Here is a 55,722-nt window from a genome sequence, read left to right as displayed (position 1 = left end):
AGCGATAGCACCGGTGCACACAGCACGTCCTCGCGATCCAGCCGATGCAGACATTCGGCGGTGTCGAGCCCGGCAAATCCCGGCGCCAGCAATTTGAAGATCTCGGCGCGGTTGGGCCCCCACGAGGCACGATCGGAATATTGCGGCCATGCCGAATAGTCCTCGAGGCCAAGGGCACGGCAGATGTCGCCGAGCGGATTCGGCCTGAACACGCCGACCAGCGTCACGGCGCCGTCCTTGGTCGGAAAGATGCCGATCAGGTTCTGCTGGACCCAGTTGACCTGCTTCTGCCGCAGCAGCCACTGCGTGACTTCCTGTTGCTGCAGCGTGATCAGCACGTCGAGCAGGCAGACGTCAATGCGTTGCCCGAGGCCAGTGCGCTCCCGATGGTAGAGCGCCATCAGGATGCCCTGCGCCATCACCATTCCCGACGTGAAGTCACCGAGCGCGGTGGGAAACAGTTGCGGCACGCCGTCAGCATCGGGATTGCGCGCCGCAAGACCGGACAAAGACTGCGCGAGAAAATCCTGACCGCCTTTGTGCGCCAGCGGTCCGCTCGGACCGAACCCGGATCCCGAAGCATAGATCAAGCGCGGATAGGTCTCTTTCAGCTTGTCGTAGCCGAGCCCAAGGCGATCGGCGACGCCTGGGCGAAAATTGTGAACCAGCACATCCGCCTGCTCCAGCAGCTCCATCACGATCTTTATGCCCGCCGGCGCCGTCATGTTGATCGCCATGCCGCGCTTGTTACGGTTCAGGCCCATGAAGTAGGCGCTCTCGCCGGACGGTTCGACAATGAACGGATCCGTCGACCGGCAGATGTCGCCATCGCCGGGCCGTTCGACCTTGATGATTTGCGCACCGAAATCGCCAAGGACCTGGGTTGCACACGGCCCGAACTGGACCTGGGTCAGGTCCAGCACGCGCACGCCGTCAAGTGGTAGAGAAACCGGCTGCGTCATTTCTTGTCCAGATTCTTGAATTTGCCGTCGCGCACGGTGACATAGATCAGGGTATGCTTGCCCCAGCTGTCGTGGTCTGTCGGCGAGAACTGGATCGGGGCCGCGGCATAGCCCTTGATCGCGCCCATGCTCTCGACCTTGTCCCGGAGCGAAGGGCCATCGGTGGCACCGGCCTTGAGCGCCTGCACAACCGTGGCAGCCGCATTAGCACCGAGCAACGCACCGAACCCTGCAACGCCGCCCTTGTTCTTCAGCAAGTCGAACAGATCCGTCAGCGGACCGGGTTCATCCGGATTGACGAGCGCGGGCGCGATCAGGTTTTCGGCGCCCTTGCCACCGTTCTTGATGATCTGCTTCTGGACGATGCCGGCCATGCCGTAGACCGGTACGTTCAATCCGATCTCCTGCAATTTGCGTAGAAACGCGCCGGCCGATCCCGTGCTCGATGTGGCGAGGAACACCGCATCGGGCTTGCCACCGCGAATCTTGATCGCCTGCGCGGTGAGATCGGTCGCCGCCTTCGGGGCCGAGGCTTGTTCGACCACCTGCAGGTCGCCCTTCTCCTTGGCAAGGCTGATGAACAGCTCGGACGCCTGCTGCCCATAGGCGTCTTCCTCCGAGAACACGGCGACACGCTTGTGGCCGTCGGCCACAATGCGATCGCGGCTCGCTGGCAGGTCGGTCGAAATCGGGACCGACATGCGGAACATCCATTTCGAGAACGCCTCCTTCGGGTCGGTCACCGATTGCGTGCCGACCATCGGGAAGACCGGCACCTTCGAGCGCATCGCGAGGTCGGCGAATGCCAGTGTCTCGGACCCGGTGGTGGCGCCAATGATGGCGATCACCTTGTCATCGAGGATGACCTGATTGGCCAGACGCGCCGCTTCGGTCGGGTTGGTCTTGGTGTCGCGCACGATGAGTTCGATCGGCCGGCCATTGATGCCGCCTTGCGCATTGACGCGCTCGACCACTGACTCGACGGCCGCACGCTCATCTGCGCCATAGGCTGCGGCTGGTCCCGACAGCGCGATCAAGACGGCGATGCGCAGAGGCTCGCCCTTGGCCTGCGCCAGAAGCGGAGCAGACTGGATGGAGATGCCAGCAGCCAGGCCGAGCGCCAATGCGGCGCGTCTGGTCAAAAGATGTCTCTTTGTCATACTATGCTTCCCTCGATCAATGGATTGGAGCAGCTGAACGCTGTAGATAGAGACGCACGATACGATCGCGGTCGGCGAGATCGGCATTGTTGCCTTCCAGCACGACCTTGCCGCCGACCAACACGATGAAGCGGTCAGCCACCGACTCGACCAGATGATGATTCTGCTCGACCAGCAGGATCGGTAATCCGCTGGCGCGCAGCTTGCGCAACACCTCCGCCAGTTCGTCGACGATGATCGGCGCGAGGCCCTGGGTCGGCTCGTCAAGCAACAGCACGCGGGGACTGCAGGCCAGGCACTTCGCGATCGCCAGCATCTGTTGCTGACCGCCGCTGAGTGCCCCGGCGGCGGCGTTCCAGCGCGACTTCAGGAAGGGAAACAGATCGAGCGCCCGCTCCAGCGCTTCGGCACGCCGGTTCTTCTCGGTGAGAAGGGCACCGAGACGAAGATTGTCTGCGACGGTCAATGACGGAAACAGCCCGCGCCCGTCCGGCACCGTGGTGAGGCCGGTGCAGACGCGGCGCCACGACGACAACAGGTCAAGCCGGCGATCATCGAGTGTCACCTGCCCTGTTCCGCTGATGGTGCCGTTCAACGCACCCACGAGGCTGGTCTTGCCGGCGCCGTTCGGACCGATCAGTGCCACAAGCTCGCCCGGCGCCACAGAGAAGCTGACATCACTGCAAACCGTCAGGCTGCCGTAGGATGCGCTCATACCCGAGCACACCAGGCCCGCGCGTGGGCCACCCATCGGATGTGGATCAAGCTGCGACACGATGACCTCCGAGATAGGCCGTCACGACCTCTTCGTCCTGCACAACGTCCTGCGGATGGCCCTCGGCGACGATCTTGCCGCGAACCAGAGCGACCATGTGATGGCTGAGCTCGGCGACGAAGCCGACATTGTGCTCGACCAGCAGCACGCCGATCTGATCGGCGGCGGCATGGCGGATGGCCCGGGCCAGCAGCATGCGATCGTGCTCATCGATGCCGGCCGCCGGCTCGTCCAACAGCAGATATTTTGGGCTGCTCGCCAGTGCCCGCGCTACCTCGAGAAGGCGAAGGCGGCCGAGCGACAGCGCGCCCGAGCGTTGATACGGATCGGCCGTCAGCTCGAACTGGGCGATGAGCCGCTCGGCCTGCGCGCGCAATTCACTGTCGCGCACCTGCCGGGCCGGCAGCGACACGAAACCGCCCAGCAGCGACGGCTTGTTGCGGCTGTAGAAGCCCATCATCACCGCATCCAGCACGCTGGCATCGAGATCGAGACGTGGCGTCTGGAAGCTGCGCGATACGCCGAGCTGGATCCGCTGGTACAATGGATAGCTCGATATATCCTGGCCCTCGATCCGCACCAAGCCTTCCTGCGGGCGGGCCACGCCGGTGAGGCAGTTGAACAGCGTGGTCTTGCCGGCGCCGTTAGGGCCGACGAGACCGGTGATGACGCCGGGACGCACTGCAACACTCACATCCTTCAGCACTTTCAGGCCGCCAAAAGCGATGCTGATATTCTGCGCGTCGAAGCTCATCGCACCGCTCCGCTTGCCTGGACCGACGGCCGGACATCCGGCGACGGCAGCGATGTGGGCTTGCCACGTTGCGACCAGCGCCCTGGGACCAGCGTCATCAGGCCATCGGGAGAAAAGAGCAGTACGAGAATGAGAATGCCGCCGAAGAAGATGCCCTGGCTCTCGGTGCCGGGCAGGAAGTCGCTCGCCAGCGTGAAGATCGCCGCGCCGACAATCGGGCCCAGCACCGACTTGCGCCCGCCGAGCACCACCATGAACAGCACGTTGGCCGACACAGCGATCGACAGCGAGTCGGGAGCCACGTAACCCAACGTGTGGGCGTAGAACCAGCCGCCCAGTCCGGCGACGCCTGCGGTGATTGCAAACATCAGCGACAGATCGAGCGCCACGTTCACTCCCATCGCTTCGGCCAGCAGATGATCGGTGCGCACGGCGTTCAATGCGCGCCCGCGTAGGCTCGACATGAAGTTCACATAGGCAATCACCAGCAGCACCACGATCGTCCAGATGACGAAGTGCGCGCGGATGCGCGAGGTGCCGACGAATGGCAGCGTCGGGATCCCGTTGATGCCGTTGAAGCTGCCGGTGAAATCACCGCCGCGCTGCAACGCGACCTCGACTACCGTGCCGATCGACAGCGTCACCAGCGCCAGCGACAATTCGGGCAAACGCAAGATCGGCTTGGCGATCACGAATGCGACCAGCGCCGGGAGTACGACGGCTGGAAACAGCGACAGCATCGGCGACATGCCGTAGCGCGTCGTGATGATCGCCGACGTATAAGCGCCGATCGCCGCAAAGGCGCCCTGCGCCAGCGACACCGTGCCGCCCTGGCCGTAGAGCAGACCCAGCGGCAATGCGAGCAACGCAAAAATGCCGACAGTCGTCGATGTCGAATAGACCGAACTGCGAAATTCGGCGAGCAGCGACACGCAGGCAATCGCGACGACCAGTACGCCGACGCTGCTCATCCACTTGGACGCGCCGTTCATGGCCGTGCTCCCGAGAAGGCGGCCGATGGCAGACGGCCGGATGCCAGGATTACAATGATAAGAATGGCCGGCACCGCGTGTGCCCATCCATTCGGCAGGAAGGTCTGGCTGAACGACTCGACGAGACCGATCAGAAGTCCTCCGAGAAAAGCCGGCAACGGCCCGCGCTGGCCCAGCACGACGGCGCTGCTGAAAGCGATCGTCGTAAATGTGAACGCGCTCGCATAGGTCATGCCGATCGACATCGATGCCAGCACGCCGCCGATCCCGGCGATTCCGGCACACACCAGGAAAGTGAGGAACTGGGTCCGCTTCACCGCAATGCCGGCCAGTGACGCGTTCTTAGCTGAGATCGCGCAGGCCTTCATGCGCAAACCAGCCGGTGACCATTTCAACGCAGCTGTCAGCGCCAGCATGAGCAACACGCTGAGCGCGAGATTGAAGAGGCCTTGATAGCCGATCACGGATTCGCCGATCAGCACGATGCCGGGGATCCGGTCGAGAAACTGGTTGTCAGTGCCGACCACGACAAGGACAGCCGACTCCACCAGCAGCATGAATGCGAAGGTCGCAAGCACAATCGGCATCGCATCCTTCATGGTGCGCAGCGCGTGAAAGCCGAGAAAGATGCACCCCGTCACGATCCCGAGGGCCATTGCGGCGGCCACGCCGAGCAGACCGCCATAGGGCAGGCCGAAGGCGGTGGCGACGACTCCGGCAACGACGGCATAGGCGCCGACGGAGACGTCGATGACATCGGTCGTTATCCAGATCACGCTCATCGGCACTGCGAACAATGCGTAGATGGCGCCGAGGAAAAGGCCGTTGGCGAAGATTTCAAGATACACTTCGTTTCTCGTCCATTGTGATGTTGCGGGATTGGTGGTGTCACTTAGGCGAGGCGCCCCTTGAGTTCGGCTGCCGCCTGCAGGAAGAAGCCTTGGCCATACAGCGCCGTCGCAAACGGAACGCCGGGACCGCCCGGAGGTACCTGCACGCCCGGCACCGCACCGTCCGGCTCGACCGAACCCGCGACGATCCGAAATGCGCGCTCGGCCTTGTCCATGTAGCTCTGGTCAAGCCATCCCATATTGACGGCGCGTGCCGCGCTATAGGCGAACATCAGTGTTCCCGACGCTTCGAACTTGGCGTGCTGGTCATCGAGGATGTTGCGAAAGAATCCGCTGCGGTCCTGATGCGCGGCGATGGCCGCGAACACCTTCTGCCCCAGCACGCGAAGCGGCTCGGCGCGCGGGTGATCGCCGATCTCCGCAAGAAGATCGACCAGACAGCAGGTCAGCCAGCCATTGCCGCGACACCAGAATGTCGACTGCAGGAAACTGTTGGGCGTCTCCCGCCAGGCATGCCGCGCCAGATGCTCGTCCTTGTCGACGAGATGGTAGACGTAGACATCGACCTGGTTCAACGCTTCCTCGATGAGCTTGCTGTCACCGGTCAGCCGACCGAGACGGGCAAGGAACGGGCACATCAGATAGATGAAGTCGATCCACAGTTCCGGGCCCTCGTCGCGCACCCAGAAGCCGCCGCCGCGCGTGCGCGGCGCAGCGAGTAGCGCCTTTGCCTGAAGATGCGCGGCCTCGAGCAAGCGCGCGTCGGTCTTGCGCTCGTGAAACGCCAGCACGCAATAGCCAAGCGCCGAGGAGAGCGCCGCCGTCGGCGAGAACACCTCGACATGCCCCTTCGCGAGCTCGATGCGCTCGTCATAGCTGAGATAGCCGCGGCTCGACTGCACGTCGACGGCACGATCGACCCAAGCCTTGGCACCGGCGATCGCGACGCTGTCGTTCCAGCGCAGGATCCCGGTGATCGCAGGCGCCTTTTCCCAGACATCGCGCTCATAGGGATGGGCCAGGATGTAGCTCGTGACCTGCTTCACCAGCGCATCGAGGTCGAGACGGCTCATAGCAAACTCCTGAATTTCAACGGACGACAAGACGACACGCTTGATACGACGCGCCCAAGCGGGCGACGCTGTTCAAGCCAAACGAGTTTGTTGAATGGCGCGACGCATCACGACGCGTTACTGCGCCCGCGAAAGCGATGTGCGGCGCGCAGACGATGATCCGCGATGGCGAAATCAGGCGCTGGATAGCAACCGGCAGAGCGGCAAAACATTTGCTGCCTTCCTCCCTTGCATATTTCCTCGTACCCGTCTCATACTATCCAGACGGTATGTTTTGTTGGAGCGATCGTACAGACTGGATTTCGATGATGCAAGAGTTCTTCTAAATCTCGTTGCTACTAAACCTGCGTGTCGCGCCATTTCGATCAAAATGCTGAGATCAACTCGCAAATGTAGGACATAGATGACCAACGCACACTCGAGCCGCCCTCTTGCGGGAATTCGCGTCGTGGATCTCACACGACTTGCACCAGGGCCTTACGGCACAATGCTGCTCTGCGATCTCGGCGCCGAAGTCATCGTTGCCGGTGGCGGTCGCGCCGGCCCGCCGGTGTCGACCTTCGCGCGCGGCAAGACGTTCATTACGCTCGATCTCAAATCCGCCGAGGGTCAGGATGCACTGCAGCGCCTCGTCCGCACGGCCGATGTGCTGCTCGAAGGCTTTCGGCCCGGCGTCGCCGATCGGCTCGGCGCAGGCTACGCTGAACTTTCCGCGATCAATCCGCGGCTGATCTATTGCTCGCTCACCGGATACGGACAGAGCGGCCCGCGTGCGCAGGACGCCGGGCACGACATCAACTATCTCGCTTACACCGGCGTGCTCGGGTCGATGGGGCCGACTGACGGACCGCCGGCGCTTCCGCTGAATGCCATCGCGGACATGGCAGGCGGCGGCATGCTGGCCGTGATCGGAATTCTCGCCGCACTGCACGAGCGTTCACGAACCGGGCTCGGCCAGCACATCGATGCCGCGATGGTCGATGGCTGCCTGTCGCTGATCGCCATGCACTTTCCGGTATGGGGCACCGACGCGATGCCGGGACGCGGCGACGGCCTGATCGCGGGCAATGCACCGTTCTATCGCTGCTACAGCTGCGCTGACGGCGGGCACGTCGCTGTCGGATCGCTGGAACCACAATTCTTCCATGCGCTCTGGACCACGCTGGATCTCGGCACCCCCTTGCCCGATCACATGGACCGGCGAACATGGCACGACATTGAGAAGCGCCTCGATGCCACCTTTCGGTCACAGCCACGCGACCATTGGACCGCGCTGTTCGAAGGGAAACAGGCCTGCGTGACGCCCGTGCTTGCACCGTACGAAGTGTGGCGGGAGCCGCAGATCCGTAGTCGCGCCGAACACCATGAGGGTCAGTTCGCGGTACCGGCTATTCCGCGCTTCAGCCGGACGCCCATTGCGCCTGCCCCCACCGACACGCGCGACCGTAGCGTCGAACTGCTGTCCGCCATCGGCCTCGATGAGGAGCAGATTGCCAAAGCAAGCCCCGCTTATGAGCGCGGACAGACCATCGGCCTCGGCTGGCCACCTGTGTTCAACGGCTGAAAACAGCACCGTAACGCGAAGGGAAGAACCATGCGCCTGAGTGAGGATGACAAGTATCAGGAATTTCGAGGCAATCTGCGCCGCTTCGTCGAACGCAGCGTTGCGCCCCATGCCGCGACGGTCGATCGCGAGGGCCGCCCGCCGCTCGAGGCCATTGATGCTGCGCGTGCGCTAGGCCTTCCCGGCCTGCCGTTTCCCGAGCATCTCGGCGGATCCGACGGCGACCTGTATGCCCAGGTGATCACTACGGAAGAACTAGCCCGGGCCTGCGCCTCGACTTCCCTCACCATCACCAGCGGCTGGGTGCTCGAGGGAATCGTGAAATATGGCTCCAACGCGTTGCAACGGCTGGTGCTACCGCCGATTTGCAAGGGCGAGATGCGGGGCGCATGGGGCCTTACCGAACCGCAAGGCGGATCAAACCTGATGGGGGCCCGCACTACGGCCAAACGCGATGGTGACGGCTGGGTGCTCGACGGCACCAAGCGTTTCATCACAAATGCCGGCTGGGCCGACTGGTACCTCATTTTCGCGCGGACCGGCGAAAACACGTTCGGCATCTTCATGATCCATCGCGACGATCCCGGCATCCGCTTCGGCAAGGCCGAGGACAAAATGGGGATGCGCGGCAGTCCGACGGCTGACGTCATCCTCGCGCAATGCCGCATCCCCACCGGCCGCGAGGTCGGCGATCCGGACAAGGGTGGCGCCTATATCACCGAGATGCTTCACAATTCGCGCCTGACCATCGCCGCCCACGCACTCGGCATCGCCCAGGGCGCGCTGGACGAGGCGCTGAAATATACCCAGGACCGCCGCCAGTTCGACCAGACGATTTCCCGCTTTCAAGCGGTCCGGGTCATGATCGCCGACATGGCTCTCAAGGTGGAGGCCGCACGCTCGGTATTGTATCAAGCCGTGGACTACCGGCTCCGGAACCATCCTGATTCGCGGCGCTACGCGTCGCTCGCCAAGGTCCTGTGCAGTGACACGGCCATGGCTGTTTCGACAGATTCCGTGCAACTGCATGGCGGCTACGGATATCTTAAGGACTACCCGATCGAACGCATGATGCGCGATGCCAAGGTTACGCAGATCTGGGAAGGTACGAATCAGATCCAACGCCTTCTGATTGCAAAGGAAATTTATGCCAGTCGCTAAACGACACAGCGCCGTGACGGCCAACGCGAGCGCGTCCCGTGTCGCTGCAAAACCCCGAATCAAGCGGCCGGCTACCAAAAAGCCGACCCAGAGAGTCCCAGCCGATCAGGCCCCTGTCGAAAAAGCGTCCAAACGCGACCAGAGCCTGGCACGCATCATCGATGCGGCGGTTCGGCTGTTTGCCACGCGCGGATACTGGAACAGCACCCTGGAAGAGGTCGCCGCCGTCGCGGGCTTCACCAAGGGCGCGGTGTATTATCACTTCAAAAGCAAGGAGCGGCTGCTTCTCAAGGTTCTCGAAACCATTGAGGCCCGCTCCATCGACGCCACCATCGAACGCGTCCAGCAGCGCGGCGGATCACCAACCCAGCAACTGGCCTCACTGGTAAAACACCAGACCCAGTGGGCTGCGACGCATCCCGAGGATCTAGCGGTGATGATCCTGATGTCGGTCGAGGTCTCGCGAGCGAAAGCCAAGATTCGCACCCAGATGTTTCGCATCTACCGCAAGCTTGCAACGCTCCTCGAAGCGATCATCGATGCCGGAAAATCCACCGGCGAATTCAGTACCAAGCAGGCAACCAAAGACATCGTGCTCTATCTGGAGGCAGTGCACGATGGCAACATGCTGCTGTGGTATCGAAGCGGCAACGATCCGGAAATCGGCCGCAAGCTGACGCGTGCGACGCTTAGCGGGTTTGCCCATGCCGTGCAGGGGACCTGAGATCCTGGGTCTCCCGCGCGGGATGTCATCTCGCCGCAACCACCTGTAACGCCACGCCGGACGACGGAGCCGCCGTTTCGCTTTCAAACTGCAGCATGAGCTCTTTTCGTCGCGCGACCATCGCAGTGACGTTGCGTTCCTTGACGTGCCCGAATCCTTTTACCATGCCCGGCAGACCGGCCAGTTCTACTGCGGTCGCGTAGTTGCCGAGGTTCAGGCCCGAAAGGATCTGGTCGATATCGGCGATGTAGCGATCGATCAGTTCGCGCTCCATACGACGCTCCGCGGTATATCCGAAAATATCCAGTGACGTTCCGCGCAGGTGCTTGAAACGCGCCAGCACCGCGAAGGCGGACAGGATCCAGGGGCCGAACGATCGCTTCTTGAGGTGGCCCGTCACCGGGTCCCGGCGCGCCAGCAGCGGCGGGGCCAGATGGACCTTGAGCTTGTAGTCGCCCTCGAACTGGCGCTCGAGTTTGTCGCGGAATTCGCTTTCCGTATAAAGTCGGGCGACCTCATATTCGTCCTTATACGCCATCAGCTTGAACAGATTGCAGGCAACCGCATCGGTCAAACCAAGATTGGGATCGAGAAGGTCGGCCTGTTCGACCCGCGCCACGACATCCTGGTAACGCCGGGCATAGGCGTCGTCCTGATAGCTGGTGAGGAACGCAGCATAGGAGGCGCGCTTTTCCTGCAACGACAGTGGCTTTTCGACCGGCGTACTGTCAGGACGGGCGGTGACCTCGACGGCCGCGGGATCATGAGCGGCAAGCCGTCCCCATGCGAAGGTTCGCTTGTTGGCATCGACACCGCCGCCATTGAGCGCGATCGCCTCATCGAGTGCCTCGAAGCTGACCGGGAGAAGACCCTTCTGGAAGGCGTAACCGAGCAGGAAGAGGTTGGTAGCGATCGAATCCCCCATCAGCGCCGTCGCGATCCGCGTTCCTTCGACGAAATCGATCCCCACGTCGCCGACCGCTTTGCGCAGCACGCGATGCATCACATTGGCTTCGAAATCAATATTGCCATCGGTAACGAAAGCCGCAGTCGGCGTCAGCGAGGTATTGACGATCGCACGCGATACGCCGTTTTCGAGACGCGATAGCGCGACGGGCGACGCCGCCACCACCATGTCGCAACCGAGCAGCAGATCGCACGCGCCCGCGGCAATGCGAACAGCCGCAATATCATCCGGGCGCGGCGCAATCCGGACATGGCTCATCACCCCGCCATTCTTCTGCGCCAGACCGGTGAAATCCAGAACCGAGCAGCCCTTGCCTTCGATATGCGCGGCCATACCAAGCAGCGCACCAATGGTGACGACACCGGTGCCACCGATGCCGGTCATCAGGATATCGTAGGGCTCCACCAGCATCCGGGTTGCCGGCATCGGCAGACCCGCAAAAATGTCGGCTGCATTGGACTTCATTCCCGACTTGGCCGGCTTGCGCAGACCTCCGCCATGAACAGTCACGAAGCTCGGGCAAAACCCTTCGACGCAGGAGAAATCCTTATTGCAGCTCGACTGATCGATGACGCGCTTGCGGCCGAGCGGCGTTTCCAGCGGCTTGACCGAGACGCAGTTCGACTTCACTGAACAATCACCGCAGCCTTCGCAGACGGCATCGTTGATGAAGGCGCGCTTCGGCGGATCCGGAAACAGTCCGCGCTTGCGCCGCCGGCGCTTTTCGGCCGCACAGGTCTGGTCGTAGATCAAGACGGTCAGGCCGGGTATTTCACGCAGCTTGCGTTGCACCGCATCGAGCTCGTCGCGACCATGGAACGTGACGCCCGCCGGGAACTGCGACGGATCGGTGTATTTGTCCGGCTCGTCGGACACCATGACAACGCGATTGGCGCCTTCGGCCGCGACCTGCGCAGCAATCTGCTGCACGGTGAAGCCGCCTTCCGCAGACTGCCCTCCGGTCATCGCCACCGCGTCATTGTAGAGGATCTTGTAGGTGATGTTGATCCGCGCGGCGGCCGCGGCCCGGATGGCCAGCAATCCGCTATGGGTGTAGGTGCCGTCACCGAGATTCTGGAAGACGTGCTTCTCTGTCGTGAACGGCGACTGTCCGATCCAGTTGGCGCCCTCTGCGCCCATATGCGTGATGGTGTCGGTATTTCGGTTCGGCATCCACATCGCCATGCCATGGCATCCAATGCCGGCCATCGCGCGGCTGCCTTCCGGCAATTGCGTCGACGTATTGTGCGGACAGCCCGAGCAGAAGAACGGCGCCCGCTGCGATTTGATATGCGGCGTGCGCGCGATTTCCTCGAAGGACTCCAACCGGGCAATGCGCTGCGCGAGATTGGCGCTGCCCTTCCCCTGGCGTTCGAGCCGGGACAGGATGGCGCGAGCGACCAGGGTCGGCGACAACTCGCCTTCACTGCGCAGCAGGACATCGCCGTTCTCATCACGCTTGCCGACGACGGACGGGCGCTCTCCCGAATCCATATTGAAGATCGCGTGGACGAACTGGGTTTCAATGAAGCCCTGCTTCTCCTCGACGACCAGAACGTCTTTCAGCCCTTTGGCGAAACGGCGCGCGCCCTCGACCTCGAGCGGCCAAGTCAGACCGACCTTGTGGACACGCAGTCCGAGATCGGCGCAGGCCTGTTCTGACAGACCGAGATCCGACAGCGCCTGCCGAACATCGAGATATGCCTTGCCGGTGGTGAGAATGCCCAGGCTCGCGGTCGGCGAATCGATCGTGGTGCGATCGATCGGGTTGGCGCGGGCAAACGCAGCCACCGCTCGCATCTTGGCACCATGCAGGCGCGCCTCCGCCTCCAGCGGCGGATCAGGCCAGCGAATGTGCAGCCCACCGGCTGGCGGCTCGAAATCCGTCGGCGTGACAAATTGCATGCGATCCGGATCCGCCTCGATCGACGCGGAGCTCTCGGCGGTCTCTGAGATCGCCTTGAAGCCGACCCAGCATCCGGAATAGCGCGACAGCGCAATTCCGTAGATGCCGAAGTCGAGATACTCCTGCACGGTAGCTGGATTGAGGATCGGCATCATCGCCGCCTGGAACACCTGCTCGCTCTGATGCGCCAGTGTCGAGGACTGACAGCCGTGATCGTCGCCAGCCAGAGCGAGGACGCCGCCAAAGCGCGACGTGCCCGCCGCATTGGCATGTTTCAATGCATCGACCGAACGATCGACGCCGGGGCCCTTGCCGTACCAGATACCAAACACGCCTTGCACGGTTGCGCCGGGAAACATTCCGACCTGCTGGCTGCCCCAAACCGACGTAGCGGCCAGATCTTCATTCAGTCCGGGCTGGAACCGAATCTTCTCGACCGCCAGATGTTTTTTCGCCGACCACAACGCATTGTCGTAGGTGCCGAGCGGCGATCCGCGATAGCCCGAGATAAAGCCGCCGGTGTTGAGCCCTGCCTTGGCATCACGGGCGCGCTGCATCAATGGCAATCTCACCAGCGCCTGAATGCCCGACAGATAGATGCGCCCCGACGGCAGCACGTATTTGTCGTCCAGTGTCACCTTGCGGAGTTCGGTCGTCGTCATCTCAATCACCAGTTCTGATGTTTCGGATCATGACACGATCAGCCGTCACGCCGGCACCGGCCCGTGCACGACCTTCGCGGCGATCAACTCCTCGATGGCCGCGTCGCTCAGTCCGGCCACGTCGCGCAAGACCTGGCGCGTGTCGGCGCCGAGTTCGACCGGCACGCGGCGAAGCGCAGGCGCCTTACCGTCGTAGCGGACGGGATGTGCAAGCACCGTCGCAGTGCCGTTCCTGATGGGAATTTCCATGAAGCAATTATTTGCGGCGACCTGCGGATCGACCCTGATCTGGTCATAGTTTTGAACCCGCTCGAACCACAGCGCGTGCGGCGTCAACGCGGCTTCGAGCCGCGCGAAGGTCCAGCCTGTCAGTTCTTCTGCGAGTATCCGCGTAAACTCGTCCCGCATCGCCATGCGATCTTTTCCGAGAGCGATCAGCTCGGGCGATCCGATTGCCGACGCGAACTGCTCGATGTCGCCGCCGAGACTGATGACAGCATGGCAATCCGCGAGCTTGTAAACGCCGTACGGCGCATCGAGATGCCAGTTAGCCAATTGCGGATGACGCTGGACATGGGCAGGTGTCCGCTTCCCGGAGAAATACACCGCCATCGATTCGAGCTGCAGATCGAGACCCGCATTGAGAAGGTTGGACTCGACCCGCGTTCCCTCGCCGGTGGTCAGCTTCTTCACGTAAGCTGCCATGATCCCCATCGCGAGCAATGCGGCGCCATGCTGATCGACCAAGGGCACACCAGGCACTGTCGGATGCTGCTCCAAATTACCGGTGACGGCCACCAGGCCGCAGCGTGCCTGCACTAGCAGATCCTGCCCGGGCTTGTCGGCCATCGGACCGCTCGAGCCCCAGCCGCTGGCTGATGCGTAGATGATATCCGGCTTGACGGCCTTGACGGCCTCGTAGCCAAAACCGAGCCGATCGAGCACGCCGCCGCGATAATTCTCCGTCACCACATCGCAGGTCGCGATGATGTCGTACAGGATCTTTCTGGCTCTCGGATTCTTCAAATCGATGGCGATTGATTTCTTGTTGCGGTTGACCGCGAAGTAGCTCGCGCTCAGACCTTCGACATAGACATGGCCGCCGGTGTGATTGCGTTCGAAAGCGCCGGTCAGCGGCTCGACCTTGATGACTTCTGCACCGAGATCGGCGAGATACTGCGAACCGGCCGGACCCTGAACGAAGTGAGAAAAGCTCAGGACGCGCATCTTGCTAAGCATGATCGATCTCGATTCAATTGACGTCGATAAAAGCGCTGTTCAGACCGGGTGGGTGCCGGTCTTGAGCAGACTGCGCGCGATCACCATGCGGTGGATGTCCGACGCACCATCGAATATGCGGTAGACGCGCGCGTCGCGGTAAAGCTGCTCCAACGGCATCTCCCGGCAATAGCCCATGCCACCGAAGATTTGTACCGCCTTGTCGGCCACGCGGCCGAGCATTTCTGACGCGTAGTACTTCACCATCGAAACCTTCTCGCGCGGATCCATTCCTTGGTCGGTTTCCCACGCGGCATTGAGAACCATCATGCGTGCGGCGAAGATTTCCGTCGCCATGTCGGCGAGCATGGCCTGAACCATCTGGAATTCGCCGATCGACTTGCCGAACTGCTTGCGTTCGTTGGCATAGTCGATGCTCATTTTCATCAGCTTGCTGGCCATGCCGACGGAGCGACCGCCAACCATGCCGAGCCGTACGCGATTGATGGTCGACAAGGCTTGGTAAAGTCCCTGTCCTTCCGCGCCGAGCATCTGCTTTTCGGACACCCGGACGTTATCGAAGGACAGCTCGCAATGATTGGTCGCGCGTAGCCCCATCATGTATTGAATGCGACCGACCGTGAATCCCGGCGTGCCCCGATCGAGCAGGAATGCTGTGATGCCCTTCGCGCCCTTGCTCGGATCGGTCACCGCTGTGATGATGAACGAATCCGCAAGATCGGCGTCGCTGATGAAGTGCTTGGAGCCGTTGATCACGAAATCGGATCCGTCGCGCTTGGCCGTCGTTTGAATGCCCGCGGCATCGGAGCCCGCATTAGGCTCCGTCATCCCCAGCGCAACGCCAATGTCACCCCGCACGGCCGGATAGAGATAGCGCTCGCGCTGCTCGCCGACGCAATTCTCAAGTGCAGCAGGAATTGCACCAAAGGCCCGGCGCACCAGCGCGTCCTTGGTCCAGCCGAACTGTTCCTCGCACAGGCACATGTCGACGGCGCTGAGCCCGCCACCGCCAGATTCCTCGGGCATGCCCAGCGCGAATAGGCCGAGCGCCTTGGCTTTGGTCTTCAGTTCGAGCGCGAGTTCGGGGCGAACGAACTGCTTCTCTTCGACCTCGGCCTCGTGCGGCTTGAGTTCGGTCTCAATGAAACGCTTCAGCGTCTTGAGAACCATGGTCATTTCTTCGGATATCGAGAAGTCGATCACGAACGTTTCCTTTTTTTGTTTCTTGCGACCAGGCGATTGCTACGGATCGCGGCACATCGGATGGTTTCGCAGGTGATGATGTGATCGTCAGCGTCCGCTGGCGAACACGCCGACGTTGAGGCGGTCGGAGAATTTGGCCGGTTTCTTCTGCGCGAAGGCAGTGACGCCTTCGGAGAAATCCGCGGTCTGAGACAGGCTCTCGCTCAGACGCATCGCGGTGGCGATCGCTTCCTCCTCCGAGCAGTTCATGGCATCCTCGATCGCCTTCTTGCAGGCATACATCGCCTGCTCCGGACCTGCGGCGAGCCGCGCGCCCATCTCGATCGCAGCCGCGCGCACGGTTCCGGCCGGGACCACCTTGTTGACCAGCCGCCATTCCAGCGCCGTCTGCGCATCGATCATGTCGCCGAACATCATCATTTCCTTGGCGCGGGACAGGCCGATACGCCGCGTCACGCGCACGGTGCCGCCGCTGCTCGGGAAGCCACCGAGCTTGATTTCCGGAAGCCCAAGCCGGGCATTGTCCGACACGACGATGAAGTCGCAGCCGGCCGCGAGTTCGAGCCCGCCGCCCAGCGCGAGACCCTCGATGGCCGCGATGGTCGGCTTCGGAAAATGAGCGACTGCGCCGTAGGTCTCGTTCTCAAAACCGAGCTTGCGGCTCACAATCCCCTTCTCGGCGATGAGCCCGGGGAACTCCTTGATGTCGGAGCCGGCGCAGAACGCCCTGCTACCTTCGCCGGTCAGCACCAGTGCGCCGACGCCAGCGTCGGCCTCCAATTCCTTCAACGCAGCGTTCATCGCCCGCGTTAAGTCGAGCGTCACCACGTTCATCGGCGGATTATTGAGGATAAGAACTGCCACGCGGCTGTGTTTTTCGATTTTGATTTTCATGTTTCAACCCCATGGCCAAGTCGGTTTTCGGCAAAATGTCATTTACTGACGTGCAGGTCAATAAAGATTGCCAATTTCATCCACGGCAGCTGCATTTTGCATGTCGCTTACGCTAGAAGATATTGACTTACATGTATGTCAGTGCCAATTTTGCGGCAGGTTTACCGGGAAGGAATGACAAACATGGCAGCGATCGTGGTGGCGCAGGTGAAGGTGACTGATCCGGAGGCCTACGAAAAATATAAGCCACTCGCCAAGGAGGCGATCGAGTCGTTCGGCGGGCGCTATCACGTGCGCGGTTCGCTGCCGGTGGCACTGGAAGGCGACGCCCCTGATCGCCGCTTCGTTATCGTCGAGTTCGATAACGTTCAGCGCGCAAAGGATTTCTACAATTCGGCGATCTACCTGAAAGCCCGAGATGCACGCCACGGCGCATCGATCGCCGATATCGTCGTACTGGAAGGCGTCTGACTTACGTCACGATAAGCAATACCAAGGAGAGAAAAATGAGCCGCACCAAATATGATTGTTCAGGCGTGATCCCGGCCTGCCTGCTGCCCCTCAAGGACGACCTGTCGATCGACGAAGGCAGCTATCGCAAGCATTTGCGCGACGTCACCGGTGTCCGCGGCATCGCTGCGATCACCGTCAACGGGCACGCTTCCGAAGTCTCGTCATGCACGTTCGAGGAGCAGCAGCGCATCCTCGACGTCACCATGGAAGAAGTCGGAGCCAAGCTTCCGGTGGTCAACGGCGTGTATGCCGAGAGCGCCAACGACGCCATCAAGATCGCCAAAATGGCCGAAAAAGGCGGCGCCTCCGCGCTCCTGATCTTCCCGCCGAACCTCTTCATGCTGGGTGCCCGCCCGGACATGGTGGTCGATCACTTCAAGCGTATCGCCGACGCGACCGACCTGCCGCTGATCATCTTCCAATTCCCGATCGCGACCGGCCTGTGTTATCCGCACGAAACGCTGGTCCGCATGCTGGCGGAAATTCCGTCCATTGCCGCGATGAAGGACGCCTGCGGCGACCCGGTCCGCCATGAATTGACGGTTCGCGAATTGCAGAATGGTCCTCGCCCGTTCAACGTCCTAACGACGCACAGCGCGTGGCTGTTCAGTTCGCTGGTGACCGGCTGCAACGGCCTGCTGTCGGGCGCGGGAAGCACCATCGCCGATCTGCAGGTCGCGTTGTACGAGGCCGTCCGCAACAACGATATGGCCGCAGCGAAGGCGGCGGCGGATCGCATCTACCCCACCACGCATGCGTTCTATTCGGCACCCGGCGTCGACATGCACAACCGTATGAAGGAAGCCCAGGTCATGCTGGGACGCCTGCCCTCGGCTGCCGTGCGTCCGCCGCTGCAAAAGCTGCCAGCCGCGGAGATCGAACGTATTCGTGCCGCCATGATCCGTGCCGGACTGATGCCGCACGGAAGGGTTGAAGCAGCAGCCTGACGCACCGAAGTGATTGCGGCAACTTCGCAAAACTGAGACAATCGGGTGTCACGAATTCGCGGATTCGTGGCACCCTTTCAATTTACGGATCGACTATGCGTGACAAGATCAAATCGACGACCGCCGACCTGCTGGTGAAACACGGCTATCGGGGCGTGAGTTTCCGCGAAATCTCGGAGATACTCAGCACGACGCGGGCCAATCTGCACTATCACTTCGGCAACAAAAGCGGCCTGGTCGAGGAAGTTCTTGAGGACTACGCCCGCGGAACGATCGAGCGATATACTCATGTCTGGACCGATCCCGAGACGACGCTTCGAGAGAAGATCGCAGCGACCGTTGCCTTCAATCGCGAGCGCTACAACAAGTTCAATCCGACTGGCGACAAGGGCCACCCCTGGAGCCTGATGATCCGGCTGCGGTCGGATCGGGACGCCTTGACTCCGAAAATGCAATCGATCCTGCAAAGCACGTCGTATGAATTCGAGAGCTTGGTGCGGATCGGCGTCGGCCTCGCCATCCGCGCGGGAGAATTCCGCAGTGATACCCCACAGCAGAACATCGTCATTCAGCTTGCGACGATCATTCACTATGCGGGTTCGGTGACCCGCGATTCCGGACGCTTTTCACGCCTGTCCGAACTCTGGGAAGCGACCCTTTCAACCATCGAAGCAGCCTACGGCACCGGCGCAGCAACCTCGTCAGCACCTCACAAAACCGTTAGGAAGAAGGTTCACTCCTGAAACCAGACATAGCCCCGCATCGCATCAGGCATGATTCAACTATTGGGTTTCAACTATTAATAAGGTCGCGCAACGCAATGCCTACTGCTTTGCGATCCCATGTCGACGCCGTGATGCCGGCTTGGCGCAACACCGCCTTCTGCACCTTCTTGGTGGGTGTTCGCGGCAGCTCTGCGATGATTTCGATATAGCGCGGCACCATATGGTGCGGCAGCGCCTTGGCGAGTTGGCCGATCAGCTCCGCGGGGCTGACATCACTCCCTGCGGCGATGACGATGCACAATTTGACATCGTCGTCGCCCGCGAATTCAGACGGAACACCAACAGCGGCAGCGTCCAATACGCCTGTCACCTGCTGCGCTGCATATTCGATATCGTAGGACGAGATATTTTCCGCCCTTCGACGAATCCGATCCTTCAACCGGTCGACAAAATAGACCCAGCCATCATGGTCGATGTAACCGCTGTCACCGCTATGGAACCAGAGATTGCGCCAGGCCTCGACGGTCGCATCCGGCCTGCCGAGATATCCCTGCATCAGCGTTGCAGGAAACTTCGGCCGCACGACCAGCTCACCAATCTCCCCCGACGGCAATGCAGAATCATTCGCCGGATCGACTACTTTGACATCGAACCATTCGGAGAGGATTTTGCCGCAGGAGCCCGGCCGCAACGCTTCGTCATACGGATGCCAGCAGGGAATGCCGACCTCGGTCATGCCCCAGGTCTCGATGCCCTTGAGTCCAAAACGTCGTTCAAACGCGGCCGCGATGTGCTTGGGAAACGGCGAAGTGCCAAGGCGGGTCAACGGATTGGTGGCATCGTCCGAACGCTCGGGCTGCGCAAAGATCATCTCCAGTAGTGGACCATGACCGATCGTGACCGTCGCCTGTGCCGTTCTCACGCGACGGAGCCAGCGCTCCGCCTTGAACCCGCGGTCGAGCCAGACACGCGCACCGACCAGCATCGCTGCCGTGATCGCGCAGTAACGCGGGGACATGTGAAAGACTGGGTGTGCCACGTAATACGTGTCGGCATCGGTGACCCGCAAGCCATCGACTGAATTCCTGGCGATCAGCATCGCCTGTGCATGCGGTACCATGACGCCCTTCGATGGCCCCGATGTGCCTGAGGTCATCAGTACAGAAGAAATCTGATCGAATGTGATGATAGGTGCCTCCCAGTCTGTGGGGTCGCACGCTACGGCCTCGTAAGGCCAGAACTTCAGCCGATCGGAGCTCCCCGTACATCGTTGCGGCACACCGTCACCGAAATGAACGGCATGCGCAAGCGCAGTCAGATCGCCTTCGATCTCGCGCAAGGCAGGCACCAGTTCGTCATCGACGATCACCATGCTGGCGCCAAGTATATTGAGCGCATGCACCAGCGGCTGTCCACGGAATGCCGGGTTGATCGGCGCGTCCGTGGCCCCGACCATGTTGATGGCCAGCCAGGCGTGAATCGCCGTCAGGCTGTTTCCGGCCAGAATGGCGACGCAGTCGCCACTTTTCACCCCGGCCCGCGACAGCCCCGCTGCGAGCCTACCCACCTCGCGGCTGAGTTCGCCGAAGGTCTGGTAGTTTCCGTCTTCGAAGCAGATAAACGGCCGGTCCGGTGTCGTTTGGGCGCGCCATTGCAACAGCCGGTCATAGGTCCAGTCTGTGATGGGGCGGTCGAGATAGGATGGCGTCATCAGAACGATTACTCCGAAGATCGATCCGCAGACGCTACGTAGTCTGCGGATCGATCTGTTGTCTTACTTGATCGTTTTGAACTTGCCGTTCGAGATTTCGACGGTGACCAGCGAGTCCTTGGAGAAGCCCTCGTGCTGATCCTTCGAATAGCAGATCGTCCCGTCGATGAAGGTGCCCTTGAAGTCACAGATCGATTCGATGGCGTCACGGATCGCAGCGCCGGTCGGCACGCCATCGACCCGCTTGAGGGCTTCCATCAGGACGAGAAATCCGGTGGAGCTAAGCAGTTCGCCATAGCCCGACGGCTTCTTGCCAGCAGCGCGGAGAATATCCCCGAGTGCATTCTGCTTGTCGGACGGATCATCCCAGTTTCCCAGCGAAACCACCTGGACGCCTTCACCGGCGGGGCCGGCCGCATCGAGAAACGGCCGCTGGTTGAGGCTGCCGGAACCGATGATCGGCGCAGTCAACCCCACCTGCTTAGCAGCACGCACGAACGCCGCTCCGAGCGCGGGTGCGGAGGTCTCAAGCAACACGACCTCGGGGTTAGCATTACGAATCTTGGTTGCGGCGGAGGTGAGGTCAATGGCGTTGAGCGGCGCGCCGACCGATGCCACGACGTCGATGTCCTTTTCTTTTGACAGCTTTAACGCGTATTCCATCCCGGCTTTGCCGTAGGCGTCCTCTTGATACATCACCGCGAATTTCTTGCGTTTCGGTCCAAACACGCCGCGCTCCATGATCCCGTCCAGAATGACCTCTTCGGTTGGCGCGGAGCGGAACAGCCAGGGCCAGAATGCATGTTTCTTAGACGTCGCGTCGATCGTGCCGATCGGTGCCAACACCGGCACCTTGTTATTCATGGCAATCGGCATCAGCGCGAGCGTGCCGGTACCGAGCGTCGATCCGATGATCGCCTGAACCTTGTCCTGCTGGATCAACTTGGTCGCGCCGCGGGCCGCCTCGGTCGGGTTGCTCTGATCGTCGTGGAAGATCACCTGGATTTTACGGCCCTTGACCCCGCCTTCCGCGTTGATCTTGTTGGCCAGAATCTCGACCGCATCACGCTCAGGAATACCGAACGGAGCAGCCGGCCCACTAAGGCTGAGAATGCCGCCAACCTTGACGACGTCCTCCGCCGCAACTGCCGTCCCCATGGACGCCGCACCAAGCAATGCGACCGCAACAATCGATTTCTGCAAAATACCAATCATGTTTACTCCCCTCCCAATATTTTATTTGACGTGTCGTTTACTTGCTTCCCAGGAAGACTTCCGCGATATCTTCCGGATTCTTGAGATCGGATCCCGGGCCTTCGCGGACTATGCTGCCTTGTGAAAGGATCACGTAGCGATCAGCGACACGGGCCGCGAAAGGCACGTTCTGCTCGGCGAGGATCATCGCCAGGCCGCGTTGCTTCAGAACCGTGAATGCATGCTCGAGCGTATCGAACACGGCAGGCGCCAGCCCCTGCGTCGGTTCATCGAAGATGATAACGTCGGGCTTCCGTCCGAGCGCGAGGCTGATCGCGAGCATCTGCTGTTCACCACCGCTTAGCATGCCGGCACCCGCCGATTGCCGCTCCTTCAGGATCGGGAACAGACTCATGATGAAGTCGCGCTGTTCTTCCCGTTCATCGACAGGCAGAAGGCGCAGGCCCAAATCGATATTTTCCTTCACCGACATTGCCGCAAAAACATTGCGGCGTTGCTCGGGCACCAGCGACAGCCCGCTGACGGCGCGTTTATGCGACGGATAGGATCCCACCGAGTTTCCGTAGATCTCGATCCGGCCGCTTCCTGAAACATTACCCGCGATCGATCCGAGCAGGCTGCTCTTTCCAGCGCCGTTGGCCCCAAGGACGGCCACCATTTCACCCGCAACGACGGCGAACGTGACGTCCGAGACGACGGTTATCCGCCCGTAGCGCGCGGACACGTTCGCACAGGAGATCGCGTGCCGACCGGCCGGCGCCGCGTGGGAAGATACGACATTAGATGACATGATGTTCATGGCTGCCCCGTCACCTACCGCTGCTTCCGAGATAGACGTCGATAAAGGCCTTGTCCCGCGCGACGTCCTCGGCGCGGCCGGACATCAGCATAGCGCCTCGGTTGAGCACGATTACATGCTCTGCCAATTCGCGAATGAGGTTGAAATTGTGCTCGACCAGAAGAACGCCGACACCTTTTTCGGCTAGGCGGCGGACTTCGGTGCTAAGCATCGCCTGTTCATCGCGCGCCAATCCAGCGGCCGGCTCGTCGAGCAGGATATATTTCGGATTGTTGGCGACCGCGCGCGCGACCTCAACAAGCCGAACCTGCCCCATCGGCAGCTCGCCCATCTTCGTCGCGCTGTACTTCGTCAGCCGCAGCTCTTTCAGGATCTCGGTGCATCGCTCACTAAATCCGCGCTCTTCGCGGGCTACGGCCGGCGAGCGCAGCAGCGACGAAAACATGCCGGGCTTCGACACCGGGTAGAAGCCGCAGAGCACAGCTTCCTGCACGGTGACGTGCGGATCGAAACGCGGCGTCTGGAACGTGCGCGCCAGCCCAAGCGCGATACGGCTGTTCGGCGCCATGGCGTCGACGGCGACGCCATCGACCGCGATCTTTCCGCCGGCGGCGGCAACCATTCCCGTGATCGAATTGAACAGCGTGCTTTTGCCGGAGCCGTTGGGACCGATCACGGCCAGGATACGGCCGCGTTCGAGCGTCAGCGAGACGTTTTTGAGGGCAGTGACGCCGCCGAATTTAACACTCACCTCGTGAACATCGACACTCATGCCGCGCGCTCGCTCGTGCGTGCCACGCTGGCGACCGGCGCTTCGCGCGACTTCCGGCGTGACAACAGTTCCATCCAATCGGTTCCGAGAATTCCGCGCGGTGCGACCAGCAGGACGAACACAAGCGTGGCGCCGAAGATCATGCCCTGCGCTTCGGACGCGGGCAGGTAGAGCGTCAACAGGGTCAGGAAGGCTGCGCCCAGGACGGGGCCAAGAAAGGTCTGGGCGCCGCCGATGACCGTCATCAGCATCGTCTTAATGGAGACGTGGATGGTGAGCGAGTCAGGCCCCATATACATGAGGTGATGTGCATAGAGCCAACCGGCGACCCCGGCCACCGCCGCGGACAAAGCGAAGTAGCTGGCAAGGATCTTCGGAACGTCGACGCCGTCGGCGGTAGCACGCAGCGGATCGTGCCGCGCGGTCTTGACCGCGCGCCCGATCGCCGAATGCGTGAGATTGGCGTACAGCGCGATCACGACAATGACGATCGACCACGACAGCACGTGCATCGATTCCAGGTTGGGCGCGAATGGCAAGTTCGGAATGCCGGACAGGCCGATATAGCCGCCCGTGAAGTCGCCGCCTTCGCGGATGGCGATTTCGAGAACCATGCTGAGCAGAAGCGTCGCGATTGACAGCGGCATCGGGGACAGCCGCGTGATGGCCCGCGCCATCGGATACCCCATCAGCATCGGAAGTATCACGGCGAGCAGCAGCCCAAGCAGCGGCGACAATCCATAATGCGCGGTGACGATACTGGTTGCGTAAGCACCGACCGACGCGAAGCCGGCGGTCGCCACCGAGAGAATGCCGGCCTGGCCGTAGGACATCCCGACCGACAGCGCCATCAGCGAGAACACCGCGATCAGAATCGAATTGTCGAGCCAGAACGGGCGTCCGACGATGAAGGGCGTCAATGCGGCGATGATGACAAAGAGGATGAATGCAGGTCTCAGCCTGTCGCGGGTGCGCAACATCATCAGACGCGTCCTCCGGTTGCTGCAATTCGGTTCATGGGCCCGAGGGCGAGAACGACGAATATGAAGATCATCGGTGCGGCCGTCACCCAGCCGCCCGGCAGATAAGCCGAGCTCAACACCTGCACTAGGCCGGTGACGAGGCCACCGGCGAAGCCACGCAACGGGCTGTTCATGCCGAAGATGATGGCCGCGCCAAAGCCAGAAATGGTCAGCGACAGGCCGGTGCTGTAGTCGGCGCCGGTCGTGTACAACACCAGGATCCCGGCGACTCCTGCAAGGAAACCACCGAGCAGGTAGGTACAGAACCAAATCGTCTGCACCGGAATGCCGTTCAACGCGGCGCCCAGCGGGTTGATCGCGCTGGCCCGCATCATGCGGCCAAAGGGAGTGCGGTATAGCAGCACGTAGAGCGCGACGAGCAGCAGCAGGCAGACGACGATGTTGATCAGCGCCTGCGGCGAAATCCGGACGCCAAGCACGTCCCAGAACGTATCGAACATCTGCCGCGCCATCGGGTCCTTGCCATAGACCGTGAGAATGAAGGATTCGAGGAATGTCGCGAGGCCGAACGTCCCAAGCACTGCGGTGATGTGATCGAAGGTCCCGGGCCGGTTTAAGCGCATAGAGATGAAGCCGACGATCGCCGATGACAGCACTGCGGCGGCAATCCCGAGCACGATGCCGGCGGGGCCGCCGACGGCCCATGCGATGGCGACGGCGAGCACGGTATAGGCACCGACCGCAAGATCGACCGAGCCCGTCGTCGCGAAAACGAGACTGATAGGAAACGCTAGGAGGCCATAAATGACTCCCAAGAACGCTCCGCGGACGACGAATTCCATCAGCTCGTACAACGTCATCTCCCTGCATTTTTTGCGTGCGGCTTCCGCCGATTAACTGACCTACACGTAAGTTAAATTTTTCAAGACTGTCAAGCAGCTGCGCCCTTGCGCGAAATGGCGCATTTAGTTCATCCACAATCCACCGGTGACGTTGATGCCCTGCCCCGTCATGTAGTCCGCCTGATCCGATAGCAGGAACGCCACGACATTCGCGACGTCCTTCGGTTCGCCCAGCCGCCCGAGCGGGATCGTGTGCGCGCGCTCGGCGGCGGTCGGTAGCCCCTTGGCAACGAGCTGCTCGTCGGCGACCTGGCGCATATGCGTATTGGCGATCGCCCCCGGGCAGACGGCATTCACACGAATTCCGTGCGCTGCAAGATCGAGCCCCATCGACTGGGTCATGCCAAGGATCGCAAACTTCGAGGCGCAGTAGGCCAGCGAGCTCGGCCGCCCGACTTTGCCGAACCACGAGGAGATATTGATGATGCGACCGGACCTTCGCGCCAGCATCGTAGGCACGACGGCATGGCAGCAATTGAAGGTGCCCGAGACATTCAACCGCATGGTGAATTCGAAGTCTTCCGGTCGATCGTCGATGATCGACGCCACCTGCCCTGTGCCGGCATTGTTGACCAGAATGTCCACCTGCCCGCGTGCCTTTACGACTTCGGCGAGACTGTTCTTGACCCTCTCGAGATCCGTCACGTCAACGACCGCTTTCGACACCGCAGCGCCGGACGCCCGCAATTCGGCGAATGTTCGCTCCAGCGCCTCCGCATTGTTATCCCACAGCTCGACATGACAGCCCTCGGCCGTCAACTTGCGGGCGATGGCGCGCCCGATACCCATCGCAGCGCCGGTGACGATCGCAACGTTTCCAGCATAGTTGTACATCATGTCCTCAATCGATCGGAACGTCCGGCGCTGCGGACGACGGGAAGCGGAGCCAAATTTTGAGCAGTTATCTAGGTGCGGCGGATGTGCATGCCGCCATCGACGAAGAATGCCTGGCCCGTCGAATAGGGCATCCGGCCGGACGCCAGTTGCGCGACCGTATTGCCGACATCCTCGGCCTGCCCCCAACGAGCCATCGGGAAACCGCCCGCCTCTACCCAGCCATTGTACTTGTCGAACACGTCCTTGGTCATGTCTGTCTGGATAATGCCTGGCCGGACCTCATGCACAGCAATGCCATATTCCGCCAGTCGCAACGCATAGAGCGTGCTCATCATCGCCACGCCGGCCTTTGAAATGCAGTATTCGGGCTGCACCGGCGTTGCGATCACGGCATTGCCGGACGAGATGAAAATGATCGAACGCTGCGGCTGTGTGCGGTCGCCGGCATCGTCCGTGCGCATCTGCCGGGCGACTCGCTGGGTCAGGAAGAACGACGCTCGCAGATTGATCGACATCAGACGATCGAAGCTCTCCGGCGGCGTGTCCAGAATATCGCCGCGGAATTTCGTCTGCACGCCAGCATTGTTCAGCAGGCACGTGATCGGACCGAACGCCGCGCGGGCCTCTCGCACGATGCGTTCATGCTCGCCGAGGTCGGCGAGATCGCCGGGTACGAACACCGCCTTCCGCCCGCGCGATTCGATGCCCTTCAGCGTTTCGTCGGCTAACCGATCATGTTCGAGGTCATTGATGACGACGTCGAAGCCGTTTTCGGCCAGCGCATAGGCGCTCGCGCGACCGATGCCTCGACGCCCGCCCGTCACCAAGGCCACACGATTCAATTCATGCAAAGCTGACATCGACCGCCCTCAGGCCGCATGCTTCGCGGATAACGCAACCGGCACCCACTTCATGATATGGACGGCTGCAGCAACCACCTCGCCGCGCTGGTTCTTCACTTCAACGTTAGAGAATGCACGGTTCTTGGCCGCATCAAGCTTGTCGATGGTGTAACTCACGGTCAGCGTGTCACCGAAGAAAACCGGGCCGACGAAACGCACGCGATCGTAGCCCTGCGAGACCGGCGTCAGCCCAACGTATTTTTCGACATGCGGCGTGAACATCACCGTTGATGCGGTCGACATGAAGCCCATCGACAGCACGCCATGGGCGATGCGATGGCCGAATGCCGACGCCTCCATGAACTGCTCGTTGCAATGCACGTCCGAGAGGTCACCAGTGATGCCGGCAAAGAGATAGACATCGCTCTCCGAAACGGTCTTCGCAAACCGGATCGACTGGCCAACCGTGACGTGAAAATCCGTATCCTGCACGCGTAACCTCCCATCAACTGCCTTGTGGCTTGCCTGTTCTTTAGCGCTGACTTACAGGTAGGTCAATGAAATTTGCAGCGCAGTTCGACTTTCCGATCGGGCCCGCGCGACGGGGAAATTCATGATCAACGACCAGTTCATTCCGCGCAGTGTGAATTACATCTCGGGCAAGACTCGCCTGTTCGCCATCGTCGGCAATCCCATCACGCAGGTCCGCTCACCGGAATTCATCACCTATGAACTCGTCGCCCGGGGCCTCGATGCGATCGTGCTGCCGCTTCACCTGACGCCTGACCGCTTCGATGCGTTATTCCCTGCTATGATGGCGATCGAGAATCTCGACGGATTGATCATCACCGTTCCCTACAAAGGGCGCGCAACGCCATTCATGGACAGGCTGGGACCACAGGCCGAGGTCACGCGGACGGTCAGCGTGCTGTCGAAGCGGCGCGATGGCTGGATCGGCGAAATGTTCGATGGCCTCGGCTGCGTATCGGCGCTCCAACGCCGCGGCGTCAGCATCGCAGGTGGCCGGATCCTGCTGCTCGGCGCGGGTGGCGCCGGCTCCGCCATTGCCGTGGCTCTGGCATCGCAGGCGCCGCGATCGCTCCGCATCGTCGATCCTGATGGCGCGCGTGCAGCGGCATCGGCGCAAACCATCCGGCAAGCATTTCCCGATCTTGACGTCGCTACGGCCGATCCGCAGCTGGACCTAAACGACACCGATATTGTCATCAACGCATCTCCGGTCGGCATGCTGAACGGCGAAGCGTGCCCGTTGCAGATGGCGTCTCTCCCGTCGCACTTGACGGTGATGGACATCGTCATGAAGCCGGACGATACGCGCCTGCTAAGTATGGCCGCCGCTGCCGGCTGCACCGTCGTCTACGGTCGCGAAATGTTGGGGTCCCAGGCCTCCGCCGTGGTCGATTTCCTGACCACGGCATGACTCTCACGACCGGACAGTTCGACTAGCTGACCCGAACGATCAGTTTGCCGAAGTTCTGCCCCTTCAGCATTCCGATAAATGCCTGTGGCGCAGCTTCGAGTCCGTCGACGAATTGCTCGCGGTGAACCAGCTTGCCTTCGGCAAGCCAGCCGCCGACATCGCGTTGAAAATCACTCATTTGCCCAATGAAATCGGTGACGATGAACCCGCGAATAGTGAGACGCTTCACCAAGGCCGTGCGCATCAGGTCGGCCGCATCCGCCCCGCTGCCGAGCACGCTCCCCGTCTCGTTATATTGCGACACCAGTCCGCAAACCGGGATGCGGGCAAAGTTGTTTAACAGCGGGTGGATTGCTTCCCAGACCGCGCCGCCGACATTCTCGAAATAGATATCGATCCCGTTCGGGCACGCCGCCTTGAGTTGCGCAGCCATGTCGGGACTGCGGTGATCGATCGCCGCATCGAAGCCAAGCACGTCCCGTGCGTAGGCACATTTCTCTGTGCCGCCGGCTACAGCCACGACCCGGCACCCCTTGAGCCTGCCGATCTGCCCGACCAGCGCCCCGACTGGCCCCGTCGCTGCGGCGACGACGAGCGTCTCACCCGGCTTCGGTTGTCCAATATTCAGCAAACCGGTGTAGGCGGTCAGGCCGGGTGAACCGAGAATGCCGAGTGCAGCCGACACCGGCGCTTTCAGGTCCGCGAGCTTGCGAACATCCGTGCCGTCTGACAGTGCAAAGTCTTGCCAGCCAGCTCGGCCCAGCACCACCTCCCCCTCTGTAAAGTCGGAGTGTCGGGACGCGACCACCCGGCTGATGGTACTTCCGACCATTGGAGTGCCTAACTCGACCGGCGGCGCATAAGATGGTCCATCATTCATCCGCCAGCGCATGTACGGATCGAGCGACAAAAGCTCCGTCCGCAGGAGAAATTGTTGCGGCCCAGGAGCAGGGCGTTGGCCTGTTCTCAACGCAAAATCGGTAAGCTTTGGTTCACCCCTTGGGCGGCAAGCCAATACGATCTGCCGATTCATCTGCCTGTACTCCTCGAAAGACGATTTGAAGCGCCTCCGCCCTCGATCCTGTCGAGGCGCCAAGATTATGCACTGTTCATAACGCCATACCACGTCGCTCACAATTCCACGACACGCTTTAACAAAACGGCGTAGCACTGCGACCTGAGAGCGCATGACGCAACTTCTCGCCAACGCTGTCCGGATTGCGGCAGCCATTTTGCAGGGAGCGGTCAATAATTGCGGCCTAAAATAACGGATGATCCAACCATCCGAATAACCGCTTCGCGCCCAACAGCAGGCGTTGGCCCGCGCAGTAAGTCCGTTTTTCTCTTAAGTCCCTGATCGTTTGTAGATCGTTTCAGGTTTGGCTATAATTTCTGCCTTTTCGACGAGCTCCGCCCAATCATCTTTAGCGATATCTTCGATACCGACGGAGATCGCCTCTCTTTTAGAGCCGAGAACAGACATTAGGGTTTTGGTCATTTCGTCGGCCAGCATCTGCTTTTGCTCGTGGCTGCGACCTTGATATAACTTCACGGAAATATGCGGCATCTTCTTTTCCTCAAACTGGCAGCAATCTGCCACATGCTTAGAACTAACACTGGATCATTTCATAGTCGGCAGTATTTGCTTTTTCAGTCAGCCGCCAATATTCGAGGAGCGAAAATGGCCAAGTCTGCGATGCCCTACCGAAGCGGTTCTTATACCAGCTCGTGGTTTTCGCCACGCCCCAGGCTTTCGTCAAATTACCGGCATCGACGCGATCATTGAACACATCGAACGGCGCCTGCCGGACATCCATCGCGGCATATCCACCAGCGAGCAATTCGCCAACCGCAGACAGCGCATATTCGACCGCGCATTCCGCTGAGAAAATCGCGCTTCCATTGACGACGACGCCGGTGGTCGGCCCGCCGGTCATGAACAGGTTTGGGAACCCCGGCATGGTGATGCCGAGAAAGGCGCGGCAATCGCCGGCCCACCACTGATGCAGATCCTTGCCGTCGCGGCCGGTCACCTTGATGGGCGTAAGATAGTCGGATGCTTGGAAACCCGTCGCGAGGACGATGATATCGACCTCATGCAGTACGCCGTCGGCCGAGACGATTCCGCGCTCTTCGATGCGCAGGATGCTGTCCGTGACCAGCTTCGTATGCGGCTGCTTGAGCGCGGCGGCCCACACACCATTGTCGCGCAACATGCGCTTGGCGCCCGGCGGATACGTCGGCGTCAGTTTTTCAAGCAAGTCCGGACGGTCCAACAGCTGCGACTTTAAATGCTCGATGCATTCGAGACGAAGGCTTTCATTTGCACGGCCGACCGAAATCGGATGATCCCAGTCCTGCTCGACTTCGACCAGCGGCAGACGCCCCTCTGCCGCGATCCAGAACTGCCAGAAACGAAACCAGCGGCCATAGTAAGGAACGTGACGCAGTAGCCAGGCCATGCCTGACTTGATCTCCTCATGATAGTTCGGTGTCGGCAACATCCATGGAGCGTTGCGCTGGAACACGAATAGTTCGGCAACCTCGCTCACGATGGACGGCACGATCTGATAGGCGCTCGCGCCCGTACCGATCACCGCGACACGTTTGCCACTGGCATCGAGACCTTCGGGCCATCGCGCCGAATGGAAGAGTTTTCCGCCAAAAGACCGCAGCCCAGCAATATCTGGATAAGACGGCTGATTGAGCTGCCCGGTAGCGGTGATGATGGCGTTGAATGCCTCCGTACGGACCTGGCCGTTTTTGTCCCGCGTCTCAATCAGCCAATGTGCGGCTGCGTCCGCATAGGTCATCGAGATCACTTCGGTCTCGAAGGTTACATTTTGACGGATCGACGTCGCGTTAGCGACGGTCGAAACATATTTCTGGATTTCAGACTGGCGCGAGAACTGCTCGGGCCAATCCTGTTTTTGGGCGAACGAATAGCTGTAAGCGAAATTCGGCGTGTCGAGGCGGCAGCCGGGATAGCGATTTTCCCACCACACCCCGCCCACATCGGGGTTCTTTTCAAAAACCCTGTAGCGGACCCCCGCCTGCTCCAACCGGTGTGCGGCTGCGACGCCGGACAGGCCGGCGCCGATCACGGCGACCGAAAAGTCGCGATCCGGCGCAATATCGGACTTATGCCAGTCGGGCGCACCGATGTCGCAAGGCAGTGCGAGTTCGTGCTTCAGCAAAGGCAGATATTCGTCGCCGGCGTCACGCGCGAGAAAATTCATCGCGCGCACAAGTAATGGTGCCGCCGGATCGGGAGGCGGCGATCCGCAGTCCCGGTAATCGATCAGAGCGCGAGTAATAAGTGCCCGCGCTCTGTCCTGCGCCTCCGGGCTTAGCCCCCCCTGCGGCTTGATCGACGCTCCCATTTTCGAAGGCGGCGGCCGCAAGTCCTCGGCGATCAGCGAGTCATTGTCGGTGAGAACTGCCAGCGCCGCCAACAGCGCTGGCAGATCGGCATCGACCACGGCACGTGCGATCTCTTCATCGCTTGCGACAATGGGGTCGACGTGATCAAGCTTGCTCACGCCTTCCAGCTGGGATGCTGCGACGTGTTGGGGGCTGGCGAGATTCATCATGGCTATCCTAGGCAGTGAAATGCGAGCGAACGAGGTCGACGACCTTGTCGGGGCATTCGATATTTGCCTCATGGCCTGCATCGATCGTCATCGACGAGATCAGGGGCGACAGCTCGGCGAGCTTGGCCGCCCAACCCTTCTCCAGCAACGGATCCCGAAGGCCCTCGACGAGCACCGACGGCACTTTGGTCTTCGCCAGCAGGTCGAGATAGTTATCAGCGGGCGGCGTGCGCTGGACTGACGGGTTCTTCAGCCGCGGCGCCATCAGTGTTTCCCAATGACCGGCAATGAGGCTATTTTCGTGCCGTTGCCGAATGTGATCACCGAGCCCGTCGGTGGAGCCGGCGATCAGTTCGGTGAGCTTGGTCGCTGCTTCGATACTCGGCGTATAATCGGCCAGCGCCTCGATCCCCGACTGCAAGCGATACGGGCCGCCAGATCCGGACAGTGACATCGCGCGGCGGATATTCCATGGATTTCCCGGCGCGACGGTCGCGCGCATGATTAGTGAACCGCCAAAAGACGAGCCGAGATAGTCTGCACGCTCGATCCCGAGTTCGCGGACGAAACCGGCGATATGCGGAATGCGCGCCGCATAGGGTGAGCGATCGAAATAGACGACCTTGTCGGTCCCGCCCCAACCGAGCAGCTCCGGTGCCAGGATGTGATAGTCGCGACCAAGCGCGCCTAGGATCCCCTCCCAGCACAATTGCGCAGTCGTTCCGAACGCCCCGTCATGAACCAGAACGAGCTTTGGATTCGAAGGCTCGCCCGCTTCCAGATAGCGGGTGTGGAACCCACCCGCGACGACGTGTTTAATTCTGAATTCTGTAGAACTCATATCCGTCCCTTTGGTTGACCCCGTCATGGGCAATGTCTACTTGCGCATAACGCGCCTCGACTGACTCTTACTCGTCTTCGCGACGCCTGATCCGCGTCAAACGGTGATAGTTGATATCGCCTTCTCTGATATCGGACGCAGATCGCTGCGCGCTTAGTTCATCACCGATCCGCCATCGACGGACAGCGTCTGGCCGGTGATGAAATCGCTTTCCGATGACGCCAGAAACAGCAGCGCCCCGATAAGATCGCCAGGCACAGCCTCACGCTTGATGGCGCGCGAGGCGACATTGTTCGCCAGCACGCTGCCGGACCAGCTCGGATTGGACTTCATCGCCTCGCTCATAGTCAAACCGGGCGCGAGCGCATTCACGCGGATGCCGAATTCACCGAGCTCGCGCGCCGCGGCACGCGTCAGCGAAATGATAGCGCCTTTCGACGCGACATAATGAGGAAGTCCGGGCGAGCCCTTGATCGCCGTTCCGGAGGTAAGATTGATGATCTTTCCATAGCCGCGTGCTTTCATCGGGCCAACCGCGCCCTTGATGCATTCGAAGGTGCCGCGGGCATTGACCGTCATGACCCGATCCCACTCTTCGGTGCTGACATCGGTCAATGCGCTCAACTTGATTGAGCCGGAGATCGCCGCATTGTTCACCATAATGTCGAGGCGACCAAAGGACGCGACCGCTTGGTCGATAAAAGCTTGAACTGACGTCGACGACGTCACGTCGAGGCTGACGCCCTTAGCGGTTCCGCCGGCTGCGCGGATGGCTTCGCAAGTCTGTTCGGTCGATGCGAGATCGCCAACCAGAACGGAAGCTCCCGACTCCGCAAGTGCGACGGCGAAAGCTGCGCCAAGCCCCTGCGCCGCGCCGGTCACTGCGGCCACTTTGCCCCGCAGATGTGTCATCTTCGGTCCCCTCAAGAAGCTGTTGCTCCACCGTCCACGGGAATGACCGCGCCGGTGATGTAGCTGGCGGCGGGAGACGCCAGCAGCAGCGCCAGTCCTTTGATCTCATCGGGCATGCCGAGACGTCCCATCGGCACATCGCTGCTGAATCCGGCAGCGACCTCGGGATCATGAAGGCGTCCGTTGCCGATATCGGTCAGGAGCGCGCCGGGGGCGATCGCATTCACCGTAACATCGCTCGCAGAGAGTTCGATCGAGCTCTGGCGCACGAGATTGCTCACAGCGGCCTTGGTGGCGGCATAGGCGTAGCCGCACATCTTCTCACCGCGCACGCCTGCGATCGAGGCCGTGACGATGATCCGGCCGTAACGCTGCTTGACCATATGCGCCGATGCCGCACGGATGGTCATGAAGACGCTGGTGAGATTGATCGTCAACAGACGATTCCATCGCTCCATATCGGTATTGGCGAGGCGGCCCGCTTCGGTCAGCGGCCCCGATCCCGCGGAGAGCCCGGCATTGGCGAACACGATATCGAGCCGGCCATGGGTTTCCGCGACCTGATCGATGGTCCGGGTCAGCAGATCGACATCGGCGACATCGAGCACCTGGCCGACGACATCGAGACCCTGTGCCGCGAGCCGCTCCGTTGACGCGGCGAGCGCCTCTGGATCGATGTCGGTCATCACGACCCGCGCTCCCGATTGAGCGACAATTTCAGCCATCGCGAGGCCCAGCCCCTTCGCCGCGCCGGTGACGAAGGCGATTTGTCCCTTGAGATCGAACATCATGCTGCGATCCATGACGGCTCCTTGATTGATGCGAGATGAGGGACCTACCGAGGCGGCAGAGGCTCGGCAGATCGCGATTGACCGGTGAGCCGCAATTAGGTTGCGGAACGCGCCTTCGTCTCGATCACGGAAAACGATCGTCCCGCGGTTTCGGGAAGCAGCAGGGCTGCGATCACGCAGATCACGGCCGCCCCCAACCCGGCCAGCATGCCGCCGGCAATTCCGCTGGTCGTATGCGTGGCGACCATCGGGACGACGAACGGCGCGATGCTGCCGATTCCGCGGCCAACCATGTAGATGGTCGAGACGGCGGAGGAGCGGAGCTCTACCGGATAGAGTTCGGAGAACCAGCAACCGAACATGCCGGCAGCCGTCTGGCCGACGCCCCACAGCACGTACCAGGCGAACAGCGGCCATGCGATTAGCGAGCCGGGAAACGCCGTGCCTGCCGAATAGTAGATGCCGATAAAACCGACGATGCTGATCAGGGTCGGAAATACCACACCAACCTTGCGGCCTAGACTGTCGGTAAACCAGCCGAAGATCAGGAAGGCTGCGGCGAGACCGCAGGAGAAGACGATGGTCACGGTCCGGATCGCTTCAGACTCGGCGCCGAGCGAGCGCATGAAGGCCGGCATGAAGACCGTCACCGAATAGAATGCGAACATGTAGCCGGACACCACCAGGATGCCGAGCAGCGTATAGCGCAGTGAGGCTCCCTTGAAGATCTCGATCAGCGGACTCGAAGCCTGCGCCTTTTCCGGCGGCAGTTCGCCGGCGGCGCGCATGCGCTCATATTCGAGCCATAGCTTGGATTCCGGCATCCAGAAACGGACATAGATCATCAGGACGATAGGTGCGCCACCGGTCAGGAGCGCGACGCGCCAACCCCAATCCGGGCTGAACGAGCTCAGCGCCCAGACAGAGACGATGGAGGCCGCGGCGATGCCGCCGGTCGATGCCGCCTGGATCACCGAACTGCCGAAGCCGCGGCGTTTCTTGTCCCAGACTTCGTTGAACAACACGATGCCGGCACCCCACTCACCGCCGAGGCCGATGCCAGTGATGGCGCGCGTGACTAGGAGGGAATTGAAGTCCCAGGCGAAGGCCGACAGGATTGCGCCCACCGAAAAGAGGCCGAGCGTCCAGAGCAACGAGTTCTTCCGGCCGACGCGATCGCCCAGCCATCCGAACAGAACGCCGCCGATCACCGAACCGGCCAGAGTGACCGTAGTAATGACGCCCGCTTCCGTGAGGCTAAGATTGAGCGACTTCTGAATGGCGCCCATGATGAAGGAGATGATCAGGATATTGTAGAAATCGAGCCCATATCCGAACAGCGTCGAAAACAAAACGCTGTTCTTCTCCTTCTTCGTGTAAGCCAATGATGGACTTTGCATTCACGCTTCCCCCTTTTTGATCGTTTTTTGCCGCGCTAGTTGGACGCGGCTGGGTGTCTCGCCGACATCCCGACGCCATCAGCGATGACGACGAGAGCCCACGCGACAACTCGTTGGCCGCAAACTGCACCTCAGTTCCCGGCGGGGAAAGCATGCGCTAGGTGATAGGAGCTATCTTGAAACCTGATGGTTAAGTTACGCCTGCGGCGCGCTGACCGAGCGCCATAGGCCATCGACAATCCGCAATTCAGCTTCAATGGCCGCAATCAGCTGACGCGCCGCAGCATTCGGCGGCCGCCGCTTGTCATAGACAAGGTAGAGATCGAAAGGGATCGCTGGGCTCGCGACCGGATAGATGTAGACGCCCGACGGTCCCGGCTCGCGGCAGAGCGAGATGAACGGCGTGAGCACGCCCCAATCCGACGAGCTCGCCAGCTCGAACGCGCCCGCGGTGCCGTTGATCTCGATCGTTCTCGTCGGCTTCAACAGTCCCTTCGCAATGTAGGACTGAACCAGCGCGCCAAAGCTTTGGTTCTGGCCGGGCAGGATCAGCTTCAGATTGTCCATCTTGCCGAGATCGCATGGGCGAAACGGCGCGCCGTTCAGCGGCGTTCCAGACATCAGCACCACATGATCGCGATAGATCAGCTTCTGAATGAGGCCGCCTTCTTCGGAAGGCCTCACGCCGAGTGCAAAGTCGACATTGCCTTCGCGGACCCAGTCGACCAGCGTGCCGGTGTACGCTTCGGAGATCGTCAGCTCAACGTCCGGATAACGCTCCATGAAAGGCAGCAGCACCGAACTGAGAATTCCCCGGTTGAACGAACCGGGGAGCCCGACGCGAACGATCCCCGACACGACCGACGTCTCGCTGGCGCCAGTCAGCTCTTCTTGGGCCAGCGCGAAATTGCGCGCGATCGGAATGCAGCGCTCGTAAAATTTGCGCCCGGCATCGGTCGGCTCGACCCCACGCGACAATCGGTTGAACAGGAGAACGCCGAACTCGTCCTCGATCCGGCGGATCTGCATGCTGAGCGCGCTCTGCACCACATTGGCTTTGGCAGCAGCTCTGCTGAAGCTTCCTTCCTCATAGACCCACATGAAGTAGGAAATTTGTTTCAGATCCATTTTAAGCTCCTGCAGAAAGAGCTATAGGCGACTTGGGCCGGCCGTAAAAGACGCTCTGAGTGCGTCTGCGTCTTACTGCCACAATGTTCCCTTTGCGCGAATAGCGGTCCGACGGCGTCTTCGCTCGCGCTGTTGACAGCTGAGATTTTGTGACCAGATATGGAATTTGCATACGGACGGCTTTATCGTGGTCGGCGCAATACGGCAGCACGATAAAGTCTTGGGTACCGTGGGGACGTGGTTATATGCCAAGGGCACCGCGAAAGCTCGGCGCAGCCCCCCCCTCTCGAACGCTAAGGCCGCCTATCTGGAGTTGCCTGGAGCGTGCTCTATAACGGAAAGGCCTTCGACGCCCACAGACTTGAGGTCGAAACCATCGAGGCCCTCAACCTCCAAATCAGTTCGCGATTGAGAAGCTGCATGGAACGGATCAATCGACGTGCCCAGAGCCTGGTGGCGCAAATGGTTACTCGAAAACCTGTCCGCTAATGAGGCCAAAGGTGCGTGCGTATCCGCAGCAAGGCAACGGCCCGCGAGCCAATCAACAGGCCGGATACATATCAGCGACTTCCGCTAAGCGGCGCGAGAGGTCTTGCTCTATCAGACACCAGCGGAGAAGTTCGCGACTCGTGCAGCGATCGGTTGAGTCCACCACCAAAAGGCAAAACTCAACAGCAGCTCGATCGTCAATCAATGATCCCATGGAGAATGAAAGATAACACTACAAAGGTCGACCCTTTGGAACGTCGGGTCCTTATAGGCCAAGATGTCGTCGTTGAACGTGCCGAACGTCGTGCTTGGCCGGTCCTTCATTCCTTCGTAGAACGAATTTATCATCGCATTTTTGAAATCGGCGCCGCGAGGATAAGCCGTAACGACCGCCTGACGTTGCTCGTCGGTGAAGTCCTTGTATCCGCGACCGGCGACATCCATTCCTGCACCAACCTGCACTAGGGATATCTCCGGATGCATGTGCTCAGGAATGCCGGGTGTCGTATGCAGAGCGATCGCGTTCCACACTTTCTCGATGTCGGCTCCTGGAATGTCGTAAGTCAACAAGAAGTCTCGCGCTGCGTCAGCGCCATCCACTTCGAAACGACGCTGACTGTTGTGGTAGGGTGCAGTCAGGCCAACATCGTGAAACATAGCCGCTACGTAAAGAAGCTCGTTGTCGTACTTGAGATTCTGCCGTTGTCCCGCGAGAGCGCCCCAGAAGAACACGCGACTGGAGTGAAAGAACAATAGGTCGTCTTCCGTATCACGAATGAACTGCGTGACGTCGCGGGCGAGTTTGCTGTCGGGGATTACAATGCCGGATAAGTCATTCATTGCGATATAGCTCCCTGCTTATGCAAGCTTGTTACATCGATGTCGTTTTGGCTGCGAGCGAAGCGAGAAGAATTGCTGAGCGCGGACCTGGAAGCTGATCGCTATTTGATAGTAAGCATCCATGAGGCTGTTTGCCTCGTTTACGCTTTAGTTGCTACCCGGCTCAGCCGGGGCGTCAAAGTCGTACGAAATACGACCCGCCGGAAGATAGAAAAGAGCAATGAGTGCCCCCCCTTTGACTTCTGGGTAATGGCGAGAGCCCGGATCCGGTGCGGTCCAGCCTGGCCCCTGCCAACCCTGCAAGCCCTTCAACTCCGCACCAGGATCGATCGGGATAACCATATTCAATTCCCCATAGGGGTGCCCGTGATATTGCCCCCGCAGCACCCCGTCATCATCCTCGTCTTTGAAAGTTCGCGGATCCGTGCTGTCCATGTAAACGGCCGTTATACTGAAATGGAACGTCTCGGCAGATGGCTCCGCGATACGACTACGTCGATACTTCGGACCCTCGACCTCGATATTCGCCGCCCACCCTTCTTCGACGCCGAGTTTGATGAGCCGTGCCAGATCCTTGTAGGTCTCGCTGTCCTGGCCGTACTTGGAGTTCAGCCATACCTCCATTTCAGCACTCGGCGTCATATCCTTGACTTCCCGCAGAAATGAAATGCTCTGTTTGATGAGTTCGTCACGGTTGCCCATTAGCGGTGTTCTTTCTTTTTTGAAGTGCTTGACTGCTGCTCAATCCGAGAAACCGGAGAAATCCGCGAACTCGCTGACCTCGATCTTCGGCATCAAGCTTCCAACTAAGATGTTGTCGTCATGGGCAAAGCCGAGAGACATGCCGCACGCGACTATCTGTTCATCAGGTATCGGCAAATGCTGGCGCAAGATGGCATGGTATTTCGCAAATGTCTCCTGAGGGCAGGTTTGTAACCCCCTCGCGCCCGCAGCGAGCATGATGTTCTGAATGAACATCCCTAAGTCGAGCCAGCTTCCGACCTCCAGACGACGGTCGATGGTAATGATCATGCCGATAGGTGCGCCGAAGAATTGGTAGTTCATCGAGGTCTGCCTAGCACGCCCGATCGCGTCGGCCTGCGCGATACCAAGCGCGCCGTAGAACAGCCGGCCGAACTCTTCCTTTCGCGATAGAAACGGTTGGGGAAGTACGGCGGCATAGTAATTATACTCTGAGGTGTGCTGCTCGCGCGCGTTCTCATGGGCGTGGAGCAGCGCGGCGGTGACCACTTCTTTTTTCCTGCCGGACACCAGATATACCCGCCACGGCTGGATATTTCCGCCACTCGGTGCATAGCGCGCAACGTCCAGAATGCTCTCGATTAGTTTTCGCGAGACCGCACGATCCGTGAAGGAGCGGTTCGCAAATCGCCTTTTGATGACCGCATCGATCGCATCGCGGCGTTCTCGCCCAGTGAGTGACGGCCCCAACGCGTTCACTTCTTCGCTCCTGCGAACGGACATGCTCCATCCTCCATTGGTCTGAACGCTTCGTCACCTGGGATCGTAGCAAGGTAGCTGTAGTAATCGAAGCGCCCCTTAGATTCGGCCGGCCCTTTCACCTTGAATAGATACATATCGCGGACCAGGCGGCCGTCCTCGCGGATGTGCCCATCCTTCGTCATGAAATCGTTGACAGGCGTCGCTTTCATGTTTGCAACGACCGTAGGACCGTCAATCGTACCGGCAGCCTTAATCGCCTGGAGGTAGTGCATAACGGCGCCGTAGGTCCCTGCATGGATCATCGTGGGTACCTTCTGCGTCTTGTCGATGAATCGCTTCGACCAGGCGCGCGTCGCATCGTTGAGATCCCAGTAGAACGCGGAGCTGAGAATGAGGCCTTGCGCGCTTTGCAAGCCAAGACTGTGAATGTCGGCAATGAAAACCAGAAGACCGACAAGCCTCTGGTTTCTGGTAATCCCGAAGTCGCTCGCCTGCTTCACCGCATTAATGAAGTCACCACCGGCATTGGTGAGTGCGATTGTGTCTGCACCGGAGGATTGCGCCTGCAGCAAGAACGATGAGAAGTCTGCATTGTTGATCGGATGCTTGACACTACCAACGACCTGGCCGCCCGTCGCGCCGATGACGCGCCGGCTGTCCAACTCAAGCTGGGCGCCGAGCGCGTAGTCGGCGGATAGAAAATACCACTTCTTTGCGCCGAGCTTGGCCACGGCTTTCGTCGTCCCTTGCGACAAAGCGTATGTGTCATACGTCCAGTGAATGCCTGTCGGCGAACATTCGTCACCGGTGAGTCGCGATGTCGCAGTTCCGGTTGCGAGAAAGACCTTTTTCCGCTCGCGCGTGATGCCCTGAACCGCCAACGCAGCCGCTGAGTTGGGGACGTCGAGGATGGCTTCAACATGTTCATTGTCTAGCCAGCGCCGTGTGACCGCCGCAGCCACATCCGCCTTGTTTTGGTTGTCGGCCGAAATGATTTCGACCTTACGGCCGAGCACGTTCCCTCCGAAATCATCAACCGCCATCTGCGCCGCCACGACGGAGCCCATCCCGGCATTGTCCGCGTAGAGCGAGCTCATGTCGGACAATACGCCGAGACGCAGCGGAGGCTCGCTTTGCGCCTGGACCATTCCGGCCGACGAAAGCGATGCAGCGGCCAAAAGCCCAAGGCCGTGTTGCCAACAAATACGCACCGTGCTTCGCTTGATCATCCTGACTGCCCCTTTGCCGCGTGACAGCCGAATTAATGCCGCTATCACTCAATGACGGAAGTGAAACTATTGCAGGGTAATGCTGAAGCGCATTCATATCGCTCCGCCGACGGGGCGCAGGCCATTGACCTCACTTATTTTTCCGCGATAACGTCTGGGATCAGGCCCGCCGTGAGCGAGGTCGCTCGCCAGAAACAAGTGCCCGAGCTCATTATTTAGGCGTTCTAAAATATGGTTGTCGGCTTCAGCAACCTCGACCTCAATCTGCTTCGTGTGTTCAACGCCGTGATGGAAGAACGCAGCGTCCTTCGCGCGAGCCAGAAGGTCAATTTGAGCCAGTCTGCCGTCAGCCACTCGCTCGCGCGCCTTCGCGATTTGCTTGAGGACGAATTGTTCGTCCGGACCGCCTCGGGAATGCAACCGACCGCCAAGGCCATGTCGATGGCCCCGATCGTGCGTGAATCGCTGCGATCTCTGGAGGTGATGATCGAAGCTCCCAACTTTGACCCGCAGACGTCGAGGAAGCGGTTCACCATCGCGGCCAGCGACTCGACCACAATGATACTTGCGCCGACGCTTCTCCGTCTTTTGAGAGCCGAAGCACCTTTCATTGATTTGGTCATCAGACCAGTCACACGCATCGATCTTGCCGAACAAATTGATCTTGGCAGGATCGACGCTGCCGTTGGTACGTTTTCGGCACTGCCAGGACGATTCTGTTCCAGCCTTCTGTTTGAGTATGACGATGTATTGGTCACTGAGGCGCCTCGCGAAACCGTCGCCACATTGGAGGCGCTCGCGATGACGCCGATCATCGTCGTCTCTTTCGGCGGAGAGCAAGAAGGAGCAGTCGACGGATTCCTCTCCGAGCGAGGCCTTGCGAGGCGATCTGAAATGTTCGATCGGGTCTCTATGGAACGAGCGTTTCACGATCGCGAGACGTCTCCTCGCATTGCGATTTCGCTTCCGCATTTTTTGGCGGTCCCGGCTCTTCTCATCGGAACGGACGTCGCAGCAATTGTTCCGCGTCCGCTTGGGGCGCTATTCGCAAAACAGCATGCGGTTTCGGTGCATGAGCTGCCCTATACTACATCGCAAGTCGAAGTTAGGGCTTTATGGCATCAGCGATCTGACGGCGACCCAGCTCAGGAATGGCTTCATCAAATGCTCAGGCGCGCAACGGATCATCTGAGAGCGGCGGCTTCTCAAAGTCGCGACATCTGACCGTAGCCTGCCAACGCCTCGGCCATTTAAATCGGCGGGTAGGCTGCTCAAACGATTGCGTCAATTGCTCGTGTTGTGGGCGACTTCAGCCATAGTCGCCCAACGGCCGACATGATCGGCGACTGACCGATGTCGTAAAAGCGACCGACACTACGGTGTTGCAGTAGACGTTACCTCAGCACCACGATTCATCGTGGGCGCCACTTCCGGCACGGTCCCTGAAACGCCGTAACGTGATCCAAGCAGTGCGATCAGAAGTCCCGCGAGCAGCATCGGAATCGAGGCGCATAGAGGATGTCCTGAGCCGACAACTGATAGGCCAGCATTGCGCCAATAAGCAGTGGGCCAGCTTAGCCTCCTCGTCGGTGAAGCTTCGCTTCTTCTCACTCTGCTTGCTTCGAGTGTCGAGTGAAATTCCATCAGCAACATTCGAGCTCAGCTTCTTATTGGCGACGCCCCACTGAAGGATCGCCCGAACCGGCGCGAGTTTGGCATCCTGGATCGTCTTGGGCCGAAGACCCTCGGTCAACATCGCTTCTTTCCAGCGAACCATGTCATCGCCAGTAAGGTCCCGAGCGTTGTCATGCTTTAAGAACGCGACCAGCTGTTTCACGACGCGTGACCATTCATACAACGTCTTCTCAACAGGACGGCGCTCTTTGGCCCAACCGTCAACCAGATCGTTGAATGCGAATGGATCCTGAGACGGCAATGAACCTGAGATAGGCGAGCTGCTCGCAGCGATAGGCAGCGCCGCACTAACGCCTTGCGCAAGCTGCTGCAAAGCGACACTGGCACGCTGAACCGCAGCTCCGATCGCGCGAGCCAATATCCTGTTGTCGCTACCGGCCAGCCGAAGGCCGACATTTGACGCGCAGCTATCGGCCCATTCTAGGCACCACCGCTCCATTTCTCGGACCCGTAGCTCGTCCCTATCCACGACGATCTCAGCGGTGTCGTAGAGGAACTCGTAATTCGCCGAGATCGGACTGGGCTGAAAAAGCCGCGAGCCTAGATCTACGCGCCAATCAGTTTGTTGGCTCGGATTTTCCAGATATCGCTGCAACCATCTGTCGTAAAATGGCGCGGCCAGATGATGCGCCTCACGCTCGGTCAGGCTTTTCTGGCCGGATCTGAGATTGGCCCATTTCGCCTCGATTTCGGCCAAGGCGGCGGAATGTTTCACTTTCGCTAGCGCGGGATCCTTGGTCCCGAGCGTGCGAAGCTCCTCTCGCTTTCCCACGAGCGTAATGAGCTCGTCCGGAACGCGTTTTCGCAGCCAATAGATACCCGTTTTGGGGTGCTTCCAAGGACGTGACATTTGAAGGGGCATGTGTATCACCCGTGTGTATTACCGGGTAGCCCTCAAGTCATTGTTTTCACTGAATTGTCTTTGGGGACAAAGGCTTAGGAAGCCTATGGTGCCCAGGGGCGGGATCGAACCACCGACACTGCGATTTTCAGTCGCATGCTCTACCAACTGAGCTACCTGGGCGCCGCCCCGGATCAGGTCCAGGGAGCGCCGGTTTATAGTCAGGCAAATCGGCCATGTCCACCCGCCCGATGGCATTTCTGTGAACGAAGATTTTGCCGTCAAAACAATGGGAAATAGCCGCCTCGGACTGACCTGGGCAGCGCGGCCCACCCGTCGCCCCTATTCGGCGTCCTCGTCATCCGTCGCTTTGCCGGGAATCGCATAGGAGCCCGACAGCCAGCGATTGAGGTCGACGTCGCGGCAGCGCTCGGAACAGAACGGCTTGGATGCCTCGACAACGGGCTTGCCGCAGATCGGGCATGGCTTTTCGCCGGATTTGGACGCCTTAGCTTGCATTCAACCAACCGAAACGGATCGGGAAGCCCTCGCCGCCGAGGAGCGTGACGGTCTCGTAGAGCGGCAGGCCGACGATATTGGTGTAGGAGCCGACCATCTTCACCACGAAGGAACCGGCGATACCCTGCACGGCGTAGCCGCCGGCTTTGCCGCGCCATTCGCCGGAACCGATATAGGTACTGATGTCTTCCTCGTTAAGGCGCTTGAAGCGCACCCTGGTCTCGATCAGCCGCTGCCGGAAGCTTTCCTTGGGGGTGACGATGCAGACCGCCGTGTAGACGCGGTGGTTGCGGCCGGACAGCAGCCGCAGGCATTGCGAGGCCTCATCGACCAGCTCTGCCTTGGGCAGGATGCGGCGGCCGACGGCCACCACGGTATCGGCAGCGAGGATGAACGCGCCACGCAGTTCGTCGTCGAGCTGGACCGATTTCAGCGCGGCTTCGGCCTTGGCGCGGGCCAGGCGATTGGCGCAGGCGCGCGGCAGCTCGCCCCGCTTCGGGGTCTCGTCGACATCGGCGGGACGCAGCGCATCGGGCTCGATCCCCGCCTGATTGAGCAGGCTGAGACGGCGTGGCGAACCGGAGGCAAGAACGAATTTGGGACGGCCGAGCATGCGATGTGATCGATCTCAATCAGAACCTTGGAAATGCGCGCGGAACCTATCGGAAGCCCCCTGCTTCGACAACCGCGCACGCAGCATTTAGCCGCTGGCGGCGCCGCCTTTGGCGAAACGTTTGCGAATCCGCAGCAGCAGCCCATCGCATACCTCGCGATAGGCGGCCAGTTTCTGTTCACGATTACCTTCGGTTCCCGTGGGGTCCACCGTCGGCCAGTATTCGACATCCGCTGCATCGGTGCGCGTCAGGTCCAGCGCCTTGTGATGCGCCTCCGGCGACAGCGTGATGATGAGATCGAAATTGAGCCCTTCCCAGTCCTCGAGTTCCTCGAAGGTCATGGGCTTGTGCCGGGAAATATCCTGGCCGAGCTCGGCCATCACGGCCACCGCGAAGGAATCCAGCTCGCCCTTCTTCACCCCGGCGGATTTCACATAAAGCGCCTGCGGGAACATCTGCTGCAACAGGCTGGCGGCCATCGGCGAGCGGACGCTGTTCTGGCCACAGGCAAACAGTACCGCCTGCGGCGTGCGCGCGCGTGGCGGCGCGGCCATGCGCGGCTACCCCTTCCAGTGAAGGACGGAGATCAACGTGAACAGCCGCCGTGACGTTTCGAAATCGACGCGCACCTTGCCGGCCAATCGTTCCTGCAGCGTGCGCGAACCTTCGTCATGGATGCCGCGGCGTCCCATATCGATGGCCTCGATCTTGTCGGGCGTGGCCGTGCGGATCGCCTGGTAGTAGCTGTCGCAGATCATGAAGTAGTCCTTCACGATACGGCGGAACGGCCCCAGCGACAACAGATGCGCCACCACGGGCGAGCCGTCCTCGCGGCGGATGTCGAACATCAGCCGACTGCCGGTGATGCCGATATGCAGCGCAAATGGGCCGCCTTGCGCGCCTTCCGGCGCGAACAGGTTCTGCTCGATCAGGTCATAGATCGCAATCGCCCGCTCGTGCTCGATATCCGGCCCGGAACGTCCGATCGATTCCTCATCGAGCGTCACCGCGACGATGCGGTTGCTGCTGTCGTCCTCTGGTGGAGGGGTGTTGCTCATCGCAAATTGAGGCGCAATCCGACTGAACGTGCGTGGGCATCGAGGCCTTCGGCCTTGCCCAGCGTCATCGCAGCCGGTCCCAGCGCCCGTAGCTGATCCGGCCCGCACTTCAGGATCGATGTTCGCTTCATGAAGTCAAGTACGCCGAGACCCGATGAGAACCGCGCCGAACGCGCGGTGGGCAACACATGGTTGGAGCCGCCAACATAGTCGCCGATCGCTTCCGGTGTATACCCACCCAGAAAGATCGCGCCGGCATTGCGCACCTTCAGCGACAATGCCTCCGGATCGGCTGTCATGATTTCGAGATGCTCGGCGGCAATGGCGTTGGCCAGCGGCACGGCGTCATCGAGCGTCTTCACCAGAATGATCGCGCCATATTCGTTCCACGACGCGCGCGCGATATCGGCGCGCGGCAGCGTGGTGAGCTGCGCTTCGACAGCGCGCTCGACATTGTCGGCCAGCGCCTTGCTGTCGGTAATCAGGATCGACTGCGCGTTGGCATCGTGCTCCGCTTGCGCCAGCAAGTCTGCGGCGATCCAGTCGGCATTGGCAGTGTCGTCGGCAATGACCAGCACTTCTGAGGGGCCAGCAATCATGTCGATGCCGACCTTGCCGAATACCTGCCGCTTGGCGGCGGCCACATAAGCGTTGCCTGGGCCGACGATCTTGGCCACCGGCGCGATGGTCGCAGTGCCATAGGCTAATGCAGCCACGGCCTGCGCGCCGCCGACACGGTAGATTTCGGACACGCCGCCAAGCTTCGCTGCGGCCAGTACCAGCGGATTGAGCTTGCCGTCCGGCGACGGCACCACCATCACCACACGCGCAACGCCGGCGACCCTGGCCGGCACGGCATTCATCAGGACCGACGATGGATAGGCCGCGGTGCCGCCCGGCACATAGAGGCCGACAGCCTCGATGGCGCTCCAGCGCCAGCCAAGCTCGACGCCTAGCGCATCGGTGAAACGGTCATCCTTGGGCAGCTGGCGCTTGTGAAACAGCTCGATCCGGTCGCGGGCGAATGTCAGGGCATCCACGGTCTCTGCATCGCAGGCCGCGACGGCGGCATCGACCTCGGCCGGGGTCACGCGCAGAGCGGAGGCCTGGAGGTCAAGCCGGTCGAACTTGCGGGTGGCTTCCAGCAGCGCTGCGTCGCCACGGCTGGCAACGTCATCGACGATGGCGCGGGTGGCAGCCTCGATATCGGCCGCGACTTCGCGCTTCATCGCGAGGAAGGCATTGAAGCGCTGGGTAAAATCGGCGCTGGCGGTGTCGATACGAATTGGCATGATGGTGTTCCGGCGGGGCCTTGCCGGCCAAGGCCCCCTGCTCAATGGCGCGGCGGCAAAGTGCCGTCAACCCTGTGCTGCTATGGAAAGAATGAATGACGGATCAGGCATCCAGGCCGGAGGCCTCGGTGCCCGCCTCGGCGTCGCTGGTAAGGTCGTCGGGGCCCAAGTCGGCAAGCTCGCATTCCAGACATTCGACGTCCAGCCGAAGGGCCCCCCCGCCGGCAAAGATCAGGACGACGCTGCCGCCAGGAGGCTCGGCGGCATGGAATTCGAGGCCGAGCAGTTCCAGCGCGATATCGGGCGTGTCGAGATCGATATCCCGGGACTTGCAGGCCAGCACGCGGTCGAACCGCAGCGCCGAGACCAGCCTGCGCGGCGTGACTTCACCTGAGATCGTCTGATGCCAGTCGAGCCGGCTCATGCCGACCACCAGGCGCTTCTCGCTCTGGCGCCAGATGATGTCGCCGACGCTGACGGCCGCATCCTGAACATGCGCGGAAATCACCGCGAGGTCGTCGGCATCCAGTGCAATCAGCTTGCGTTGACCCGTCACGACGACCTCATATGAGAGAACCTAGCCGCTGATGCGCTCGATGGTGGCGCCGCAGGCGGACAGCTTTTCCTCGAGCCGTTCGAAACCGCGGTCGAGATGATAGATGCGGTTGACCATGGTCTCGCCTTCCGCGACGAGGCCGGCGATCACCAGCGACACCGAGGCGCGCAGATCGGTTGCCATCACAGGCGCGCCGCGCAGCTTGGCCGTGCCATCGATGGTGGCGGTCTCGCCGTCGAGATGAATCCGCGCACCGAAGCGGGCGAGCTCCTGCACATGCATGAAGCGGTTTTCGAAGATCGTCTCGGTGATGTGCGACGAACCCTTGGCCGTGGTCATCAGCGCCATCAACTGCGCCTGCAGATCGGTCGGGAAACCGGGGAATGGCGCCGTCGAGACGTTCACCGGCTTGATGCCGGCGCCGTTGCGGGACACGCGAATGCCGTCATTGTTGGGCGTCACCGTCGCACCGGCTTCGACCAGCACGTCGAGCGCTGCCTGCAGCAATTCCGGCCGAGCCCCGGAGAGCTGTACATCGCCGCCGGTCATTGCGACGGCCATGGCATAGGTGCCAGTCTCGATACGATCCGGCAGCACGGTATGGCGCGTGCCATTCAGCTTGGCGACGCCCTCGATCTTGATCGTCGTGGTGCCGGCGCCGGTGATGCGCGCGCCCATCTTGTTCAGGCAGTCGGCGACATCGACGATCTCCGGCTCGCAGGCCGCGTTCTTGATAGTGGTCGTCCCCTTGGCCAGCGTCGCGGCCATCAGCGCCACATGAGTGCCGGAGACGGTGACCTTGGCGAAGTCGATCTCGGCGCCCTTGAGGCCGCCGGGCGCCTTCGCAATCACATAGCCACCGTCGATGGTGAGTTCGGCACCAAGCTTCTCCAGCGCCATGATCAAGAGATCCACCGGGCGGGTGCCGATAGCGCAGCCGCCGGGCAGCGACACCTTGGCTTCGTGCATGCGCGCCAGTAGCGGTGCGATCACCCAGAACGAGGCGCGCATCTTCGAGACCAGCTCATAGGGCGCTGTCGTATCGATGATGTTGGCGGCTGAGATATGCAGGGTCTGGCCCTGATATTCATGGTCGCCCGGACGCTTGCCGGCCGACATGATGTCCACGCCGTGATTGCCGAGAATGCGCTGCAACTGCGCGACGTCGGCCAGACGCGGCACGTTGTCGAGAATCAGCGTCTCGTCGGTCAGCAGACCGGCGATCATCAATGGCAGCGCCGCGTTCTTGGCGCCCGAAATCGGGATCGTGCCATTGAGTTTGCTGCCGCCGACGATGCGAATGCGATCCATACCGATTCCCGCTGATTGCTGTGCCCCGGTTATAGGGCGGTTGGCCTGTTTAAAGCAAAAGCTTTGAAATTTGCGGCTTTTCGATGAGGCCGGCAGCAAATCTGTAAAAGGGCCGAATCGGCCCGTTTATGCTCCAACCTGATTGATATCAGGGGTCTCCAGAATGGGCTTCGGATAACCGTTACGAACCACCCGGATCATGGCGCGGCCGAGCTTTTCGGTTGTCGTGACATAATTCGGAGCGATCCGGTTCAGCAACGACCATAGCGGCCCGGTGCCGGTGTAGATCGCCTGTACCCAGGCGGTCTTGGACCTCACACCATGCAGCGGCTGGATGCCGCCGGGGCGGAACATGTAGGCGGCCTTGAACGGCAGCTTGAGCAGGTCGTTCTCGGTCTTGCCCTTGACCCGCGCCCACATCACGCTGCCCTGCTCGGTGCTGTCGGTGCTCTGACCGGTGACATAGACGAAAGTCATCGCGGGATTGAGCCGCACCAGCGTGTTCGCGACCGCAAGCGTGATGTCATAGGTGATCCGGCGATAGTCCGGCTCGCTCATGCCAAGCGAAGAGATGCCGAGGCAGAACAGGCAGGCATCGTAGCCTGTCAGATCAGACGCGATTGCCGACAGATTGAAAAAGTCACTATGCGAGATCTCACGCAGTTTGGCATTGCTCTGGCCCGTCGGGCTCCTCCCGATGGCGAGAACCGTTTCGATCCCCGGATCGAGCAAGCATTCGCGTAGCACGCCCTGCCCGACCATGCCGGTGGCGCCGAAGAGGATGACTTTCATCTGATTTCCCGTTGCACCGTCATTGCTGCGTCCCGAATTCATGCAGCGGCCGCGACCTGATCGAACGAGACGCAGGTCAGCGCAGCAGAAACGTCCCACAGACGCGCCGCCACGGCAGCGTCCTTGGCCCGCGGCATGATCTCCGCGGCAGCCGGCGGACCTTTCAATTCGTAAAACCCGCTGGGTCCATAATACCCGGCCTTCTGAGCGTGCGGAGAGGTCGCAGCAAACAAGGTCGGCAATGCGCCATTGGCCGCGGAATGGCTCAGCGGACGCGACAACCAGCTTCCGAGCCCCATCAAGCCACCGCTGCCGGGACCGTTCGGAACGAGATCGGTGAGTGCATAACCGGGATGCGCGGCATTGCCCATCAGGCCCCAGCCCGCGGCATCACTGCGCCGCTGCAATTCGATGGCGAAGATCAGCATCGCCAGCTTCGACTGCTGATAGGCTTTCCACGGTTTGTAGAACGTTGCTCCCTGAAGATCATCGAAATCGATGATGCCCGAACGATGCGCCAGACTGCTGAGACTGACCACCCGCGCAGCCTGGCTGCGGCGGAGCGCCGGCAGCAGACGGGCCGTTAGCGCGTAGTGCCCGAGATAGTTGGTACCGAACTGCATCTCGAAGCCGTCGGCCGTTGTCCGCCGCGCAGGTAGCGCCATCACACCGGCATTGTTGATCAAGAGATCAAGCGAGCCATGCAGCGCATCGAAACGTCTGGCGAAGTCGGCGACAGAGGTCAGGCTAGCAAGATCGAGATGCTGATAGCTGATCAGGGCGTTCGGCACGCGTGCGCAGACGGCGTCCAGAGCTTGCGCGCCTTTGGCGTCGTTGCGGCCTGTGAGAACCACTTCGGCACCCGCAGCGGCCAGCGCGACTGCCGTCTCGAAACCCAGGCCCCCGGTGGCGCCGGTCACGACCGCGAGCTTCCCCTCCAACGCCGGGATATTCCTGGTGGTCCAATCGCTCATCCTTGTCTCCCCACATCCGAGCGGCGACGCAAACGCCCGCAGATGGCTAAATGTGCACTGAGTGCAAATTTGCAATAGGTGCAGGCTAGCCTTATCTTCAGGCTGATGAGCACAGCCAAGCCCCTGAAATCAAAACCGAAAAGCGCTGCCGCCGGCACAGTGTCGGCCGGCGGACTGCGCGAACGCAAACGCGAGCAGACCCTGCGGCGGGTGACGGAAGCAGCGATGAAGCTGTTTCTGGCCAAAGGCTACGAGGCCACCACGCTGGACGATATCGCGGCCGCCGCGGAGATTTCGCGCCGCAGCTTTTTCCACTATTTCGCGTCGAAGGAAGATGTCGTGGTGGCGTGGCAGGATCGCAGCGCCGATGCCCTGACCGCTGCCATCGCCGAACGCCCTGCCGATGAATCGATGATCACCGCAGCGGAAAACGCGATCCTGACCATGACCCGGCACCTCAACCCCGAGGACGCCATCGCCATTGCCCGGCTGAAGCGCGAAACGCCGGCACTGCAGGCGCGCGAGCAGGTCAAATACGAGAAGATGGAACGCGCAATGGCGGAGGCGCTTGCAGCGCGCGCCAGCGACAAGACCGGTCAGACGCGGGCGCGGCTGGTGGCGATGATCACTACCGGTGCGATCCGGATCGCGAGCGAGAACTGGCTGACCGAGGGCGCGCGCGAAAAACCGGACGTGCTGGTCAAGCGCATGTTTGCGGATATCCGGGCGGCCCTCGACGAGCCGCCCGCACGCAAGGTGAAAAGCTGACGGATGAGCCTAGCCGCCAGCTGTGGCTAACCGCTTGCGCGGTCAGGCGAAGCTGCCCGGCAGCGGGCGAAACTTCTTCACCGCGGCAACGATCACGACGATGAAGAACACCAGCACGATACCCTGAACGATCGCAAAAGGCGGCTCGCTGGGCGGCACGCTCGGCGCCAGCACGTGCAGCGGCGGGACCTTCAGGAAGCTCTGGATCACCAGCACGAACACATTGAGATAAAGCGAGGTCATCGCCGTCAGAACGTAGATCCAGCGCCACGAACCGGCGAGTTTCCGGCCGTACAACGCCAGGCAGGCGATTGCCAGCAGCACCAGCGAAATGATGCCGACGACATGCGATGGCAGCAGCTTCTCGACCGGGAAAAAGAAGCCGGTCACGCTGGTCAGGATCGTGGTCAGCAGAAACAGCGCCGTCCAGCCGCGCATCGGATTGGACTTCAAGAGGCCGACCATTGCGACCAGGCCAGCGACAATGCCGATCAGGCTGATCACCACATGAAGCAATGTGAACGTTGCCAAGCTCATTCCCAAAACCATGATACACCCCTGCTTCAGAACCCTTGAAAAAAAGCTACAGCTCGCCGCGGAAACTAGCCAACTGTTTTTTGGCTGATACTCATCATTCAAGTTTGATTTTTTGCCGTCGCGTCCGGATATGAGGGCTTTGCGCCCGCCGGCGCTGTCCTGTCGCGCATTAAGATATCCACCGTGTTGGCAGCGTCCGTGCGAACGGCCCCTCGACGAGGCCGCACGGCAATCAGGCAATTAGTAGTAGCGCGGAATCGGCCCGTTGTGCGGAGTCTTTCGATCCGACAGATCGAACATCACTTCATCGACATAGCACCAGCCCCAGCCTTCCGGCGGATCGTAACCCTCGATGACCGGGTGTTTGGTAGCGTGGAAATGCTTGGTGGCGTGCCTGTGCGGGGAGTCGTCGCAACAGCCGACGTGACCGCAGGTCCGGCAGATCCGCAAATGCAGCCACATACTGCCCGTCTTCAGACATTCCTCGCAGCCGAGTGCGCTCGGCGTAACGTCGCGAATGCCGGAGATATGGGTGCAGCCTTTGGACATGAGGATCTCCCGTTATCAGCTCAAAGGGTCGGCGTGGCCGTATCGCCGAGAAAACCATGCAGCGCCGCCACCACCTGGGCGCCCTCGCCGATCGCTCCGCCGACGCGCTTCACCGACCCAGAACGCACATCGCCAACGGCAAAGACACCGGGCACCGACGTTTCCAGCGCCTGCACACTGCGACCATTGGTGGGAATACCGGTGATGATGAAGCCGTGACGGTCGAGCGTGACGCCGCAATCCGCCAGCCATTCGGTGGCCGGATCGGCGCCGACGAACAAAAACAGGTTGCGGATATCGGCGCTTGTCTCTTCGGCGGACAAACGGCTGCGGGTACGGACGCGCTCGAGCCCGGCCTCATGCGTGCCTTCGAGCGCAACGACTTCGGTGTTGAATACCAGTTCGATATTCGGCGTCGCCTCGATACGCTCGATGAGGTAGCGCGACATGCTGGCACCGAGACCCCCGCCACGGATCACCATATGCACTCTGTTGGCGTGACCGGCGAGAAATACCGCGGCCTGTCCGGCGGAATTGCCGCCGCCCACCAGGACGATCTCCTGCTCCTTGCACAGCCGCGCTTCGATCGGCGACGCCCAGTACCAGACACCACGGCCTTCGAAATCAGCGAGGCGCTCGATATCCGGCCGGCGATAGCGTGCACCCGATGCGACCACGATGGCCTTGGCGCGCATCACGTCGCCATCGTCCAGCGCCAGCGCGAACAGGCCATCTTTACGTGAGCAGTCCAGCGACTTCACCGCCGCGGGGATCATGATATCGGCGCCGAATTTCTGCGCCTGGTTGAACGCACGTGCCGTCAGCGCCATGCCGGAAATGCCGGTGGGGAAACCGAGATAATTCTCGATCCGCGCACTGGCGCCGGCCTGTCCTCCGAATGACTTGGCATCGCACACTGCAATGGACAGCCCTTCGGACGCGCCATACACCGCCGTGGACAGGCCGGCAGGCCCGCTGCCGACGATGGCCACGTCATAGGTCTTGCCCTTGGCGATATGGCTAATCATGCCCATGGCGCGGGCGAGTTCGGAGAAGGACGGATTGCGCAGCACCGTGCCGTCAGCCACCACCACCAGCGGCAGATCCTGCGGCGACGGCGTATAGCGCACGATCAGGTCGGCAGCGTCCTTGTCCACCGCGGGATCGAGCAGATGATGCGGATAACCATTGCGGGTGAGGAAGCCCTGCAGGCGAATGACATCGCTGGAATTGGCCGCGCCGATAAAGGCTGGACCACCGGCACCGCCTTGCAGGAGATTCACCCGGCGCAGGATCAGCGCGCGCATGATGCGTTCGCCCAGATCCGCTTCCGCGATCAGCAGTGCGCGCAGCCGTTCCGGCGGAATCAGCAGTGTCTCGATATCGCCTTCAGCATGACCGTCGACCAACGCGACGCGGCCCGACAGTTGCGCGATCTCGGCCGCGAACTGTCCGGCGCACTGATCGGCTATCGGCGTGATGCGACCAAAACCATCGCGCTGGGTGATGGCGACATGTCCTGACAACACCACAAACATGCCAGGACCGGGCTTGCCGGTCTCGAACAGGCAATCGCCATCCTTGAAATGCCTGATCTCACCGAAGCGGCGCATCCGTTCGATCTCTGCAGCCGTCAGCACAGGAAAGGTCTGATCGTGGCGCGGCAGCGCGACGCGTGGCGCATAGACCGGCAACTCGGCGCTGGATGATTCCTGGGATTCTGACGACATTTAAACTCGCATGCTCACGCGGTGGACGATGCCATCAATCCCGATCGGGATCGGCGGGTCTTGAACATAAGTCCTGTATCTTATCGGCATCCGGTGACGCCTCGGCGGCGGAATGATCAGCAAGACTGGCGCGGCCGCGCATTTGCGCTTTTCGGCGCTTGAGATTTTCGCGCAACGCCTGGCGCAGCCTGTCCTGACGGGCAGTTGCACTTTCCTTGGCGGGTTTGCTCGGCGTATCGGTCATGGGCTGTTATGGTCGATCGAATGGCGCGTACAGATGCGCCGGATTGGATCCTGTGACCCATACATAACCAGCTTCAGCGCGTCAGACGAGATGATCGACTTTGCGGTGATGATCCGGGCGATAAAGGCCCTGCAGCTGGTTGGCGAAGCCATGGGGAACCGGATCGGCCGGCAGCTGGCGAAGCTCAAGGCGGCCACAACCACAGCGGGTTGGCCACAGCCGATTATAACAATGATGCATTCGGAGTGTCACCCGCGCTTGCGCCGCCCGCGACCTTGTGGCAAGGATCGCCCCGCTTGGTAGGCGGCGCCCTTGAGGCTGATTCCTGCACCCAGCTTGCTGCCGTAGCTCAGTGGTAGAGCACTCCATTGGTAATGGAGAGGTCGACAGTTCAATCCTGTCTGGCAGCACCATTCCCTTCGGCCTGCAAGCCATTGTTTTTCCTCCCAAAACCCTTGATTTTACTCCCCGGCCAGCTCAGCTGGATCGACCGTTTTGGGCCGGAACGAACCGTGAAAAAGTGTGCGAGCTCGCACAAATCTCGCACAGATGTTCTCAGTATGTCTCGCTCGCCCTCCCGTCGATGCTTATGGTAGCGAGATCCGCCGATCCATTCGATCGGCAGGACAACGGCTGCATTGCCGCATGCGGCGCTTCAACGGGCGCCTGCGCGACGAACTCCTGAACGAGACGTTGTTCTCGTCCCTCAACCATGCCCGCGAAGTCCTTGCCGAATGGCAGGACGACTACAACACCGTCCGCCCTCACAGCGCGATCGGCAATCTTCCACCGGCTACCTACGCCAAGCTCTACGCGTCCGACATGCAACGGGACGGGCCGCATGAACTGATATGGGGCTCCGCGCCCCGTCCCGTTGCATCACCGAGCCACACAGGCTCAAATGTGACGTGCCCCCGCCAAATTAGGCCAGTCTGAACTGGAATTTTCCAATTATGATCCCCTGACGGGGACGAGGAGAGT

The 55,722-nt window shown here is 60.9% G+C and carries 55 protein-coding genes, 2 tRNA genes and 1 pseudogene (1 of these 58 only partly in view); 11 read left to right on the top strand and 47 right to left on the bottom strand.

Translation table 11 applies throughout. From position 1 onward, the window contains the following. The 7 genes in view from AC1RLZ_RS29375 to AC1RLZ_RS29345 are tightly spaced (at most 44 nt apart) and all read right to left on the bottom strand, a layout consistent with a single transcriptional unit that may run on beyond the window. Positions 1 to 962: the 5' portion of a CaiB/BaiF CoA transferase family protein gene (locus tag AC1RLZ_RS29375; protein WP_493191536.1), read on the bottom strand. Its footprint begins 235 nt before the window's first position; only the first 962 of its 1,197 coding nucleotides appear in the window; it begins with the start codon at positions 960 to 962; its stop codon lies beyond the left edge, outside the window. Continuing rightward, entirely contained in the window at positions 959 to 2,104 is a 1,146-nt protein-coding gene (locus tag AC1RLZ_RS29370; protein WP_493191535.1) for an ABC transporter substrate-binding protein, read from the bottom strand. Before AC1RLZ_RS29370 ends, AC1RLZ_RS29375 begins: the two co-directional genes overlap by 4 nt. Positions 2,105 to 2,138: 34 nt before the next feature. Next, a complete protein-coding gene (locus AC1RLZ_RS29365) occupies positions 2,139 to 2,897 on the bottom strand; it encodes an ABC transporter ATP-binding protein (protein WP_493191534.1) in 759 nt (252 codons plus the stop codon). Next, positions 2,884 to 3,651 carry an ABC transporter ATP-binding protein gene (locus AC1RLZ_RS29360; protein ID WP_493191533.1) on the bottom strand — a complete coding sequence of 256 codons (768 nt, stop codon included), beginning with the start codon at positions 3,649 to 3,651 and terminating at the stop codon, positions 2,884 to 2,886. Before AC1RLZ_RS29360 ends, AC1RLZ_RS29365 begins: the two co-directional genes overlap by 14 nt. After that, positions 3,648 to 4,643 carry a branched-chain amino acid ABC transporter permease gene (locus tag AC1RLZ_RS29355; protein ID WP_493191532.1) on the bottom strand — a complete coding sequence of 332 codons (996 nt, stop codon included), beginning with the start codon at positions 4,641 to 4,643 and terminating at the stop codon, positions 3,648 to 3,650. The genes AC1RLZ_RS29360 and AC1RLZ_RS29355 overlap by 4 nt, the downstream gene beginning before the upstream one ends. Next, positions 4,640 to 5,491, bottom strand: coding sequence for a branched-chain amino acid ABC transporter permease (locus AC1RLZ_RS29350; RefSeq protein ID WP_493191531.1), 852 nt, complete (start codon positions 5,489 to 5,491; stop codon positions 4,640 to 4,642). The genes AC1RLZ_RS29355 and AC1RLZ_RS29350 overlap by 4 nt, the downstream gene beginning before the upstream one ends. 44 nt (positions 5,492 to 5,535) lie before the next feature. Then, entirely contained in the window at positions 5,536 to 6,567 is a 1,032-nt protein-coding gene (locus tag AC1RLZ_RS29345) for a glycoside hydrolase family 88 protein (protein ID WP_493191530.1), read from the bottom strand. A 403-nt stretch (positions 6,568 to 6,970) separates the two neighbouring features. Between AC1RLZ_RS29345 and AC1RLZ_RS29340 the strand changes: the two genes are divergently transcribed. The 3 genes from AC1RLZ_RS29340 to AC1RLZ_RS29330 are packed head-to-tail and all read left to right on the top strand — an operon-like array spanning position 6,971 to position 10,016. Beyond that, positions 6,971 to 8,131, top strand: a complete 1,161-nt coding sequence (locus AC1RLZ_RS29340; protein ID WP_493191529.1) for a CaiB/BaiF CoA transferase family protein — start codon at positions 6,971 to 6,973, stop codon at positions 8,129 to 8,131. Positions 8,132 to 8,161: 30 nt separating this feature from the next. After that, positions 8,162 to 9,292, top strand: coding sequence for an acyl-CoA dehydrogenase family protein (locus AC1RLZ_RS29335; protein WP_493191528.1), 1,131 nt, complete (start codon positions 8,162 to 8,164; stop codon positions 9,290 to 9,292). A 13-nt stretch (positions 9,293 to 9,305) separates the two neighbouring features. Beyond that, positions 9,306 to 10,016 carry a TetR/AcrR family transcriptional regulator gene (locus tag AC1RLZ_RS29330; protein WP_493191527.1) on the top strand — a complete coding sequence of 237 codons (711 nt, stop codon included), beginning with the start codon at positions 9,306 to 9,308 and terminating at the stop codon, positions 10,014 to 10,016. A gap of 25 nt (positions 10,017 to 10,041) precedes the next feature. Here the strand turns inward: AC1RLZ_RS29330 and AC1RLZ_RS29325 are convergent, their stop codons facing one another. The 4 genes from AC1RLZ_RS29325 to AC1RLZ_RS29310 all read right to left on the bottom strand — a co-directional run bounded on the left by AC1RLZ_RS29325 (position 10,042) and on the right by AC1RLZ_RS29310 (position 16,887). Next, positions 10,042 to 13,551: an indolepyruvate ferredoxin oxidoreductase family protein gene (locus AC1RLZ_RS29325; protein WP_493191526.1), complete on the bottom strand. Its 3,510-nt coding sequence runs from the start codon at positions 13,549 to 13,551 to the stop codon at positions 10,042 to 10,044. 45 nt (positions 13,552 to 13,596) lie between these two features. After that, complete coding sequence (locus AC1RLZ_RS29320) at positions 13,597 to 14,790, bottom strand: CaiB/BaiF CoA transferase family protein (protein WP_493191525.1); 1,194 nt, start codon at positions 14,788 to 14,790, stop codon at positions 13,597 to 13,599. A gap of 39 nt (positions 14,791 to 14,829) precedes the next feature. Continuing rightward, the gene (locus AC1RLZ_RS29315; protein WP_493191524.1) at positions 14,830 to 15,993 is read right to left on the bottom strand and encodes an acyl-CoA dehydrogenase family protein; all 1,164 of its coding nucleotides are present in this window, start codon (positions 15,991 to 15,993) and stop codon (positions 14,830 to 14,832) included. Between the two features lie 87 nt (positions 15,994 to 16,080). Further along, the gene (locus AC1RLZ_RS29310) at positions 16,081 to 16,887 is read right to left on the bottom strand and encodes an enoyl-CoA hydratase/isomerase family protein (RefSeq protein ID WP_493191523.1); all 807 of its coding nucleotides are present in this window, start codon (positions 16,885 to 16,887) and stop codon (positions 16,081 to 16,083) included. A 183-nt stretch (positions 16,888 to 17,070) separates the two neighbouring features. Between AC1RLZ_RS29310 and AC1RLZ_RS29305 the strand changes: the two genes are divergently transcribed. The 3 genes from AC1RLZ_RS29305 to AC1RLZ_RS29295 all read left to right on the top strand — a co-directional run bounded on the left by AC1RLZ_RS29305 (position 17,071) and on the right by AC1RLZ_RS29295 (position 19,090). Then, on the top strand, positions 17,071 to 17,358 hold the full coding sequence (locus tag AC1RLZ_RS29305; protein WP_493191522.1) for a DUF1330 domain-containing protein: 288 nt from the start codon (positions 17,071 to 17,073) through the stop codon (positions 17,356 to 17,358). A gap of 35 nt (positions 17,359 to 17,393) precedes the next feature. Then, entirely contained in the window at positions 17,394 to 18,347 is a 954-nt protein-coding gene (locus AC1RLZ_RS29300; RefSeq protein ID WP_493191521.1) for a dihydrodipicolinate synthase family protein, read from the top strand. Positions 18,348 to 18,442: 95 nt separating this feature from the next. Then, a complete protein-coding gene (locus tag AC1RLZ_RS29295; protein WP_493191520.1) occupies positions 18,443 to 19,090 on the top strand; it encodes a TetR/AcrR family transcriptional regulator in 648 nt (215 codons plus the stop codon). 49 nt (positions 19,091 to 19,139) lie between these two features. Here AC1RLZ_RS29295 and AC1RLZ_RS29290 read toward each other — a convergent pair whose 3' ends face one another. The 9 genes from AC1RLZ_RS29290 to AC1RLZ_RS29250 form a co-directional block, all read right to left on the bottom strand. After that, the gene (locus tag AC1RLZ_RS29290) at positions 19,140 to 20,783 is read right to left on the bottom strand and encodes an AMP-binding protein (protein WP_493191519.1); all 1,644 of its coding nucleotides are present in this window, start codon (positions 20,781 to 20,783) and stop codon (positions 19,140 to 19,142) included. A gap of 63 nt (positions 20,784 to 20,846) precedes the next feature. Next, on the bottom strand, positions 20,847 to 21,998 hold the full coding sequence (locus tag AC1RLZ_RS29285) for an ABC transporter substrate-binding protein (protein ID WP_493191518.1): 1,152 nt from the start codon (positions 21,996 to 21,998) through the stop codon (positions 20,847 to 20,849). A gap of 37 nt (positions 21,999 to 22,035) precedes the next feature. Further along, entirely contained in the window at positions 22,036 to 22,797 is a 762-nt protein-coding gene (locus AC1RLZ_RS29280; RefSeq protein WP_493191517.1) for an ABC transporter ATP-binding protein, read from the bottom strand. Positions 22,798 to 22,807: 10 nt separating this feature from the next. Beyond that, positions 22,808 to 23,569 carry an ABC transporter ATP-binding protein gene (locus AC1RLZ_RS29275; protein WP_493191516.1) on the bottom strand — a complete coding sequence of 254 codons (762 nt, stop codon included), beginning with the start codon at positions 23,567 to 23,569 and terminating at the stop codon, positions 22,808 to 22,810. Further along, positions 23,566 to 24,552 carry a branched-chain amino acid ABC transporter permease gene (locus AC1RLZ_RS29270; protein ID WP_493191515.1) on the bottom strand — a complete coding sequence of 329 codons (987 nt, stop codon included), beginning with the start codon at positions 24,550 to 24,552 and terminating at the stop codon, positions 23,566 to 23,568. The genes AC1RLZ_RS29275 and AC1RLZ_RS29270 overlap by 4 nt, the downstream gene beginning before the upstream one ends. Next, positions 24,552 to 25,394: a branched-chain amino acid ABC transporter permease gene (locus tag AC1RLZ_RS29265; RefSeq protein WP_493191540.1), complete on the bottom strand. Its 843-nt coding sequence runs from the start codon at positions 25,392 to 25,394 to the stop codon at positions 24,552 to 24,554. Before AC1RLZ_RS29265 ends, AC1RLZ_RS29270 begins: the two co-directional genes overlap by 1 nt. Before the next feature lie 123 nt (positions 25,395 to 25,517). Continuing rightward, complete coding sequence (locus tag AC1RLZ_RS29260; protein ID WP_493191514.1) at positions 25,518 to 26,288, bottom strand: SDR family NAD(P)-dependent oxidoreductase; 771 nt, start codon at positions 26,286 to 26,288, stop codon at positions 25,518 to 25,520. 71 nt (positions 26,289 to 26,359) lie between these two features. Beyond that, the gene (locus tag AC1RLZ_RS29255) at positions 26,360 to 27,124 is read right to left on the bottom strand and encodes a 3-ketoacyl-ACP reductase (protein ID WP_493191513.1); all 765 of its coding nucleotides are present in this window, start codon (positions 27,122 to 27,124) and stop codon (positions 26,360 to 26,362) included. Positions 27,125 to 27,160: 36 nt separating this feature from the next. Further along, on the bottom strand, positions 27,161 to 27,625 hold the full coding sequence (locus tag AC1RLZ_RS29250; protein ID WP_493191512.1) for a MaoC family dehydratase: 465 nt from the start codon (positions 27,623 to 27,625) through the stop codon (positions 27,161 to 27,163). A 121-nt stretch (positions 27,626 to 27,746) separates the two neighbouring features. On the opposite strand from AC1RLZ_RS29250, the gene AC1RLZ_RS29245 reads away from it, so the two are divergent. Further along, the gene (locus AC1RLZ_RS29245; protein ID WP_493191511.1) at positions 27,747 to 28,574 is read left to right on the top strand and encodes a shikimate dehydrogenase family protein; all 828 of its coding nucleotides are present in this window, start codon (positions 27,747 to 27,749) and stop codon (positions 28,572 to 28,574) included. A 22-nt stretch (positions 28,575 to 28,596) separates the two neighbouring features. Here AC1RLZ_RS29245 and curA read toward each other — a convergent pair whose 3' ends face one another. From curA to AC1RLZ_RS29185, 12 genes are all read right to left on the bottom strand, one after another. Continuing rightward, positions 28,597 to 29,607: an NADPH-dependent curcumin/dihydrocurcumin reductase gene (gene curA, locus AC1RLZ_RS29240; RefSeq protein WP_493191510.1), complete on the bottom strand. Its 1,011-nt coding sequence runs from the start codon at positions 29,605 to 29,607 to the stop codon at positions 28,597 to 28,599. Between the two features lie 312 nt (positions 29,608 to 29,919). Beyond that, positions 29,920 to 30,141 (bottom strand): tautomerase family protein, encoded by a 222-nt coding sequence (locus AC1RLZ_RS29235; RefSeq protein ID WP_493191509.1) that lies wholly within the window; start codon positions 30,139 to 30,141, stop codon positions 29,920 to 29,922. 43 nt (positions 30,142 to 30,184) lie between these two features. After that, positions 30,185 to 32,164: a flavin-containing monooxygenase gene (locus AC1RLZ_RS29230; RefSeq protein ID WP_493191508.1), complete on the bottom strand. Its 1,980-nt coding sequence runs from the start codon at positions 32,162 to 32,164 to the stop codon at positions 30,185 to 30,187. Between the two features lie 10 nt (positions 32,165 to 32,174). Further along, the gene (locus tag AC1RLZ_RS29225) at positions 32,175 to 33,008 is read right to left on the bottom strand and encodes an alpha/beta fold hydrolase (RefSeq protein ID WP_493191507.1); all 834 of its coding nucleotides are present in this window, start codon (positions 33,006 to 33,008) and stop codon (positions 32,175 to 32,177) included. A gap of 153 nt (positions 33,009 to 33,161) precedes the next feature. Then, positions 33,162 to 33,920 (bottom strand): SDR family NAD(P)-dependent oxidoreductase, encoded by a 759-nt coding sequence (locus AC1RLZ_RS29220; RefSeq protein ID WP_493191506.1) that lies wholly within the window; start codon positions 33,918 to 33,920, stop codon positions 33,162 to 33,164. 11 nt (positions 33,921 to 33,931) lie between these two features. After that, positions 33,932 to 34,723 carry an SDR family NAD(P)-dependent oxidoreductase gene (locus tag AC1RLZ_RS29215; protein ID WP_493191505.1) on the bottom strand — a complete coding sequence of 264 codons (792 nt, stop codon included), beginning with the start codon at positions 34,721 to 34,723 and terminating at the stop codon, positions 33,932 to 33,934. 83 nt (positions 34,724 to 34,806) lie between these two features. Then, a complete protein-coding gene (locus tag AC1RLZ_RS29210) occupies positions 34,807 to 36,111 on the bottom strand; it encodes an MFS transporter (protein ID WP_493191504.1) in 1,305 nt (434 codons plus the stop codon). Between the two features lie 195 nt (positions 36,112 to 36,306). Beyond that, positions 36,307 to 37,239, bottom strand: a complete 933-nt coding sequence (locus AC1RLZ_RS29205) for a LysR family transcriptional regulator (RefSeq protein WP_493191503.1) — start codon at positions 37,237 to 37,239, stop codon at positions 36,307 to 36,309. A gap of 690 nt (positions 37,240 to 37,929) precedes the next feature. Next, entirely contained in the window at positions 37,930 to 38,568 is a 639-nt protein-coding gene (locus tag AC1RLZ_RS29200; protein WP_493191502.1) for an HD domain-containing protein, read from the bottom strand. A gap of 147 nt (positions 38,569 to 38,715) precedes the next feature. Next, entirely contained in the window at positions 38,716 to 39,270 is a 555-nt protein-coding gene (locus AC1RLZ_RS29195; RefSeq protein WP_493191501.1) for a 4-hydroxylaminobenzoate lyase, read from the bottom strand. A 39-nt stretch (positions 39,271 to 39,309) separates the two neighbouring features. Then, positions 39,310 to 40,053 (bottom strand): nitroreductase, encoded by a 744-nt coding sequence (locus AC1RLZ_RS29190; protein WP_493191500.1) that lies wholly within the window; start codon positions 40,051 to 40,053, stop codon positions 39,310 to 39,312. Further along, a complete protein-coding gene (locus AC1RLZ_RS29185) occupies positions 40,026 to 41,261 on the bottom strand; it encodes an ABC transporter substrate-binding protein (RefSeq protein WP_493191499.1) in 1,236 nt (411 codons plus the stop codon). The genes AC1RLZ_RS29190 and AC1RLZ_RS29185 overlap by 28 nt, the downstream gene beginning before the upstream one ends. Before the next feature lie 231 nt (positions 41,262 to 41,492). Between AC1RLZ_RS29185 and AC1RLZ_RS29180 the strand changes: the two genes are divergently transcribed. Next, entirely contained in the window at positions 41,493 to 42,485 is a 993-nt protein-coding gene (locus AC1RLZ_RS29180; protein WP_493191498.1) for a LysR family transcriptional regulator, read from the top strand. 175 nt (positions 42,486 to 42,660) lie between these two features. On the opposite strand, the gene AC1RLZ_RS29175 is transcribed toward AC1RLZ_RS29180, so the two are convergent. From AC1RLZ_RS29175 to AC1RLZ_RS29125, 11 genes are all read right to left on the bottom strand, one after another. Then, complete coding sequence (locus tag AC1RLZ_RS29175; RefSeq protein WP_493191497.1) at positions 42,661 to 43,818, bottom strand: DUF6538 domain-containing protein; 1,158 nt, start codon at positions 43,816 to 43,818, stop codon at positions 42,661 to 42,663. Positions 43,819 to 43,904: 86 nt separating this feature from the next. After that, positions 43,905 to 43,980 (bottom strand) — tRNA-Phe (locus tag AC1RLZ_RS29170). A 159-nt stretch (positions 43,981 to 44,139) separates the two neighbouring features. Further along, positions 44,140 to 44,316 (bottom strand): DNA gyrase inhibitor YacG, encoded by a 177-nt coding sequence (gene yacG, locus AC1RLZ_RS29165; RefSeq protein WP_493191496.1) that lies wholly within the window; start codon positions 44,314 to 44,316, stop codon positions 44,140 to 44,142. Next, positions 44,306 to 44,929, bottom strand: a complete 624-nt coding sequence (locus tag AC1RLZ_RS29160) for a Maf-like protein (RefSeq protein WP_371422318.1) — start codon at positions 44,927 to 44,929, stop codon at positions 44,306 to 44,308. Before AC1RLZ_RS29160 ends, yacG begins: the two co-directional genes overlap by 11 nt. An 87-nt stretch (positions 44,930 to 45,016) precedes the next feature. Beyond that, a complete protein-coding gene (locus AC1RLZ_RS29155) occupies positions 45,017 to 45,484 on the bottom strand; it encodes an arsenate-mycothiol transferase ArsC (protein ID WP_371422319.1) in 468 nt (155 codons plus the stop codon). Positions 45,485 to 45,490: 6 nt separating this feature from the next. Further along, positions 45,491 to 45,988, bottom strand: a complete 498-nt coding sequence (locus AC1RLZ_RS29150) for a UPF0262 family protein (RefSeq protein ID WP_371422320.1) — start codon at positions 45,986 to 45,988, stop codon at positions 45,491 to 45,493. After that, the gene (hisD, locus tag AC1RLZ_RS29145) at positions 45,985 to 47,280 is read right to left on the bottom strand and encodes a histidinol dehydrogenase (protein ID WP_493191495.1); all 1,296 of its coding nucleotides are present in this window, start codon (positions 47,278 to 47,280) and stop codon (positions 45,985 to 45,987) included. Before hisD ends, AC1RLZ_RS29150 begins: the two co-directional genes overlap by 4 nt. Positions 47,281 to 47,383: 103 nt before the next feature. Then, positions 47,384 to 47,836, bottom strand: coding sequence for a DUF2948 family protein (locus AC1RLZ_RS29140; RefSeq protein ID WP_493191494.1), 453 nt, complete (start codon positions 47,834 to 47,836; stop codon positions 47,384 to 47,386). A gap of 21 nt (positions 47,837 to 47,857) precedes the next feature. After that, entirely contained in the window at positions 47,858 to 49,147 is a 1,290-nt protein-coding gene (gene murA / locus AC1RLZ_RS29135) for a UDP-N-acetylglucosamine 1-carboxyvinyltransferase (RefSeq protein WP_371422323.1), read from the bottom strand. A gap of 126 nt (positions 49,148 to 49,273) precedes the next feature. Further along, positions 49,274 to 49,939 (bottom strand): Rossmann-fold NAD(P)-binding domain-containing protein, encoded by a 666-nt coding sequence (locus AC1RLZ_RS29130; RefSeq protein ID WP_371422324.1) that lies wholly within the window; start codon positions 49,937 to 49,939, stop codon positions 49,274 to 49,276. Between the two features lie 38 nt (positions 49,940 to 49,977). Next, entirely contained in the window at positions 49,978 to 50,913 is a 936-nt protein-coding gene (locus tag AC1RLZ_RS29125; RefSeq protein ID WP_493191493.1) for an SDR family oxidoreductase, read from the bottom strand. 105 nt (positions 50,914 to 51,018) lie between these two features. Between AC1RLZ_RS29125 and AC1RLZ_RS29120 the strand changes: the two genes are divergently transcribed. Further along, complete coding sequence (locus AC1RLZ_RS29120) at positions 51,019 to 51,681, top strand: TetR/AcrR family transcriptional regulator (protein WP_493191492.1); 663 nt, start codon at positions 51,019 to 51,021, stop codon at positions 51,679 to 51,681. A 42-nt stretch (positions 51,682 to 51,723) separates the two neighbouring features. Here AC1RLZ_RS29120 and AC1RLZ_RS29115 read toward each other — a convergent pair whose 3' ends face one another. The 4 genes from AC1RLZ_RS29115 to AC1RLZ_RS29100 form a co-directional block, all read right to left on the bottom strand. Then, positions 51,724 to 52,230, bottom strand: coding sequence for a hypothetical protein (locus AC1RLZ_RS29115; RefSeq protein WP_493191491.1), 507 nt, complete (start codon positions 52,228 to 52,230; stop codon positions 51,724 to 51,726). Between the two features lie 228 nt (positions 52,231 to 52,458). Beyond that, positions 52,459 to 52,767 carry a UBP-type zinc finger domain-containing protein gene (locus tag AC1RLZ_RS29110; RefSeq protein WP_493191490.1) on the bottom strand — a complete coding sequence of 103 codons (309 nt, stop codon included), beginning with the start codon at positions 52,765 to 52,767 and terminating at the stop codon, positions 52,459 to 52,461. A gap of 20 nt (positions 52,768 to 52,787) precedes the next feature. Beyond that, on the bottom strand, positions 52,788 to 54,497 hold the full coding sequence (locus AC1RLZ_RS29105; protein ID WP_493191489.1) for an FAD-dependent oxidoreductase: 1,710 nt from the start codon (positions 54,495 to 54,497) through the stop codon (positions 52,788 to 52,790). A 34-nt stretch (positions 54,498 to 54,531) separates the two neighbouring features. Continuing rightward, complete coding sequence (locus tag AC1RLZ_RS29100) at positions 54,532 to 54,741, bottom strand: hypothetical protein (protein WP_493191488.1); 210 nt, start codon at positions 54,739 to 54,741, stop codon at positions 54,532 to 54,534. A gap of 338 nt (positions 54,742 to 55,079) precedes the next feature. Here AC1RLZ_RS29100 and AC1RLZ_RS29095 point away from each other — a divergent pair. Next, positions 55,080 to 55,154 (top strand) — tRNA-Thr (locus AC1RLZ_RS29095). Positions 55,155 to 55,395: 241 nt separating this feature from the next. Next, positions 55,396 to 55,677 (top strand): annotated as a pseudogene (locus AC1RLZ_RS29090) (integrase core domain-containing protein); the annotation flags it as partial. Positions 55,678 to 55,722 lie beyond the last annotated feature (45 nt).

The organism is Tardiphaga sp. GW822-FHT04G09 (genome assembly GCF_058800725.1).
This window is presented reverse-complemented; position numbering and strand designations above follow the sequence as displayed.

Bases quoted from the DNA above. Each gene is read 5' to 3' on its own strand.
- AC1RLZ_RS29360 (WP_493191533.1), bottom strand. From the start codon at position 3,651: ATGAGCTTCGACGCGCAGAATATCAGCATCGCTTTTGGCGGCCTGAAA.
- AC1RLZ_RS29355 (WP_493191532.1), bottom strand. From the start codon at position 4,643: ATGAACGGCGCGTCCAAGTGGATGAGCAGCGTCGGCGTACTGGTCGTC.
- AC1RLZ_RS29345 (WP_493191530.1), bottom strand. From the start codon at position 6,567: ATGAGCCGTCTCGACCTCGATGCGCTGGTGAAGCAGGTCACGAGCTAC.
- AC1RLZ_RS29340 (WP_493191529.1), top strand. From the start codon at position 6,971: ATGACCAACGCACACTCGAGCCGCCCTCTTGCGGGAATTCGCGTCGTG.
- AC1RLZ_RS29335 (WP_493191528.1), top strand. From the start codon at position 8,162: ATGCGCCTGAGTGAGGATGACAAGTATCAGGAATTTCGAGGCAATCTG.
- AC1RLZ_RS29325 (WP_493191526.1), bottom strand. From the start codon at position 13,551: ATGACGACGACCGAACTCCGCAAGGTGACACTGGACGACAAATACGTG.
- AC1RLZ_RS29320 (WP_493191525.1), bottom strand. From the start codon at position 14,790: ATGCTTAGCAAGATGCGCGTCCTGAGCTTTTCTCACTTCGTTCAGGGT.
- AC1RLZ_RS29310 (WP_493191523.1), bottom strand. From the start codon at position 16,887: ATGAAAATCAAAATCGAAAAACACAGCCGCGTGGCAGTTCTTATCCTC.
- AC1RLZ_RS29305 (WP_493191522.1), top strand. From the start codon at position 17,071: ATGGCAGCGATCGTGGTGGCGCAGGTGAAGGTGACTGATCCGGAGGCC.
- AC1RLZ_RS29300 (WP_493191521.1), top strand. From the start codon at position 17,394: ATGAGCCGCACCAAATATGATTGTTCAGGCGTGATCCCGGCCTGCCTG.
- AC1RLZ_RS29295 (WP_493191520.1), top strand. From the start codon at position 18,443: ATGCGTGACAAGATCAAATCGACGACCGCCGACCTGCTGGTGAAACAC.
- AC1RLZ_RS29290 (WP_493191519.1), bottom strand. From the start codon at position 20,783: ATGACGCCATCCTATCTCGACCGCCCCATCACAGACTGGACCTATGAC.
- AC1RLZ_RS29285 (WP_493191518.1), bottom strand. From the start codon at position 21,998: ATGATTGGTATTTTGCAGAAATCGATTGTTGCGGTCGCATTGCTTGGT.
- AC1RLZ_RS29280 (WP_493191517.1), bottom strand. From the start codon at position 22,797: ATGAACATCATGTCATCTAATGTCGTATCTTCCCACGCGGCGCCGGCC.
- AC1RLZ_RS29275 (WP_493191516.1), bottom strand. From the start codon at position 23,569: ATGAGTGTCGATGTTCACGAGGTGAGTGTTAAATTCGGCGGCGTCACT.
- AC1RLZ_RS29270 (WP_493191515.1), bottom strand. From the start codon at position 24,552: ATGATGTTGCGCACCCGCGACAGGCTGAGACCTGCATTCATCCTCTTT.
- AC1RLZ_RS29265 (WP_493191540.1), bottom strand. From the start codon at position 25,394: ATGGAATTCGTCGTCCGCGGAGCGTTCTTGGGAGTCATTTATGGCCTC.
- AC1RLZ_RS29260 (WP_493191514.1), bottom strand. From the start codon at position 26,288: ATGTACAACTATGCTGGAAACGTTGCGATCGTCACCGGCGCTGCGATG.
- AC1RLZ_RS29245 (WP_493191511.1), top strand. From the start codon at position 27,747: ATGATCAACGACCAGTTCATTCCGCGCAGTGTGAATTACATCTCGGGC.
- curA (WP_493191510.1), bottom strand. From the start codon at position 29,607: ATGAATCGGCAGATCGTATTGGCTTGCCGCCCAAGGGGTGAACCAAAG.
- AC1RLZ_RS29235 (WP_493191509.1), bottom strand. From the start codon at position 30,141: ATGCCGCATATTTCCGTGAAGTTATATCAAGGTCGCAGCCACGAGCAA.
- AC1RLZ_RS29230 (WP_493191508.1), bottom strand. From the start codon at position 32,164: ATGAATCTCGCCAGCCCCCAACACGTCGCAGCATCCCAGCTGGAAGGC.
- AC1RLZ_RS29225 (WP_493191507.1), bottom strand. From the start codon at position 33,008: ATGAGTTCTACAGAATTCAGAATTAAACACGTCGTCGCGGGTGGGTTC.
- AC1RLZ_RS29220 (WP_493191506.1), bottom strand. From the start codon at position 33,920: ATGACACATCTGCGGGGCAAAGTGGCCGCAGTGACCGGCGCGGCGCAG.
- AC1RLZ_RS29215 (WP_493191505.1), bottom strand. From the start codon at position 34,723: ATGGATCGCAGCATGATGTTCGATCTCAAGGGACAAATCGCCTTCGTC.
- AC1RLZ_RS29210 (WP_493191504.1), bottom strand. From the start codon at position 36,111: ATGCAAAGTCCATCATTGGCTTACACGAAGAAGGAGAAGAACAGCGTT.
- AC1RLZ_RS29205 (WP_493191503.1), bottom strand. From the start codon at position 37,239: ATGGATCTGAAACAAATTTCCTACTTCATGTGGGTCTATGAGGAAGGA.
- AC1RLZ_RS29200 (WP_493191502.1), bottom strand. From the start codon at position 38,568: ATGAATGACTTATCCGGCATTGTAATCCCCGACAGCAAACTCGCCCGC.
- AC1RLZ_RS29195 (WP_493191501.1), bottom strand. From the start codon at position 39,270: ATGGGCAACCGTGACGAACTCATCAAACAGAGCATTTCATTTCTGCGG.
- AC1RLZ_RS29190 (WP_493191500.1), bottom strand. From the start codon at position 40,053: ATGTCCGTTCGCAGGAGCGAAGAAGTGAACGCGTTGGGGCCGTCACTC.
- AC1RLZ_RS29185 (WP_493191499.1), bottom strand. From the start codon at position 41,261: ATGATCAAGCGAAGCACGGTGCGTATTTGTTGGCAACACGGCCTTGGG.
- AC1RLZ_RS29180 (WP_493191498.1), top strand. From the start codon at position 41,493: ATGGTTGTCGGCTTCAGCAACCTCGACCTCAATCTGCTTCGTGTGTTC.
- AC1RLZ_RS29175 (WP_493191497.1), bottom strand. From the start codon at position 43,818: ATGCCCCTTCAAATGTCACGTCCTTGGAAGCACCCCAAAACGGGTATC.
- yacG (WP_493191496.1), bottom strand. From the start codon at position 44,316: ATGCAAGCTAAGGCGTCCAAATCCGGCGAAAAGCCATGCCCGATCTGC.
- AC1RLZ_RS29160 (WP_371422318.1), bottom strand. From the start codon at position 44,929: ATGCTCGGCCGTCCCAAATTCGTTCTTGCCTCCGGTTCGCCACGCCGT.
- AC1RLZ_RS29155 (WP_371422319.1), bottom strand. From the start codon at position 45,484: ATGGCCGCGCCGCCACGCGCGCGCACGCCGCAGGCGGTACTGTTTGCC.
- AC1RLZ_RS29150 (WP_371422320.1), bottom strand. From the start codon at position 45,988: ATGAGCAACACCCCTCCACCAGAGGACGACAGCAGCAACCGCATCGTC.
- hisD (WP_493191495.1), bottom strand. From the start codon at position 47,280: ATGCCAATTCGTATCGACACCGCCAGCGCCGATTTTACCCAGCGCTTC.
- murA (WP_371422323.1), bottom strand. From the start codon at position 49,147: ATGGATCGCATTCGCATCGTCGGCGGCAGCAAACTCAATGGCACGATC.
- AC1RLZ_RS29130 (WP_371422324.1), bottom strand. From the start codon at position 49,939: ATGAAAGTCATCCTCTTCGGCGCCACCGGCATGGTCGGGCAGGGCGTG.
- AC1RLZ_RS29125 (WP_493191493.1), bottom strand. From the start codon at position 50,913: ATGAGCGATTGGACCACCAGGAATATCCCGGCGTTGGAGGGGAAGCTC.
- AC1RLZ_RS29120 (WP_493191492.1), top strand. From the start codon at position 51,019: ATGAGCACAGCCAAGCCCCTGAAATCAAAACCGAAAAGCGCTGCCGCC.
- AC1RLZ_RS29115 (WP_493191491.1), bottom strand. From the start codon at position 52,230: ATGGTTTTGGGAATGAGCTTGGCAACGTTCACATTGCTTCATGTGGTG.
- AC1RLZ_RS29110 (WP_493191490.1), bottom strand. From the start codon at position 52,767: ATGTCCAAAGGCTGCACCCATATCTCCGGCATTCGCGACGTTACGCCG.
- AC1RLZ_RS29105 (WP_493191489.1), bottom strand. From the start codon at position 54,497: ATGTCGTCAGAATCCCAGGAATCATCCAGCGCCGAGTTGCCGGTCTAT.
- AC1RLZ_RS29100 (WP_493191488.1), bottom strand. From the start codon at position 54,741: ATGACCGATACGCCGAGCAAACCCGCCAAGGAAAGTGCAACTGCCCGT.